The sequence below is a fragment of the Actinoplanes sp. NPDC048796 genome, assembly GCF_040650035.1.
GTDB lineage: Bacteria > Actinomycetota > Actinomycetes > Mycobacteriales > Micromonosporaceae > Actinoplanes.
Genome location: NZ_JBEZGO010000014.1, coordinates 79,301 through 136,041 on the forward strand (window position 1 = coordinate 79,301; position 56,741 = coordinate 136,041).

At 70.9% G+C, this 56,741-nt stretch carries 52 protein-coding genes and 1 pseudogene (1 of these 53 cut by a window edge); 30 read left to right on the forward strand and 23 right to left on the reverse strand.

The features are described 5' to 3' along the window. Both AB0C26_RS38115 and AB0C26_RS38120 read right to left on the reverse strand, forming a co-directional pair. Positions 1-207 (reverse strand): annotated as a pseudogene (locus AB0C26_RS38115) (hypothetical protein); the annotation flags it as partial. Then, positions 207-488, reverse strand: coding sequence for a hypothetical protein (locus tag AB0C26_RS38120; protein WP_360257828.1), 282 nt, complete (start codon positions 486-488; stop codon positions 207-209). The gene AB0C26_RS38120 and the pseudogene AB0C26_RS38115, both read right to left, overlap by 1 nt. An 84-nt stretch (positions 489-572) precedes the next feature. Here AB0C26_RS38120 and AB0C26_RS38125 point away from each other — a divergent pair, with 84 nt between their 5' ends. After that, on the forward strand, positions 573-1,034 hold the full coding sequence (locus AB0C26_RS38125; RefSeq protein ID WP_360257830.1) for a hypothetical protein: 462 nt from the start codon (positions 573-575) through the stop codon (positions 1,032-1,034). A gap of 1,138 nt (positions 1,035-2,172) precedes the next feature. Beyond that, complete coding sequence (locus AB0C26_RS38130; RefSeq protein ID WP_360257832.1) at positions 2,173-2,469, forward strand: hypothetical protein; 297 nt, start codon at positions 2,173-2,175, stop codon at positions 2,467-2,469. Here AB0C26_RS38130 and AB0C26_RS38135 read toward each other — a convergent pair. The 6 genes from AB0C26_RS38135 to AB0C26_RS38160 all read right to left on the reverse strand — a co-directional run bounded on the left by AB0C26_RS38135 (position 2,453) and on the right by AB0C26_RS38160 (position 10,466). After that, positions 2,453-4,771 (reverse strand): FdhF/YdeP family oxidoreductase, encoded by a 2,319-nt coding sequence (locus AB0C26_RS38135; protein ID WP_360257834.1) that lies wholly within the window; start codon positions 4,769-4,771, stop codon positions 2,453-2,455. The genes AB0C26_RS38130 and AB0C26_RS38135 overlap by 17 nt on opposite strands. A gap of 117 nt (positions 4,772-4,888) precedes the next feature. Next, positions 4,889-5,266, reverse strand: a complete 378-nt coding sequence (locus AB0C26_RS38140) for a YccF domain-containing protein (protein ID WP_360257836.1) — start codon at positions 5,264-5,266, stop codon at positions 4,889-4,891. Positions 5,267-5,294: 28 nt separating this feature from the next. Beyond that, positions 5,295-6,068 carry a SigB/SigF/SigG family RNA polymerase sigma factor gene (locus tag AB0C26_RS38145; RefSeq protein ID WP_360257838.1) on the reverse strand — a complete coding sequence of 258 codons (774 nt, stop codon included), beginning with the start codon at positions 6,066-6,068 and terminating at the stop codon, positions 5,295-5,297. Then, the gene (locus AB0C26_RS38150; protein WP_360257840.1) at positions 6,065-7,927 is read right to left on the reverse strand and encodes a glycoside hydrolase family 15 protein; all 1,863 of its coding nucleotides are present in this window, start codon (positions 7,925-7,927) and stop codon (positions 6,065-6,067) included. Before AB0C26_RS38150 ends, AB0C26_RS38145 begins: the two co-directional genes overlap by 4 nt. Positions 7,928-8,041: 114 nt before the next feature. Continuing rightward, positions 8,042-9,841, reverse strand: a complete 1,800-nt coding sequence (locus tag AB0C26_RS38155; RefSeq protein WP_360257842.1) for an alkyl sulfatase dimerization domain-containing protein — start codon at positions 9,839-9,841, stop codon at positions 8,042-8,044. 34 nt (positions 9,842-9,875) lie between these two features. Next, positions 9,876-10,466 (reverse strand): acyltransferase, encoded by a 591-nt coding sequence (locus AB0C26_RS38160; protein ID WP_360257845.1) that lies wholly within the window; start codon positions 10,464-10,466, stop codon positions 9,876-9,878. A 230-nt stretch (positions 10,467-10,696) separates the two neighbouring features. Between AB0C26_RS38160 and AB0C26_RS38165 the strand changes: the two genes are divergently transcribed. From AB0C26_RS38165 to AB0C26_RS38210, 10 genes are all read left to right on the forward strand, one after another. Further along, complete coding sequence (locus tag AB0C26_RS38165; protein ID WP_360257986.1) at positions 10,697-11,755, forward strand: Gfo/Idh/MocA family oxidoreductase; 1,059 nt, start codon at positions 10,697-10,699, stop codon at positions 11,753-11,755. Continuing rightward, positions 11,752-12,732, forward strand: a complete 981-nt coding sequence (locus AB0C26_RS38170; protein ID WP_360257847.1) for an NAD-dependent epimerase/dehydratase family protein — start codon at positions 11,752-11,754, stop codon at positions 12,730-12,732. The genes AB0C26_RS38165 and AB0C26_RS38170 overlap by 4 nt, the downstream gene beginning before the upstream one ends. Positions 12,733-12,740: 8 nt before the next feature. Continuing rightward, positions 12,741-13,856, forward strand: coding sequence for a DegT/DnrJ/EryC1/StrS family aminotransferase (locus AB0C26_RS38175; protein ID WP_360257988.1), 1,116 nt, complete (start codon positions 12,741-12,743; stop codon positions 13,854-13,856). Beyond that, positions 13,853-14,482, forward strand: a complete 630-nt coding sequence (locus tag AB0C26_RS38180; RefSeq protein WP_360257849.1) for an acetyltransferase — start codon at positions 13,853-13,855, stop codon at positions 14,480-14,482. Before AB0C26_RS38175 ends, AB0C26_RS38180 begins: the two co-directional genes overlap by 4 nt. Before the next feature lie 10 nt (positions 14,483-14,492). Next, a complete protein-coding gene (locus AB0C26_RS38185) occupies positions 14,493-15,584 on the forward strand; it encodes a DegT/DnrJ/EryC1/StrS family aminotransferase (RefSeq protein WP_360257851.1) in 1,092 nt (363 codons plus the stop codon). 100 nt (positions 15,585-15,684) lie between these two features. Then, positions 15,685-19,323 carry a DUF4082 domain-containing protein gene (locus AB0C26_RS38190; protein WP_360257853.1) on the forward strand — a complete coding sequence of 1,213 codons (3,639 nt, stop codon included), beginning with the start codon at positions 15,685-15,687 and terminating at the stop codon, positions 19,321-19,323. Positions 19,324-19,506: 183 nt separating this feature from the next. Then, positions 19,507-20,382 (forward strand): hypothetical protein, encoded by an 876-nt coding sequence (locus AB0C26_RS38195; protein ID WP_360257855.1) that lies wholly within the window; start codon positions 19,507-19,509, stop codon positions 20,380-20,382. Then, the gene (locus tag AB0C26_RS38200; protein WP_360257857.1) at positions 20,379-21,755 is read left to right on the forward strand and encodes an O-antigen ligase family protein; all 1,377 of its coding nucleotides are present in this window, start codon (positions 20,379-20,381) and stop codon (positions 21,753-21,755) included. The genes AB0C26_RS38195 and AB0C26_RS38200 overlap by 4 nt, the downstream gene beginning before the upstream one ends. A gap of 13 nt (positions 21,756-21,768) precedes the next feature. Continuing rightward, entirely contained in the window at positions 21,769-23,226 is a 1,458-nt protein-coding gene (locus AB0C26_RS38205; RefSeq protein ID WP_360257860.1) for a lipopolysaccharide biosynthesis protein, read from the forward strand. 505 nt (positions 23,227-23,731) lie between these two features. Next, complete coding sequence (locus AB0C26_RS38210) at positions 23,732-24,481, forward strand: class I SAM-dependent methyltransferase (protein ID WP_360257862.1); 750 nt, start codon at positions 23,732-23,734, stop codon at positions 24,479-24,481. Positions 24,482-24,785: 304 nt separating this feature from the next. Here the strand turns inward: AB0C26_RS38210 and AB0C26_RS38215 are convergent, their stop codons facing one another. The 5 genes from AB0C26_RS38215 to AB0C26_RS38235 all read right to left on the reverse strand — a co-directional run bounded on the left by AB0C26_RS38215 (position 24,786) and on the right by AB0C26_RS38235 (position 30,583). Then, the gene (locus AB0C26_RS38215) at positions 24,786-25,973 is read right to left on the reverse strand and encodes a glycosyltransferase family 4 protein (RefSeq protein ID WP_360257865.1); all 1,188 of its coding nucleotides are present in this window, start codon (positions 25,971-25,973) and stop codon (positions 24,786-24,788) included. Beyond that, positions 25,970-27,145, reverse strand: a complete 1,176-nt coding sequence (locus AB0C26_RS38220) for a glycosyltransferase (protein ID WP_360257867.1) — start codon at positions 27,143-27,145, stop codon at positions 25,970-25,972. Before AB0C26_RS38220 ends, AB0C26_RS38215 begins: the two co-directional genes overlap by 4 nt. A 10-nt stretch (positions 27,146-27,155) precedes the next feature. Continuing rightward, a complete protein-coding gene (locus tag AB0C26_RS38225; protein WP_360257869.1) occupies positions 27,156-28,259 on the reverse strand; it encodes a hypothetical protein in 1,104 nt (367 codons plus the stop codon). A gap of 81 nt (positions 28,260-28,340) precedes the next feature. Beyond that, complete coding sequence (locus tag AB0C26_RS38230) at positions 28,341-29,360, reverse strand: hypothetical protein (protein ID WP_360257871.1); 1,020 nt, start codon at positions 29,358-29,360, stop codon at positions 28,341-28,343. Continuing rightward, entirely contained in the window at positions 29,357-30,583 is a 1,227-nt protein-coding gene (locus AB0C26_RS38235; protein WP_360257873.1) for an MFS transporter, read from the reverse strand. Before AB0C26_RS38235 ends, AB0C26_RS38230 begins: the two co-directional genes overlap by 4 nt. Before the next feature lie 188 nt (positions 30,584-30,771). Between AB0C26_RS38235 and AB0C26_RS38240 the strand changes: the two genes are divergently transcribed. The 7 genes from AB0C26_RS38240 (at position 30,772) to wecB (ending at position 40,657) form a co-directional block, all read left to right on the forward strand. Beyond that, entirely contained in the window at positions 30,772-31,614 is an 843-nt protein-coding gene (locus tag AB0C26_RS38240) for a glycosyltransferase (RefSeq protein WP_360257875.1), read from the forward strand. Further along, the gene (locus tag AB0C26_RS38245; protein WP_360257878.1) at positions 31,611-32,504 is read left to right on the forward strand and encodes a glycosyltransferase family 2 protein; all 894 of its coding nucleotides are present in this window, start codon (positions 31,611-31,613) and stop codon (positions 32,502-32,504) included. Before AB0C26_RS38240 ends, AB0C26_RS38245 begins: the two co-directional genes overlap by 4 nt. Positions 32,505-32,581: 77 nt before the next feature. Then, positions 32,582-35,977: an Ig-like domain-containing protein gene (locus tag AB0C26_RS38250; protein WP_360257880.1), complete on the forward strand. Its 3,396-nt coding sequence runs from the start codon at positions 32,582-32,584 to the stop codon at positions 35,975-35,977. Positions 35,978-36,290: 313 nt separating this feature from the next. Continuing rightward, on the forward strand, positions 36,291-37,475 hold the full coding sequence (locus AB0C26_RS38255; protein WP_360257882.1) for a hypothetical protein: 1,185 nt from the start codon (positions 36,291-36,293) through the stop codon (positions 37,473-37,475). Further along, positions 37,472-38,257 carry a WecB/TagA/CpsF family glycosyltransferase gene (locus tag AB0C26_RS38260; RefSeq protein WP_360257885.1) on the forward strand — a complete coding sequence of 262 codons (786 nt, stop codon included), beginning with the start codon at positions 37,472-37,474 and terminating at the stop codon, positions 38,255-38,257. The genes AB0C26_RS38255 and AB0C26_RS38260 overlap by 4 nt, the downstream gene beginning before the upstream one ends. Before the next feature lie 13 nt (positions 38,258-38,270). Continuing rightward, positions 38,271-39,527: a nucleotide sugar dehydrogenase gene (locus tag AB0C26_RS38265; RefSeq protein WP_360257887.1), complete on the forward strand. Its 1,257-nt coding sequence runs from the start codon at positions 38,271-38,273 to the stop codon at positions 39,525-39,527. Then, positions 39,527-40,657, forward strand: a complete 1,131-nt coding sequence (wecB, locus tag AB0C26_RS38270) for a non-hydrolyzing UDP-N-acetylglucosamine 2-epimerase (RefSeq protein WP_360257889.1) — start codon at positions 39,527-39,529, stop codon at positions 40,655-40,657. The genes AB0C26_RS38265 and wecB overlap by 1 nt, the downstream gene beginning before the upstream one ends. Before the next feature lie 60 nt (positions 40,658-40,717). Here the strand turns inward: wecB and AB0C26_RS38275 are convergent, their stop codons facing one another. From AB0C26_RS38275 to rfbA, 3 genes are all read right to left on the reverse strand, one after another. Continuing rightward, positions 40,718-42,196: a sugar transferase gene (locus AB0C26_RS38275; RefSeq protein WP_360257891.1), complete on the reverse strand. Its 1,479-nt coding sequence runs from the start codon at positions 42,194-42,196 to the stop codon at positions 40,718-40,720. A gap of 306 nt (positions 42,197-42,502) precedes the next feature. Then, complete coding sequence (locus AB0C26_RS38280; protein WP_360257893.1) at positions 42,503-43,132, reverse strand: dTDP-4-dehydrorhamnose 3,5-epimerase family protein; 630 nt, start codon at positions 43,130-43,132, stop codon at positions 42,503-42,505. Further along, the gene (gene rfbA, locus AB0C26_RS38285; protein WP_360257896.1) at positions 43,129-44,004 is read right to left on the reverse strand and encodes a glucose-1-phosphate thymidylyltransferase RfbA; all 876 of its coding nucleotides are present in this window, start codon (positions 44,002-44,004) and stop codon (positions 43,129-43,131) included. Before rfbA ends, AB0C26_RS38280 begins: the two co-directional genes overlap by 4 nt. Before the next feature lie 46 nt (positions 44,005-44,050). Here rfbA and rfbB point away from each other — a divergent pair, with 46 nt between their 5' ends. The 3 genes from rfbB (at position 44,051) to AB0C26_RS38300 (ending at position 46,104) form a co-directional block, all read left to right on the forward strand. Then, a complete protein-coding gene (rfbB, locus tag AB0C26_RS38290) occupies positions 44,051-45,013 on the forward strand; it encodes a dTDP-glucose 4,6-dehydratase (RefSeq protein WP_360257898.1) in 963 nt (320 codons plus the stop codon). After that, entirely contained in the window at positions 45,013-45,846 is an 834-nt protein-coding gene (rfbD, locus tag AB0C26_RS38295; RefSeq protein WP_360257900.1) for a dTDP-4-dehydrorhamnose reductase, read from the forward strand. Before rfbB ends, rfbD begins: the two co-directional genes overlap by 1 nt. Positions 45,847-45,951: 105 nt before the next feature. Continuing rightward, complete coding sequence (locus AB0C26_RS38300) at positions 45,952-46,104, forward strand: hypothetical protein (protein WP_360257902.1); 153 nt, start codon at positions 45,952-45,954, stop codon at positions 46,102-46,104. Between the two features lie 74 nt (positions 46,105-46,178). Here the strand turns inward: AB0C26_RS38300 and AB0C26_RS38305 are convergent, their stop codons facing one another. The 4 genes from AB0C26_RS38305 to AB0C26_RS38320 all read right to left on the reverse strand — a co-directional run bounded on the left by AB0C26_RS38305 (position 46,179) and on the right by AB0C26_RS38320 (position 48,974). Then, positions 46,179-46,661 (reverse strand): cupin domain-containing protein, encoded by a 483-nt coding sequence (locus AB0C26_RS38305; protein ID WP_360257904.1) that lies wholly within the window; start codon positions 46,659-46,661, stop codon positions 46,179-46,181. A gap of 21 nt (positions 46,662-46,682) precedes the next feature. Then, on the reverse strand, positions 46,683-47,210 hold the full coding sequence (locus AB0C26_RS38310; protein WP_360257907.1) for a phosphoesterase PA-phosphatase: 528 nt from the start codon (positions 47,208-47,210) through the stop codon (positions 46,683-46,685). 433 nt (positions 47,211-47,643) lie between these two features. Beyond that, a complete protein-coding gene (locus AB0C26_RS38315) occupies positions 47,644-48,669 on the reverse strand; it encodes a radical SAM protein (protein WP_360257910.1) in 1,026 nt (341 codons plus the stop codon). After that, positions 48,639-48,974 carry a hypothetical protein gene (locus AB0C26_RS38320; RefSeq protein ID WP_360257912.1) on the reverse strand — a complete coding sequence of 112 codons (336 nt, stop codon included), beginning with the start codon at positions 48,972-48,974 and terminating at the stop codon, positions 48,639-48,641. The genes AB0C26_RS38315 and AB0C26_RS38320 overlap by 31 nt, the downstream gene beginning before the upstream one ends. 89 nt (positions 48,975-49,063) lie before the next feature. Between AB0C26_RS38320 and AB0C26_RS38325 the strand changes: the two genes are divergently transcribed. From AB0C26_RS38325 to AB0C26_RS38340, 4 genes are all read left to right on the forward strand, one after another. After that, on the forward strand, positions 49,064-50,449 hold the full coding sequence (locus AB0C26_RS38325) for an amino acid permease (RefSeq protein ID WP_360257914.1): 1,386 nt from the start codon (positions 49,064-49,066) through the stop codon (positions 50,447-50,449). Between the two features lie 4 nt (positions 50,450-50,453). Beyond that, positions 50,454-51,332, forward strand: a complete 879-nt coding sequence (locus AB0C26_RS38330; RefSeq protein ID WP_360257916.1) for a hypothetical protein — start codon at positions 50,454-50,456, stop codon at positions 51,330-51,332. Positions 51,333-51,383: 51 nt separating this feature from the next. Then, a complete protein-coding gene (locus tag AB0C26_RS38335) occupies positions 51,384-51,755 on the forward strand; it encodes an Asp23/Gls24 family envelope stress response protein (RefSeq protein WP_360257919.1) in 372 nt (123 codons plus the stop codon). A gap of 74 nt (positions 51,756-51,829) precedes the next feature. After that, positions 51,830-52,501: a type 1 glutamine amidotransferase domain-containing protein gene (locus AB0C26_RS38340; protein ID WP_360257921.1), complete on the forward strand. Its 672-nt coding sequence runs from the start codon at positions 51,830-51,832 to the stop codon at positions 52,499-52,501. Here AB0C26_RS38340 and AB0C26_RS38345 read toward each other — a convergent pair. Further along, positions 52,498-53,346, reverse strand: coding sequence for a universal stress protein (locus AB0C26_RS38345; protein ID WP_360257924.1), 849 nt, complete (start codon positions 53,344-53,346; stop codon positions 52,498-52,500). The genes AB0C26_RS38340 and AB0C26_RS38345 overlap by 4 nt on opposite strands. 141 nt (positions 53,347-53,487) lie before the next feature. Here AB0C26_RS38345 and AB0C26_RS38350 point away from each other — a divergent pair, with 141 nt between their 5' ends. Then, positions 53,488-53,778: a hypothetical protein gene (locus AB0C26_RS38350; RefSeq protein WP_360257926.1), complete on the forward strand. Its 291-nt coding sequence runs from the start codon at positions 53,488-53,490 to the stop codon at positions 53,776-53,778. Positions 53,779-53,928: 150 nt separating this feature from the next. Here the strand turns inward: AB0C26_RS38350 and AB0C26_RS38355 are convergent, their stop codons facing one another. Next, complete coding sequence (locus AB0C26_RS38355) at positions 53,929-54,117, reverse strand: hypothetical protein (protein ID WP_360257929.1); 189 nt, start codon at positions 54,115-54,117, stop codon at positions 53,929-53,931. A gap of 43 nt (positions 54,118-54,160) precedes the next feature. Here AB0C26_RS38355 and AB0C26_RS38360 point away from each other — a divergent pair, with 43 nt between their 5' ends. The 3 genes from AB0C26_RS38360 to AB0C26_RS38370 all read left to right on the forward strand — a co-directional run bounded on the left by AB0C26_RS38360 (position 54,161) and on the right by AB0C26_RS38370 (position 56,259). Next, on the forward strand, positions 54,161-54,310 hold the full coding sequence (locus AB0C26_RS38360) for a hypothetical protein (RefSeq protein WP_360257932.1): 150 nt from the start codon (positions 54,161-54,163) through the stop codon (positions 54,308-54,310). Positions 54,311-54,451: 141 nt separating this feature from the next. After that, the gene (locus AB0C26_RS38365; protein ID WP_360257934.1) at positions 54,452-54,913 is read left to right on the forward strand and encodes an Lrp/AsnC family transcriptional regulator; all 462 of its coding nucleotides are present in this window, start codon (positions 54,452-54,454) and stop codon (positions 54,911-54,913) included. A 41-nt stretch (positions 54,914-54,954) separates the two neighbouring features. Then, positions 54,955-56,259: an MFS transporter gene (locus AB0C26_RS38370; RefSeq protein WP_360257936.1), complete on the forward strand. Its 1,305-nt coding sequence runs from the start codon at positions 54,955-54,957 to the stop codon at positions 56,257-56,259. On the opposite strand, the gene AB0C26_RS38375 is transcribed toward AB0C26_RS38370, so the two are convergent. After that, positions 56,250-56,741, reverse strand: partial view of a hypothetical protein gene (locus AB0C26_RS38375; protein ID WP_360257939.1) — the 3' portion only. It continues 516 nt past the right edge of the window; the window shows 492 of its 1,008 coding nt (coding positions 517-1,008); its start codon lies off the right edge, out of view; the stop codon is at positions 56,250-56,252. The genes AB0C26_RS38370 and AB0C26_RS38375 overlap by 10 nt on opposite strands.

Here is a 56,741-nt window from a genome sequence, read left to right on the forward strand (position 1 = left end):
TTTGTGTCGCCCGGCGGGGGTTATTCCTCCCCCGCCCCGCTGGGCGGGAGGCCCGGCGCCGGGGCGGACCGCGCGCGCCCGCCCGCCCCCCACTTCTCCGCCCGGCTCCGGCTCGTAGCTGACCGCGGCGGCCTGGCCGCGCAGCAGCAGCGAGTCGAGTGATTCGTGCCTCGGGGAGCGCATCCGCAGGGCCTGGTGCCCGGTCATCAGCAGCGCCGCGCAGACCAGCACCGCCAGGGCCGCCGTCGCGGTCGGCGGTAGCGGTGCAGCAGAAACAGTTGCAGGGCGAGCACCAGAGCGCCGACACCGAGCGTGGTCAGAGGGGCGTGCCCGCGGGACGGCACCAGCATCTCCGCGCCGGCCATACCGGGGACGTCGTGGGACTCCCACGACAGGATCGCCAAACCGGCGAGGACCGCTCCCGTCGACGTCGCCCACACCATCGGTTCACCGGGACCCACCTCACCGTTCACATTCCGAGTCAACATCGTTGATCTCGTACGGCATCACGGCTTTGACGCTCTTCTAACGCGGCCCGGGATGCTTTTGACGGCGCGTTCACACTGGTACGGGTGACGACCGATCCCACCCTCGACCGCATCGGCGAGGCGGTCGCGACACACCACGCGCGCGGCGACAGGGACGCCGCCCGCGAGATGTTCGCACGCCTCTGGACCGAGATCGGCGGCGAACAGGGCGACCCGCTGCACGTGTGCGTGCTGGCGCATTCGGCGGCCGACGTGCAGGACGACGTCCACCAGGAACTGCTCTGGGACGAGCGGGCCTTGGCGGCGGCGGCCCGGCTCACCGACGACCGGGTGGCCGAGGCCGGGGTGCCGCTGTCGGTGGCCGCCCTCCACCCGTCCCTGCACCTGAGCCTGGCCGACTGCCACCGCCGCCTCGGCGACTTCACCCGAGCCCGCGAACACCTCGCGCGGGCCCGAGAGGAAATCGGCGCCCTCGGCGACACCGACTACGGCCGCCTAATCAGAAACGGTCTGGACCGGCTGACAGAGCAGCTGAGTTCCCCGTAGCGGCCCCCATCCCGACGGTCATCGCGACACTCTCGGCCATCGCGAGGCCGTCGGCCATCGCGACGCCCGTCGGTTATCGCGACGCCCGTCGGCCATCGCGACGCCCGTCGGTTATCGCGACGCCCGTCGGTTATCGCGACGCCCGTCGGTTATCGCGACGCCCGTCGGTTATCGCGACGCCCGTCGGTTATCGCGACGCTCTCGGTTATCGCGAGGCCGACGGTTAACGCGAGGCCGCCGGCTATCGCGACGCTCCCGGCCGGTGCGCCGTTGGTCATCGCGATGCTCTTGGCCGGCGCGCTCTTGGCCGGCGTGCTCTCGATCGGTGCGCTCTTGGCCGGCGCGCCGTCGGCCGGTGTGGCGATCAGGGCCGGCGCGGCCCGCGCTGGGTGCGCCCACCCGGGCACCCTCTGGGCCGCTCCACCCGCCGAGGACGACGTAGCCGCCTGCCCGGGATGCCGCACCTGCTGTCCTCGCGCCGAGGATGGCTGGAGTACTCGGGAGGGCAGCGGCGTCGCCGACCGAAAGGACGAGCGCCCAACGGCTGATGGGAGAGCGGAGCTCGTGCCGCGCGTAGGCCGCTTCAATCGGCGCCTCGCACACCCTCGAGTGCCGGCCGACGGATCTGGCGCGTCGCCCTGGCCGAGTTCCAGACCGACGGATCCGGCGCGTCGCCCTGGCCGAGTTCCGGGCCGACAGATCCGGCGCGTCGCCCCGGCCGAGTTCCGGGCCGGACGGACCGGCGTGCGTCCTTGAGCGGCCGGCCTCGATGAGAGTGGCATCTCCGTCCGGCACCTCGAAACGGCCGGTCAGGGCGTCGGAAGGCGGGGCTCGGCCGATCTCGTGCAGGGAAACACCCTCCGCCGCCACGGCCGGATTGTGGCGCCCGCCGGAAGTGGTTCCGCTGCGTGCGATGGTCGCTCAGGCCTGCCCTCCGCTGACCACCATCTCGTTGTCGGCCGAATCGTTTGCGCGGGGGGAGAACGCGGCGACCGTGGGCAGGGGCGGCGGCCGGCCATGACGCGGGCCGGGCTGTGCGTGGTGCCGTTCGATCTAGGTGGGGTTCCTGCTGGCTGGTAGGCGGGGGTGGGCGCTGGCCTCGATGACATCCGCGCGCGGAAGGACGAGGGTAACTGACATGTCGACCATGACCCGCAGCAAGAGCGAGGCGACACCCCAGCGCATCCGTTTCGCCGTACGGAGGCCCGCCGTGCGGACCACGTTCGACACCGCCCGGGCCGAGGCGCTGTTCGCGTCGCGGCTTCAGCCCTCCGACCAGCCCTCGGCGGAGCAGGCGCGGGCCGCCATCACGGTCACGCTCCGGGCGCTCGGGATCCGCGGCTGCGCGGCCCGGCTGGCCGAGGAGTCGGGGGAGCACCCGGAGGCCGCGGCCCGCCGGATGAGCTGGGCCGTCGCCCTCATTCGCTCGATGTGACCTCCGCCTTGCGCACCTTCACGCGCAGGTGCTTCATCAGCGGCTGGCCGCTCTGCGGGCTGTAGTCGCCGGCCGCGCACAGCACGTTCATCTCCGGCATGTAGCCGGCGGCGTTGCCGGGCGGGATGTCGTAGGCGACCGCGCGGTAGCCGTAGACGCTGCGGGTCGTGCCGTCCTTGGCGTACGACGTGACGTCCACCCGATCGAACTCGGACAGGCCGAGCCGCCGCATGTCGTCGCGGTTGAGGAAGACGGCGGTCCGCAGGTTGCTCAGGCCGCGGTAGCGGTCGTTGTCCGAGTAGACGGTGGTGTTCCACTGGTCGTGCGAGCGCATCGTTCCCAGCATCAGGCAGCCGTCGCCGGGGTCGAGGGCCGGCACGTCGCTGTCGGAGAACGCGGCCCGGCCGGTCGGGGTGAGCCACACGCGCTCGCGGGCCGGCTGCCGGAGGCGGAAGCCGTGCGGCTGCCGCGCCCGGTGGTTCACGCCCTCGAAGCCGTCGAGCACCCGGGCCATGGTGTCCCGGATGCGGTCGTAGTCCGCCACGTACTGCTTCCACGGCGTACGGCTGCCGGGCAGTGAGGCCTGGGCCAGGCCGGCGATGATGGCCGGCTCGGAGAGCAGGTCCGGCGACGCCGGCCGGCGATGGCCCCGGGACGCGTGGACCATGCTCATCGAGTCCTCGACGGTGATCACCTGCTCGCCCGACGCCTGCACGTCACGCTCCGTGCGGCCCAGGCAGGGCAGGATGAGCGCGTCCGCGCCGTGGACCAGATGGCTGCGGTTGAGCTTGGTGCTGACGTGCACGGTCAGGGCGCACTTGCGGAGACCGGCGATGGTGTACGCCGTGTCCGGCGCCGCCATCGCGAAGTTGCCGCCCATGCCGACGAAGACCTTCACCCGGCCCTCGTTCATGGCCCGCAGCGTGGCGACGGTGTCGAGCCCATGCGCACGCGGCGGATCGATCTCGCAGACCTCGGCCAGCCTGTCGAGGAAGGCGGGGGAGGGCCGGTGGTCGATGCCGCAGGTCCGGTTGCCCTGCACGTTGCTGTGGCCGCGGATCGGGCACGGGCCGGCGCCCTCGCGCCCGATGTTGCCGCGCAGCAGCAACAGGTTGACGATCTCACGAACCGTGTCGACACCGTGGTCCTGCTGGGTGACGCCGAGGCACCACGAGATGATGGTGCGGTTGGCCGCGATGTAGGAGTCGGCGAGCCTGCGGATGGTCGCCTCGTCGACCCCGGACGCCTCGACGATCTCCGCCCACGAGGTGCCCGCGCAGCGCGCCTTGTAGGTCGCCAGCCCGGTCGTGTGGCGGGCCAGGAACTCGTGGTCGAGGGCGTCGCGCTCGAACACCACCTTGGCCACGCCGCGCACCAGCGCCAGGTCGCCGCCGATCCGCGGCTGCACGTCCATGCTGCCGGTCGGTGTCGCGTGGAAGGTGCCCATGGCCAGGAACTCGTGCGGCACGATGGTGCGCCGCGAGGCGGCCTCGACCAGCGGGTTGACGTGGACGATCGTGGCGCCTCGCTTGTACGCGTCGGACAGCGCCGTCAGCATGCGGGGCGCGTTCGACGCCGCGTTGACGCCCATGACCCAGATCAGGTCGGCTTTTTCCCAGTCGGTGATGTCGACGGTGCCCTTGCCGGTGCCGATCGACGCGGTCAGCGCCCGGCCGCTCGCCTCGTGGCACATGTTCGAGCAGTCGGGCAGGTTGTTCGTGCCGAACTCGCGCACCCACAGCTGGTAGAGGAAGGTGGCCTCGTTGGCCAGCCGCCCCGAGGTGTAGAAGGCGGCCTCGTCCGGGCTGCCGAGCGCCCGCAGATGGCGCCCGGCCAGGGCGAACGCCTCGTCCCAGCCGATCGGCACGTACTTGTCGGTGGCCGCGTCGTAGCGCATCGGCTCGGTGAGCCGGCCCTGGTTCTCCAGAGCGTAGTCGCTCCAGCCCGACAGCTCGGTCACGGTGTGACGGGCGAAGAAGGCCCGGTCGGTACGCTTGCCGGTCATCTCCCACGTGACGTGCTTGATGCCGTTCTCACACAGGTCGAGATGCAGGCCTTTCGGGTCGTCGGGCCACGCGCAGCCGGGGCAGTCGAAGCCGCCGTTCTCCTGGTTCATCTTCAGCATCGCCCGCACACCGGTGACCGGCTCGCGGCTGCGCGCCAGCACCTGGCCCACCGACCGCGCCGCACCCCAGCCCGCCGACGGGTGCGTGTAGTCGCGCTGGGCGACCGCCCCGGCGCCGCCCGGGCCGCAGCCGGGCGCCTGCGAACCGGGCGCGCCCTGGCCCCTCAACTCGTCCATACCTACTAGACAACTGGCGGCCCCGAAACGCTGCATAGGGCCGCCGTCACATCGGTGCCGACGCAGTTGATCAAGCCCCTGGTCAGGCTGGACGCCACTTTTCAAACCTGCCGAGCGTCACAGGTCGACGATCTCGCGGCCCAGCGGCCAGAACGCGGCCGGCACCAGTTTGAAGTTGGCGACGCCGAACGGGATGCCGATGATGGTGACGCACTGGGCGACGCCGGCGACGATGTGGCTCAGGGCCAGCCACCAGCCGGCCAGCACGACCCACAGGATGTTGGCCAGGCCGGAGGCGACGCCGGCGTCCGGGCGGCTGACGATCGTCCGCCCGAACGGCCACAGCGAGTACACGGCGAGCCGCAGCGCGGCCACCCCGAACGGGATAGTGACGATCAGCGCGAAGCAGATCAGTGCCGCGACCCCGTACGCGATGGCCAGCACGAAACCGCTGCCGAAGATGAACCAGAGGACGTTCAGGATCAGTCGCACCACTCCATCATGACCGCCGGACGCCAGCGGGTCAGAGCTCGAGGTACCGGCGGAGCTTGCCGAGAGCCCGGGTGCGCAGGCGGGAGACGTGCATCTGGGAGATGCCCTCGAGCTCGGCGATCTGGCGCTGGGTCAGGTTGCCGTAGAAGTCGCGGGCCAGGATGCGCTGTTCCCGCTCGTCGAGGGTGTCCAGGGCCGGGCCGAGGGCCAGGCGCAGGTCGACCATCGCGTACCCGCGCTCCTCGACGCCGAGGGTGGAACCCAGGTCGGACTCGCCGTCCGCGCCGGCCGGTGCGGAGAGGCTGGCCGCCGTGTACGCGCCGGCGCCCTCCATGCCCTCGATCACCTCCTCGACGCCGATCCGCAGGTCCTCGGCCAGGTCGGCCACGCTCGGGCGGCGGCCGAGGCGGTGGGTGAGGTCGTTGTCGGCCTCGGCGAGGGCCGAGCGCAGCTCCTGCAGGCGGCGCGGCACCCGCACCGACCACGTACGGTCCCGGAAATGCCTCTTCAGCTCGCCCACGATGGTCGGTACGGCGAACGTGGTGAATTCGACGCCACGCGACCCGTCGTACCGGTCGACCGCCTTGACCAGGCCCAGCGCGGCCACCTGGATCAGGTCCTCGGCCGGTTCGCCGCGGCCGATGTAGCGGTAGGCCAGGTGCCGGGCCAGCGACAGCCACGCCTCGATCGCCCGCGCCCGCAGGGCCGGGTAGGCCGGATGCCGGGAGGACAGCCGGGCGACCGCGGCCACCAGGTCGCGGGCGTCCCGGCCGAACGCCGGTGGCGCGGTGGTGACGGCGGTCATCGGGCCGGCATCGCCGTGTGCCGGCGGGCCGCGGCCCGGGGGTGCCGGTCGAGCTCCCGGTCGAGGGTGACCGCGGCGTCGATCAGGGCCAGGTGGGTGAACGCCTGCGGGAAGTTGCCGAGCTGTTCGCCGGTGAGCCCGATCTCCTCGGAGAACAGGCCGAGGTGATTGGCGTACGTCAGCATCTTCTCGAAGGTGAGCCGGGCCCGGTCGAGCTCGCCGGCGGCGGCCAGGGCGGAGACGTACGCGAAGGTGCACAGCGAGAACGTGCCCTCGGAGCCCTGGAGGCCGTCCGGTGAGGCCGCCGGGTCGTACCGGTAGACCAGGCTGTCGGTGACCAGCTCCTTCTCCATGGCCTTGAGCGTGGAGACCCAGCGCGGATCGGCCGGCGTGATGAAGCCGACGGTCGGCATGCGCAGCAGCGACGAGTCGAGCACCTCGGTGCCGTAGTGCTGCCGGAACGCCTGCCGTTCCGGGCTCCAGCCGCGCGTCATCACCTCGGTGTAGATGGCGTCACGCTCGCGCCGCCACGTCTCCAGCGGCGCCGGGCGGCCGTGCTCGGCGGCCATCCGCAGGCCCCGGTCGAGCGCGACCCAGCACATCAGCCGGCCGTAGGTGAAGTCCTGCCGGCCGCCGCGGGTCTCCCAGATGCCCTCCTCGGGCTGCGACCAGTTCGCCGCGACCCAGTCGAGCAGGTCGCGGATGGCCAGCCAGCCCTGGTGCCCGGGGGCCAGCCCGTTGCGCCCGGCGACGTAGATGCTGTCCATCGCCTCGCCGTAGATGTCGAGCTGAAGCTGACCGGCCGCGCCGTTGCCGATCCGCACCGGGGCCGAGCCCCGATAGCCGCTCCAGTGCGGCAGGATCTCCTCGCTCAGGTCGCTCGACCCGTCGACCCGGTACATGATCTGCAGCGGGCCGCCGCCGTTCTTCTCGGTCTGCTCGTCGACCCGGTCGCGCAGCCAGGCGGCGAGCGCCCACGCCTCGTCGCTGAAGCCGAGCGAGAGCAGCGAATACACCGAGAACGACGCGTCGCGGACCCACGTGTAGCGGTAGTCCCAGTTCCGTTCGCCGCCGATCTGCTCGGGCAGGGCCGCGGTGGGCGCGGCGATCAGCGCGCCCGTGGGGGCGTACGTCATGAGTTTGAGGGTTATCGCCGACCGGTTGACCATCTCGCGCCAGCGGCCGGTGTAGGTGCAGCGGCCCAGCCAGGACTCCCAGAAGTCGACGGTCTGGTCGAACAGCCGCAGCGCCTCGGACACCCGGACGGCCTCCAGGGGACCGGTGACGCCGGTCTCGAGCAGCGCGCCGCGCACCTCGCCGGCGCTCAGCCGCAGCTCCGCGTGGATGTCGCCCTCGGCGTCGACCCGCGCCTCGGTGCGCCGGTCGGTGGGCTCGCGGATCAGCCGGACCGTCAGCGCGCTGCGGGGTCCCTCGAAGAGGACGCCGTCGTCGGCCATCCGGGTCTCGAACGACTCGCGGGCGTAGTCGAAGCGCGGCGACACCTCGATCGAGAAGGCCATCTCGCCGCGGACACAGCGGACCAGCCGGACCAGGCGGTGTCTCTTCTCGTCGCCGTCGATCGGCATGAAGTCGACGACCTCGCCCACGCCGCCGGCTGTCATGAAGCGGGTGACGAGCACGGCGGTGTCGGGCAGGTAGAGCTGTTTGGCGGTGTAGTCGTCGGTGGCGGGCCGGATCGCGAACCGGCCGCCGCGATCGGGGTCGAGCAGCGCCCCGAAGACGCTGGGCGAGTCGAAGCGCGGCGCACAGAACCAGTCGAGGGTGCCGTCGACGGCGATCAGCGCCGCCGTCTGGAGGTCGCCGATCAGTCCGTGATCGGCAATCGGGTGGTCGGACATGGCGGCCTCCGCGTGGCCGAGCGGTACAAGGTCACGAGCAGCATGAGTCGTTCTCCGCCCCGTCGCCTCATGCGCCAGGGGTGAAGCGGGGTTCATCCACCTCGAGCGCGACTGCTACGGCGTCACGATCGCGAAGGCCGGGTCGGGGTCGTCGAGCAGCTCCACGAGCACCTGCAGGACCTTCGGGTCGCCCTCGGTCGCCACCCCCTCGATGCCCTGGCCGGCCAGGATGCCGATCAGCTGCGCCTTGGTCAGGGTCAGCCGCAGGTCGGCCCCGGCCGCGGGCTCCGCCGGCCAGTGGATCAGCGCGCCGTTCGACAGCGTCGTCCGGTACGCGGCGCCGAGATCGGTGAACCGCCAGTCGATGGTCAGCGACGACGACCACGCCCGCGGGCCGTTCAGGCGGATGGCGATCGAGTCGAAGAGCTGCTCCACGGTGAGGGCGGTGATCATTCCGGCCGCGCTCACCGACGAGCCCTCCATGACGATGCCCCGGCGGAGCTCGGTCGCCCCGACCAGGTAGAAGTTGCGCCAGGTGCCGCTCTCCGATCCGAAACCGAGCCGCTCGTACACGTCGGCCAGCAGGGCCTTGGCCTCCGCGTTCGTGGGCTCGGCGAAGACGGCGTGGTTGAGCAGCTCGGCCGCGAAGCGCAGGTCGCCGTCGCCGGCGTAGGCGCGCGCCTTGGCGACGACCTCGGCCACGCCGCCCATGCAGTCGACGTACCGGCGAGCCGACTCGGCCGGCGGGTGCTCCCAGAGATGGGCCGGGTTGCCGTCGAACCACCCCAGGTACCGCTGATACACGGCCTTGACGTTGTGGCTGACCGAACCGTAGTAGCCGCGCGCGTGCCAGGCGCTCTCCAGCGCCGGGGGCAGTTCGATCGTCTCGGCCACCTCCGGCCCGGTGAGGCCCTGGTTCATCAGGCGCAGGGTCTGGTCGTGCAGGTACGCGTACAGATCGCGCTGCTGGGACAGGAACGCGACAATCCGGTCGCGCCCCCAGGCCGGCCAGTGATGCGAGGCGAAGGCCACGTCGGCGCGGTCGCCGAACAACGTGATCGCCTCGTTGAGATACCGGGACCAGACCCGGGCGTCGCGCACCACGGCGCCGCGCAGGGTCAGGACGTTGTGCAGGTTGTGTGTCGCGTTCTCGGCCATGCAGAGCGCCGCGCGGTCGGGGAAGAAGAAGTTCATCTCGGCCGGCGCCTCGGTGCCCGGCGTCACCTGGAACACGATCCGGACGCCGTCGACCACCTCCTGCTGGCCGGTGTGGGTGATGTCCACGGTCGGCGCCAGCAGCGAGATGGAGCCGATCGAACTGGTCTGGCCGAGCCCGGTGCCGATCAGCCCGCGCGGGTCCCGGGGCAGCGGGCTCCCGGCGTGGTACATCCCGCGGCGCAGCATCGCGGTGCCGGCGTACACGTTCTCGGCCACCGCCGCCTCGAGGAACCCCTGCGGGGCCAGGATCGGGACGTCGCCGTCGACCACGCCGCGCACGCCGCCGAAGTGGTCGACGTGCGAGTGGGTGTAGACGACGCCGGTGACCGGCCGGTCGCCCCGGTGCTCCCGGTACAGCCGCAGCCCGGCGGCGGCGGTCTCGGCCGAGATCAGCGGGTCGATGACGATCACACCGGTGTCGCCCTCGACCAGCGTCATGTTGGACAGGTCGAGACCGCGTACCTGGTAGATCCCGTCGGTGACCTCGTACAGCCCGTGCTTGGCGCAGAGCTGCGACTGTCTCCACAGGCTGGGGTTCGCGGTGTCCGGGCACTCCGCGCCGAGAAACGCGAAGGAGTCGTTGTCCCAGACCACCCGGCCCTCGGCGTCGGTCACCACGCACGGGTCCAGCGCGCCGATCAGGCCGCGGTCGGCGTCGTCGAAGTCGGTCCGGTCCTCGTATCGCAGCTCCGTCATGGGGCCAGCCTGTCCGGCCGTCCCCGGCCGGGCATCACTCGGCGGGAGTGAGACGCCCGCCGGCCTCCACGTAGACGGCCTCGGTCGCCGGGCACACCCAGGAGCCGTCGCCCTTGTCGACGAGCGGGCGCCCGGCGTGGCCGACCCAGCCGACGCGGCGGGCGGGCACGCCGACCACGAGGGCGAAATCGGGCACGTCCTTGGTGACGACCGCGCCCGCGGCCACCAGCGCCCAGCGGCCCACCGTCACCGGAGCCACGCACACCGCCCGGGCGCCGATCGCCGCGCCCTCACCGATCGTCACGCCCACCGCGTGCCAGTCGTCGCCGGTCTTCAGGCGGCCCTCGGGCGTGACGGCGCGCGGGTACTCGTCGTTGGTGAGGACCGCGGCCGGGCCGATGAAGACGCCGTCGCCCAGCCGGGCCGGCTCGTAGACCAGCGCGTGGTTCTGGAGCTTGACGTTGTCGCCGAGGACGACTCCCGGGCCCACGTACGCGCCGCGGCCGACGATGCAATTGCGGCCCAGCACGGCATCTTCCCGGATCTGCGCGAGATGCCAGATTCGGGTGCCTTCGCCGAGAGATGCACGGGTATCGACGTCGGCCGTCGGGGCTACGTGAGTCATAGCCGGGCAGACTATCGGCCCGGAAACCAGAAAAGGTGTCGCGAAATCGACCCGGCGGCCCAATCCAACCGATGGTCGTCGTCCACTTTGACCGTCAGTCGTACGACCTCAACCGAACGTACCGGCGGCCCCTGGGGGCCTCGGCCGGAATTCGGCCCGGCCCCTTCCTTCAGGCCCACTGGGATCGATAGCTTCCGGCACGGAACCCGTCCACCGTGCACCGGATGAGGATGTTCGTGACTACTCCCATCGGAATCGCCGTCGTCGGGGCCGGCTACTGGGGCCCCAACCTGGTCCGCAACTTCCAGGCCACGCCGGCCTTCCGGCTGCGCTGGCTCTGCGACCTCGACGTCGAGAGGGCCCGCCGTGTTCTCGGCGGCTACTCGACCGTCCAGGTCACCGCGGACCTGGACGAGGTCCTGGCCGACCCCGAGGTTCAGGCCGTCGCCATCGCCACGCCCGCCGGCACTCACCTGCCGGTCGCCCTGGCGGCACTGCGCGCCGGCAAGCATGTCCTCGTGGAGAAGCCGCTGGCCGCCACGTACGAACAGGGCCGTGAGCTGGTCGAGGAGGCCGACCGCCGCGGCCTGACCCTGATGTGCGACCACACCTACTGCTACACGCCGGCCGTGCTGCGGATCCGTGAACTGCTGCGCTCGGGCGAGCTGGGGGAGCTGCACTTCCTCGACTCGGTGCGGATCAACCTCGGCCTGGTCCAGCGCGACATCGACGTGGTGTGGGACCTGGCGCCGCACGACCTGTCCATTCTCGACTTCGTTCTGCCCGATTCGGTACGGCCGGTCGCGGTCGCCGCGCACGGAGCCGACGGAATCGGCGCGGGCCGGGCATGTGTGGCCTATCTGACGCTGGAGCTCAGCAACGGCGCGATCGCCCACATCCACGTCAACTGGCTGTCCCCGGTCAAAATCCGCACGACCATAGTCGGCGGGTCGAAGCGGACGCTGGTCTGGGACGACCTCAACCCGAGCCAGCGGGTGGCCATCTACGACCGCGGCGTCGACGTGGCCTCGCCCGACGAACTGGGCGACGAGCAACGGCGTGACATCCTCGTCTCGTACCGCTCGGGCGACATGGTCGCCCCGGCGCTCACCGAGCGGGAGGCGCTGCGCACGATGGTCGACGAATACGCGCGGGCCATCACCACCGGCGAGCCGGCGCTGACCGACGGCCGGTCCGGGCTCCGCGTCCTCGAAATCCTCCAGGCGGCCTCGCGTAGCCTGGCCGAGGGCGGCACGATGATCAAACTCGATGAAGGGCACATGGCGTGACGGGCGTACAGATCGAGGGCGCGCGCGCCCTCGTCACGGGCGGGGCGGGCACCATCGGCTCGCACGTCGTCGACGAACTGGTTCGCGGCGGGGCCGCCGAGATCGTGGTGCTGGACAACTTCGTCCGCGGCCGGCGCGACAACCTGGCCTGGGCGCTGGAGAACGGCCCGGTCGAGCTCATCGAGGGCGACATCCGCGACGTCGAGCTCGTCAAGCGGGTGACCGCCAGCAAGGACCTGGTCTTCCACCTCGCCGCCATCCGCATCACGCAGTGCGCCGAGGAGCCGCGGCTGGCCAACGAGGTGCTCGTCGACGGCACGTTCAACGTGGTCGAGGCGGCGGCCGAAGCCGGGGTCAAGAAGCTGATCGCCTCGTCGTCGGCGTCGGTCTACGGCCTGGCCGAGCAGTTCCCGACCACGGAACGCCACCACCCGTACAACAACGACACCTTCTACGGCGCCGCGAAGGCCTTCAACGAGGCCACCCTGCGCAGCTTCCACGCCATGAAGGGCCTCGACTACGTCGCCCTGCGTTACTTCAACGTGTACGGCCCGCGGATGGACATCCATGGCCTCTACACCGAGGTGCTCATCCGCTGGATGGAGCGCATCGACGCCGGCAACCCGCCGCTGATCCTCGGCGACGGCCTCGCCACGATGGACTTCGTGCACGTGGCCGACATCGCGCGGGCCAACATCCTGGCCGCCGAGGCCGACGTCACGGACGAGGTCTTCAACATCGCCAGCCAGACCGAGACGAGCCTGCGCGATCTGGCCGCCGCGCTCAGCGAGGTCATGAAGAGCGACCTGCAGCCGGAGTTCGGGCCGGCCCGCGCGGTCAACGGCGTCACCCGCCGCCTGGCCGACACCAGCGCCGCCACCGAGAAGCTCGGCTTCACCGCCCAGTTGTCGCTGCACGAGGGTCTCGAGGGCCTCGTCGACTGGTGGCTGGCCTCGCGGGAAAGCACAGTGAAGTGATCCCCGTGATGATTCCCCAGCTGGGTGAGGAGGAGGCGCAGGCCGCGGCCGACGCCGTCCGCTCCGGCTGGGTGGCTCAGGGCCCGCGTGTGGCCCGTTTCGAGCAGGAGTTCGCGGCGGTCGTGGGTGCGTCGCAGGGCGTCGCCGTCAGCTCCTGCACGACCGCGCTGCATCTGGCTCTCGTCGCGCTGGACGTCAAGCCGGGCGATGAGGTCGTCGTCCCGTCGCTGTCGTTCATCGCGACGGCCAACGCGGTCCGCTACGTCGGCGCGACCCCGGTCTTCGCCGACGTCGACCTGGCCACGGGCAACCTGACGGCGGAGACGATCGACGCCGTACGGACGCCGCGCACCCGGGCGGTCATCGCCGTCCACCAGGGTGGCGTCCCGTTCGACACCGAGGGGCTGCGCAAGGCGGCCGCCGGCTGGGGCGTCGAACTGGTCGAGGACGCGGCCTGCGCGGCCGGCTCCACGGCGTACGGCCGGCCGGCCGGCACCGGCGCGACGCTGGCCGCCTGGTCGTTCCACCCGCGCAAGCTCATCACCACCGGTGAGGGCGGCATGGTGACGCTCGACGACGCCGACCGGGCCGTGCGCCTGAAGCGGCTGCGCGAGCACGGCATGAACGTCTCCGCGGCCGACCGGCACAAGAGCAGCCAGCCGGTGCTCGAGGCCTACCTGGAGACCGCCTACAACTACCGGATGACCGACATCCAGGCCGCCGTCGGTCTCGTCCAGCTCGGCCGTCTTGCGGCCCTGGTGGCCGACCGTCGCGAGAAGGCGGCGCGGTACCACTCGCTGCTGGCCGGTATCGACGGTCTGGTGCCGGTTCGCGACCCCGCTTACGGCGAGACGAACTACCAGTCGTTTTGGGTGCTCATCAACGGCGAATACGGGACGAACCGCGACGATGTGCTGGCCGAGCTGGCCCGCCGGGGCGTCTCGGCCCGGCGTGGCATCATGGCGGCCCACCTGGAGCCCGCCTACGCCGACGTCACGCCCGGGCCGCTGCCGGTGACCGAGCGCATCACCCGCGACTCGCTCATCCTGCCGCTGCACCACCAGCTCACCGAGGACGACCAGAACCACATCGTGGATGTCCTGCGGGAGCTGGCCAGGCCGTGACAGACCTGGTCATCGTCGGGGCGGGCGGCTTCGCGCGGGAGACCGCGTCGGCCGCCCGCGCCGACTTCAACGTCCTGGGCTTCCTCGACGACAACCCCGACCTGCACGGCACGACCCGCTCGGGCCTGCCGATCCTGGGCGCCGTCTCCCGGGCGGCCGACATGGACGCCGCGGTCGTGGTCTGCGTGGGCAATCCCCGCAACTTCACGGCCCGGCGCGGCATCGTCGAGCGGCTCGGCCTGCCCGTCGAGCGATACGCCACCGTCGTGCACCCGTTCGCGTCGGTCGGCGCGGGCAGCACGATCGGCCCCGGCACGGTGCTGCTGGCCGGCACGGTCCTGACCGCCGACGTCGCCGTCGGATCGCACGTGGCCGTCATGCCCCAGGCCGTGCTCACCCACGACGACCGGGTCGGCGACTACTGCACCATCGCCTCCGGCGTCCGGCTGGGCGGCGGCGCGGTGCTCGACGAACAGGCGTACGTCGGCAGCGGCGCCCTGATCCGCGAGGGCGTCACCATCGGCGCCCGATCCCTGGTCGGCATGGGTTCGGTCGTGCTGCGCGACGTTCCCGCCGGCGAGGTCTGGGCCGGCAACCCGGCCCGCCTGATCCGCTCAACTTCTTAGGAGCCAGCACATGTCCCGGATCCCGCTCGTCGACCTCGCCGCCGCCCACGCGGAGGTGGCCGAGGAGGTCGAGGCCGGCTTCAAGCGCGTCATCGCCGAGACCGCCTTCGTCGGCGGGCCCGAGGTGGCCGCGTTCGAGCAGGAGTACGCCGCCTTCTCCGGCCTGGCCCACTGCGTCGGCGTGGCCAACGGCACCGACGCCCTCGAGCTCGCGCTGCGGGCCGTCGGGGTCGGGCCCGGCGCCGAGGTCATCCTGCCGGCCAACACGTTCATCGCCACGGCCGAGGCGGTCGCCCGCTGCGGCGCGAAGGTCGTGCTCGTGGACTGCGACCCCCGGACGTACCTGATCGACACCGACGCCGCCCTCGCGGCCGTCACCCCGGCCACCAAGGCCATCGCGCCCGTGCACCTCTACGGCCAGATGGCCGAGGTCGAGAAGCTGGCCGCGGCCGGTGTCGCGATCGTCGAGGACGCCGCCCAGTCGCAGGGCGCGACCCGGCACGGCCGCGCGGCCGGCGTCGACGGCATCGCCGCCACCAGCTTCTACCCGGGCAAGAACCTCGGCGCGTACGGCGACGCGGGCGCCGTCGTCACCTCGTCCGGGGAACTGGCCACCACCGTCCGTACGCTCGGCAGTCACGGCGGCCTGAAGAAGTACCACCACGACCTGGTCGGCGTGAACAGCCGCCTCGACGGGCTCCAGGCGGTCGTGCTGCGGGCCAAGCTGGCCCGGCTGGCCGACTGGAACGACCGCCGCCGCGCCGCCGCCGCCCGCTACCACGAGCTGCTGGCCGGCCTCGACATCGTGCTCCCGGAGACGCTCGAGGGCAACGAGCACGTCTGGCACATCTACTGCGTGCGTATCCCCGGCGGCCGGCGCGACGCCGTCCTCGCCCGCCTCAACGAGGCCGGCATCGGCGCCGGCATCCACTACCCGATCCCCGTGCACCGTACGGGCGCTTTCGGCGGCCTGGGCGGATCCTTCCCGAATGCCGAGGCCGTGGCCCCGGAAATCCTCTCCCTCCCGATCTATCCGCAGATCACCGGTGAGCAGCAGAACCGGGTGGCCGAGGCGCTGGTCACCGCCTTGCGGCAGGAATGACCCGACAGGCGTTGGAGATCATCCGACCGGTGGAGTACGTCCTGTCAGGACGTGCCCCTAAGGTCTGCGGCAAGTAGCGGAAAAGGAATTCGAGGACACGATGGATAGAGCAAGGGCGCTTATCGCCGCCGCAACCGCCACGGTGCTGGGGGCCGCGGTACTCATCGGGTTGGGCCCGTCGGCGGTCTCGGCCGCCTGCTCGACGAACAACGTCGTGTGCGAGAACGCGCTGACCGGCACGCCGGACGGCGAATGGAACATCACCGGCGCCGGCGACGACTCCATCCAGGGTTTCGCCACCGACATGAGCGTCAACGCCGGTGAGACCGTCACCTTCAAGGTGCGGGCCGAGCACGCGTTCACCATCGAGATCTTCCGGATCGGCTACTACGGCGGCGCCGGCGCCCGCCGCATCACCACGCTGCCCGCCACCTACCCGGCGCAGAACCAGGACACCGCCTGCGTCGACGACGACACCACGCAGATCTACGACTGCGGCACGTGGGCTCCCTCGGCGACCTGGCAGGTGCCGGCCGGGCAGGTCTCCGGCGTCTACTTCGCGCTGCTGACCCGCACCGACGGCGGCTCCAGCCACATCTCCTTCGTGGTGCGCAACGACGCCAGCCACTCCGACGTCCTCTTCAAGACCTCGGACGCCACCTGGCAGGCCTACAACACGTACGGCGGGGCCAGCTTCTACGGCGGCCCGCAGGGACGCGCGACCAAGCTCAGCTACAACCGCCCCTTCGCTACCCGGGGCGCGTTCGACGGCCGCGACTTCCTGTTCAGCAACGAGTACCCGATGATCCGCTTCCTCGAGCGCAACGGGTACGACGTCACGTACACCACCGACGTCGACGCGGACCGTCGCGGCGCGCTCATCGCCAACCACAAGGTGTTCCTCTCCGTCGGCCACGACGAGTACTGGTCGGGCGCGCAGCGCACGTTCGTCGAGGCGGCCCGCGACTCCGGCACCAACCTGGCCTTCTTCAGCGGCAACGAGGTCTACTGGAAGACCCGCTGGGAGACGAGCAAGGACGGCTCGAACACGGCGTACCGGACCCTGGTCTGTTACAAGGAGACCTGGGACAACCGCAAGAGCGACCCGTCGACGGAGTGGACCGGCACGTGGCGTGACCCGCGCTGGAGCCCGCCGTCCAACGGCGGCGTCCCGGAGAACTCGCTGACCGGCACCATGTTCATGGCCAACAGCGACGACATCACCATGCAGGTGCCGGCGGCCAAGGGCAAGAACCGCTTCTGGCGCGGCACCGAGGTGGCGGCGCAGACCTCCGGCGCCAAGCAGCTGGCCAAGCACAGCATCGGTTACGAGTCGGACGAGGACATCGACAACGGCTTCCGCCCGGCCGGCCTGATCCGCCTGTCCGAGACCACCGGCCCGACCCCCGAGTACCTGCGCGACTTCGGCCAGGTCGTCTCGGCCGGCACCACCACGCACCACATGACGCTTTACAAGGCGGCCAGCGGCGCCCTGGTCTTCGGCGCCGGCACCATCCAGTACGCCTGGGGCCTCGACGACCACCACGACAGCGAGTGGGACATCGAGCCGGTCGACAAGAACATGCAGCAGGCGGTCATCAACCTGTTCGCCGACATGAAGGTGCAGCCGGCCACCCGGATGAGCACCCTGCTCGCGGCCAGCGCCTCGACCGACACGGTGGCGCCGACCGCCGTCATCACCTCGCCCGCCGGCGGCGCCACAGTGGCCAACGGCTCCCAGGTGACGGTCTCCGGCACGGCCTCCGACACCGGCGGCGGCGTGGTCGCCGCGGTCGAGGTCTCCCTCGACAACGGCGTCACCTGGCACCCGGCCAACGGCACCACGGCCTGGTCGTACACGGGCAACGTGACCGGCGACGGCGTGGCCACCCTCAAGGTGCGCGCGGCCGACGACAGCGCCAACCTGAACAGCAACCCGACCACCCGGGCGCTCACCCTGACCGGCTCGACCTCGCTGTTCGGCAACAAGGTCCCCGGCACCCCGGCCTCGACCGACACCGGCGCCACCGAGCTCGGCATCAAGGTGACCCCGCAGACCGACGGCTTCATCAAGGCGGTCCGGTTCTACAAGGGCACCGGCAACACCGGCACCCACACCGGCAGCCTCTGGACCGAGGGCGGTGACCTGCTCTCCAGCGGCACCTTCGAGAACGAGACGGCCACCGGCTGGCAGACCCTCACCCTCTCGCCGGCGGTGCCGGTGGTCGCGGGCACGACGTACGTGGCCTCCTACAGCGCGCCGAACGGGCACTACGCGGCCGACTCGTGGGCCTTCGCCTACCGTGGCCTGAACGCGGCGCCGCTGAGCAGCCCGCGCAGCCAGGACTCGGGCGGCAACGGGGTGTACGGCGAGCCGGGCGAGTTCCCGGTCCGGTCCTACGCGGCCACCAACTACTACGTCGACGTGCTGTTCGACTCGTCGAGCCTGACCGCGCCGACCGTCCTGACCGTGACGCCGACGCCGGACGCGCTCTACACGCCCGTCTCGGTGCAGCCCGCGGCCACGTTCAGCAAGCCGGTGAACGCCGCGGCCATCACCTTCACGCTCGTCAACGACGCCGGCGCCAACGTGGCCGGCACCATCGACTACGACGGGCCGACCCGTACCGCCCGGTTCGTCCCGGCGGCCGCGCTGACCGCGGGGGAGACGTTCACGGCCCGGGTGGCCGCGTCCGACGCCAACGGCAACGCGATGGCCCAGCCCAAGGTGTGGAAGTTCACCACCGACCCGGCCCAGACGACCGTGAACAGCCTGTTCCCGGCCGACCAGACGCCGGACACGGCCGCCGTCAAGGACTCCCGCGGCACCACGCTCGGCGTGAAGTTCACCCCGTCCGTGGACGGCACGGTCATCGGCATCCGGTTCTACAAGGGCACCGGCAACGGCGGCACGCACGTCGGCAGCCTCTGGTCGGCCGCCGGCAGCCGGCTGCGGCAGGCCACCTTCGTCAACGACTCGGCCACCGGCTGGCAGAGCGTGTACTTCGACGAGCCGTACAAGGTCGACGCCGGCACCACCTACGTCGCCTCGTACTACGCCCCGCGCGGCAACTACGCCGCCACCAGCGGCTACTTCAACGGCCAGCGCGTCAACGGCCCGCTGACCGGGGTCGGCGGCAACAACGGCCTCTACACGTACGGCGCCGACGTCTTCCCGACGAGCTCGTACGGCAACACGAACTACTGGGTCGACCCGATGTTCGTGGCCGCCCCTGAGGAGCCGCAGCCGCCGCAGCCGACCGTTCCCGCGGGCGCGGTCACGGTCTGGCCCAGCACGGCCACGCCGGCCAACGCGAGCTGGAACGACTCGGCCGCCATCTCGGTCGGCGTCCAGTTCACGACCGACGTCGCGGGCGTCGTCAACGGCATCCGCTACTACCGGGGCGCGGGCAACAACGGCACCCACACCGGTACGCTGTGGAACGCCGCGGGCGACCCGCTGATCACCGGCACCTTCGTGAGCGAGACGGCGACCGGGTGGCAGACGATGCTGTTCTCCCAGCCGTACGCGATCTCGCCCGGCGCCGTGTACACGGTGTCGTACTCGACGACGACCGGCCACTACGCGGTGACCTCGGGCGGCCTGGCCGCGGCGACCCACAACCCGCCGCTGCACGTGCCGGCCACCGGCGGTGTCTTCAAGTACGGCTCCGGATTCCCCGGCACCCGGTCCAGCCACAACTTCTGGGTCGACCCGGTCTTCACTCCCAACAGCTGAGCACGCGATGAACGGACGATGAGCATGCGATAGAAAGACGCGCCGGGTGTCAGTTGTCCGATCCAAACTGGACCCGAAGTACGGATGGCCTGGCGCCGTCGGAGGACGTTAGTGTCATCCCGGCGTCAGCGGAATGTGCGACATGCCGGTGCACCGGGGGTGTGACCGGCCGAGGGGAACGGCATGGATTTCTGGGACCTTACCAAGCTCATGATTCGCCGCTGGTATGTCTCGGTTACGCTCTTGCTGGTCACGATAGCCGCGACGGGCTACGCCGCGACCGAGATCAAGCCGGACTACGCGATCACGTCGTACGTCCAGCTGATCCCGCCGACGGTGGCCTCCGACCCCAACAAGGTCATTTCGGTGCAGAACCCGTGGCTGGCGCTCGGCCTGTCGTCGCTGAGCAACGCGGCCACGGTGGCCACGCAGGACCAGACGTTCCTGGACGCGCTCAAGAAGAAGGACGAGAGCGCCAGCTTCGAGATCACCATCTCGGACAAGAACCCGGTGGCGATCATCGCGGTCGTCGCGCCCACCCTCGAGGAGGCGCAGTCGGCCACCACCGAGGTGACGAACCACTACGAGAAGTCGGTCGTGGCGCTGCAGACGCAGTACAACGTCAAGAAAGCCGACATGATCACCGCGTACCGGCTCGACAAGGGTGAGAACCTCAAGCGCCCCGGCGGCAAGGTCAAGCGGGCCGTGGTCGTCATCTTCGCCATCGGCATCCTGCTCACCGGCGGCCTGACCATCCTGGTCGACACGCTCCTGCGGCGCCGCAAGCGCCGCAGGGGCGGCGACGCCGGTGTCTCGCCCGAGATGCCGCCGGGCGCGGCCGCCATCCCGCTGAACGGCACCTTCCCGTCCGTTCCGCAGATGAACCGGCCGAACGTCAACGGCGACGCCGACAAGACGAAACCCCTCGGCCAGTACGCCCGTGGCGGCGCCCCGCAGCAGAACGGCCGCGACCCCGGTGCGGAAACCATCGTGATCCCGTCCATGCCGCGGGCCCGTCAAGGCGGTGAGCGGGGCAACGATCGCGGCAGGCGCACTTGAGCGCCCCGCCGATCTCGGCGAGAGACCTAGAACCGGCGCTGTTCGCCGACCAGATGTACGCGACCCGCCGCCGGCTGGTCAAGCTGGACGCGGCGTTCGCCCTGGCCTTCGTCATCGCCTGGCTGACCCTCATCCCGTCCCGGCTGATCATCCCGGGCACCACGGCCGACGTCGGCCGGCCCGGCACGGTCCTGTGCGTCCTGCTGTTCTGCTGGTGGCTCGCCACGCGTCTCAGCCCCGAGCTGGTGATGCCGGGGCCACAGCCGATCCGCTGGGCGGCACTGTTCTTCTTCCTGTCGCTGCTGGTCTCCTACGTCATCGCCTTCGCCCGGGGTCTGACCCCGCTGGAGGCGAACGCGGCCGACCGGTCCCTGCTGGCCGGCGGGGCGGCGTTCCTCGGCGTCATCCTGGTGGCGGCCGACGGCATCTCCAACTGGAGCCGGCTGCGCTTCCTGCTGCAGGCGTTCGTCTGGTGCTGCGTGTACATGTCGGTCATCGGCCTCCTGCAGCGGGTGCTGCCGGTCAACATCGTCGAGTACATGCAGGTGCCCGGCCTGACCAACCTCGGCGTGCCCGGCTTCCAGGTGCGCGGCAGCGGGTTACGCGTGCCGGCGACGACCACCCACTACCTGGAGCTGGCGGCGGCGCTGTCGCTGGCCGTCCCGATCGCCATCCACTTCGCCAAGTTCTCGGCCAAACAGATCGTCCGGGGCCTGTACGGGGCGGCGGCGTTCCTGATCGTGGCCGGCATCCTGGTCACGATCTCGCGTACCGGAATCATCTCGATCTTCATCGCCCTGCTGATCCTCATGCCGCTCTGGACGTGGCGGACCCGCTACAACATCATCGCGATGGGCATCGCCGCCGTCGTCGCCATCTCGGCCATCCAGCCGTCCACGGTCCGCACCATCTACGACATCTTCGCCGGGGCGAGCGAGGACTCGAGCATCCAGGTGCGCACCGAGCGGTACGCGATGGTCGGGAACTACTTCAGCCAGCGCCCCTGGTTCGGCCGCGGGTCCGGCACGTGGGAATGGCCCATGTACCAGTTCCTGGACAACCAGTGGATGCGGACGGCCCTCGAGAATGGCATCGTCGGCATCGTCGTGCTGGCCGGACTGCACCTGACCGCGATCACGGTCGCCGCCATCGCCATGCGCCGGGCCGAGACCAGCGAGCAGAAACACCTGTGCCTGGTGCTCATCTCCACCCAGGTGATGGCCCTGTTCATCACGTACACGTTCGACTGCCTCACCTACACGACCTACTCGCTCTCGCTCGGCATGACGGTCGGCCTCTGCGGCGCGGTGTGGCGCCTCACCCACCCGTCCCGGGAGATCCGGACCTCGGCTCCGCGCTGGTCCCGGGTGTGAAAGGAACATTTCGGTGGAAGAGCCGCTCGGCAAACTAGTCAAGCGGGGCCTCGGCTGGAGCTTCGTCAGCAGCCTGGCCACACGCGCCGGCACCGTCCTCAGTGGCATCATCCTGGCCCGGCTGCTGTCGCCCGCCGACTACGGGCAGTTCACCGTCGCCCTGGTCGTCCTGATGATCCTGGTCAACATCAACGACCTCGGCATCGAGCCGACACTGGTCCGCTGGGCCGGCAAAATCGAGAAGATCGCCCCGACCGCGACCACCCTCATCTTCGCGGCCAGCTGCCTGGTCGCGGCGGCGGCGTTCTTCGGGGCGCCGGGCATCGCGTCGGCCCTGAACGCGCCGGAGGCGGCGGGCATCGTCCGGTTGCTGGCCGTCTCGGTCGTCATCAACGGCCTGTTCGCGGTCCCGTCGGCCATGCTGACCCGCAACTTCATGCAGGGGCGCCGGGCCACGGCCGACCTCACCGGCATGATCGTGACCCTGGGCCTGTCCATCGTGCTGGCATCATTGGGCTTCGGCGCGTGGAGCCTGGCCTGGGGCCGCTTCTTCGGCAACCTGGTGAACGGGGTACTGCTGCTGGTCTTCACCCCGCAGCGCTTCCGGCCGGGCTGGGACCGCGAGGCGGCGGGCCACGTCCTGCGGGGCGGCCTGCCCATCGCGGGCACCCTGCTGCTGGCGGTGGGGCTGATGAACCTCGACTACATCGTGGTCGGGCGCCTGATGAGCCCGGAGGCCCTGGGCCTCTACCTGATGGCCTTCAACCTGTCGAGCTGGCCGGTCAGCATCCTGTCGGTGGCGGTGGCCCGCGTGTCGGTGCCGGCGTTCGCCCGCCTCCAGGACAACCTGCCGGCGCTGAGATCGGCGTTCAGCCGCTCCCTGACCCTGATGCTGATCCCGACGTCGCTGGTGGTGGCGGGGCTTGCGGTGTACGCCCTGCCGGCCACCCGGGTCGTGTACGGCTCGGAGTGGTCGGGGGCGGCGGCGGCCCTGACGTTCCTGGCCATCCTGGGCGGTCTGCGGGTGGCGATGCAGCTGGCGGCCGATTTGCTGACGGCCGTGGGCAAGGCCCGCCTGAACATGTACATCCAGGCGGCGTGGATCGTGGCCCTGCTCCCAGCCCTGATCATCGGGGTGTCCCACGCCGGGATTCGGGGGGCGGGCATCGCCCACCTGATCGTGGCGCTGGCGGTGGCGTTTCCCCTCCACCTGGCGGCGGTGGCTACCGTGTCGATCCCGTGGTCGGACGCTGTTCGGGCCTGTGTCCGGCCGGTGCTGGCGGGGGTGGCGGCGGCCCTGGTCGGTGTCGGGGTTCAGCGGGTGGTCGACGGGGATCTGTTGACGCTCCTGCTGGGGGCGGTTCTCAGCACGGCGGCGTTTGCGGTGGTTGCCTGGCCGGCGTTGAAGTTGATTCGCACTCCTGCTCCGGAGGAGCCGGTTGCGGTGTCGGGGATCGTGGCTGCTCGGTGAAGTAGGGGTTTCTTGCGCTGGGACGGTTGAGGGCTGGGTGTGGCCGACCCTGACTGGCTGGGGAGCGCTTTACGTCTGGGTCGGCCACACCCGGCCCTCAACCTTGCGTGGGGTTTCGCTGCCGGGCAGTCGGGGGGGGCACTGGCTGCTTGGTGGTACGAGGAGTGGGCTTTCACCTTGCGCCTGGGTGTGGGGCGGGGTTCGCTGCCGCGTGGGGGTTCGGGTGGGCGGGTCTGTCGGGCCGGCCGGGCTGGGTGGGGGGGCCGGGCGGCAATTCCAGGCCGGTTGCGCGGGTTGGTGGGTGTGGGGCGCCGGTGGTGTCTCTGCGAAGTCGGTCGGGATCGGGGCGGCGAGCTCAATGGCGTGATGTCGGGGGTCCACTGCGGTTTCGGCGAACCGGGCTTGCTGTCGGACCGGCGGCGGGGGTGTGACGTCGGTGGTGTCCGGCTGGGCACGCCGACGAATGCGGTTGACCCGGTGGGTGCGGGGCCGGGAGGGTGGGGGCATGGATGCTCGGTCGGTCGGTAACCGTGCCGCCTGGAACCAGGCTTATCGGGAGCAGCTTCAGTACTTCGGTGGGCTGCCGGCCGACGACACGCTGGTGGCCGAGGAATATGAGCTGCTGCGCGGGATTCTGGCGGCGCGGCCGCTGGTGGTGCACCCGCAGAGCGGCAACGGGGAGGACGACATCGCGCTCGTACGGGCCGGTGCCCGGGCGGTGATCGGGGTCGACTACAGCGAAGTGGCCGTGGGTGAGGCGCAGGGCCGCGCTGCTCGGCTCGGTGTCGCCTGCCGTTACGTCATGGGTGCGGTTCCCGGGGTGCCGTTGCGCGATGGCTGCGCCGACCTGGTCTACACCGGCAAGGGCGCGCTGATCTGGATGCCGGACATCGACGCCTGGGCCGCCGAGATGGCACGCCTGGTGCGGCCCGGGGGCCACCTGTTCCTGTACGAGGGTCACCCCGCCACCGAATTGTGGACCTGGGACCTCGACAAGCCGCGCATCCGGTCCGACCGTGACTACTTCGGCCGCTCGTTCGTCTGCGACGACTTCAGCTTTCCCGCCCACGGGGCCGTCATGTGGCAGTGGAATCTGGGCCGCACAGTCACCGCCGTCGTCGACGCGAGCCTCGAAGTTCGCCACCTGGCCGAATACCCGGAACCGTTCTGGCGCATGGGTGAGGTGGACGCCGCCGCCTTCCGCGGTCGTCTCCCGAACGCCTTCTCTCTCCTGGCCCGGGCACCCCAGCGCTAGCCGGGAGTCGGTGTCAAACGCCAACAGTGGGCTTGTTGCGGAGGAACGGATTGGAGAGGCGCGCTCCTAGCGACCCGATCCCCGCCGAGACGGCGCCCGGCGGCGGCCTGGCGCGGGTGGAGAGGAGAGAGCGGAGGCCCGGCGGGTGAAAAGAGCGGAGGCCCGGCGGGTAAAGGGCGGGACCGGCGGAAGGGGCGGAGGTCTGGCCGGGGAGGGCGAAGCCCTGCACAGATGAGAGGGCCGCGCCGGATGAGGGCAGCGCCGCATGAGGGCCGCGCCGGGTGGAAGGTCTGTGCCTGGCGGGTTAGCGGGAGGGGAGTAGGTCGCGGGCGGCGCCGGCGGTGCGGACGGCGGCGGTGCGGAGGCCGTCGGTGGCTCGGCGGCGTATGGGGGAGTGGTCGGTGAGCGTTTCGCGGCAGAGGGTGTCCAGGTTTGCGGTGACGGACTCCAGGGAGTAGTTGCGGAGGATGAAGTCGCGGGAGAAGTCGCCCAGTTCGGTGGCGGCGGTCGAGGGGGCGGTGGCCAGCTCGCGGATCTCGGCTATGAGGGTGCGGTTGCCCTCGTCGCCGTCGCCCAGGCCGTACATGCCGGTGTAGAGGAAACGGTCGGCCGTGGAAGGGGTGAAGGCCGCGGCGAAGCCTTGTTCGCCTACGACGACTGTGGGCTTGGCGAAGGCCAAGGATCGCAGCGACGAGCCGCCCATGCCTACCACCACGTCGGCGGCGGCGTAGGCGGGGCGGGGGTCGGACATGGCGCCGGTCAGGACGATGGCCGGGCGGCCCAGGGCTTCGTTGACGGTGGCGGATTGCGCCTCGATGGCGGGGCGGGCGGTGCCGTCGCCGACGATGACCAGGCGCAGGGTGGGGATCTCGGCGCCCAGGGTCGTCATGGCTTCCACCGTGCGGCGCAGGCTTTCCAGCTTCAGGTGTTCGACCAGGCGGGAGACCGTCACCACCAGGATGTCGTCGGGGGCCAGGCCGTGGGTGGCGCGGAACTGTTTGCCGAGGGTGGGGTCGGGGGCGTTCTGGTGGACGTCGACCGGGGGGAGGAGCAGGCCCAGGCGGTCGCGGCCGGCGGCTCGGGCCTGGTCGAGGAGTTCGTACGTGCCGAAGGTGGTGCGGACGGCCCGGGGGATCAGGCGGGGCACGCCCATCGACATCACGGTGGACAGCAGCGGGAGGCCGGTGGGCAGGTGGACGCCGTAGAAGGCGTCCAGGGTCTGCGTCCAGTCCCAGGCGTGGATGAGATCCGGTTTCTCGTCGCGGACCGCGGCGCGCAGGGCGCGCATGCGGGCCGGTGACGGGTGGGAGCCCGGTTCCGGCGCGGGAATGTAGCGCAGCCGCAACGACGAGGCCAGGGACTCCATCGGGCCGGGGGTGGCGAACAGGACCGGGTCGTAGCCGTGGTTGTCGCGCAGGGACGCGGCCAGCTCGATGGCGTTGACCTGGGTGCCGCCGACCTCCAGGCGGTGGGCGTAGACGAGGATTTTCATGAAGCCTCCAGGTGGAGGAGGTCGGCCAGTTGGGCGGCGCGGCGGTCCCAACTGTGCTTCTGGGCGAACGCTCGGCGGGCTTCGGCCAGTGCGGGGGTACGGGGCACCGCGAGCTCCGCCCGCACGGCCGCGGCGAAGGCCGAAGGGGTCGACGCCAGGGTGACCAGGTCGGTGCCGAGCCACGTCACCGCGGGCAGGGGAGTGGCCACACCGCCGCGGCCGGCGGCCAGATATTCCAGGGTCTTCAAGGGGAAGCTGGCCCGGTTGAACTCGTTGTCGGCGTACGGGGTGAGGCCCACGTCGATCAGGCGCAGGTACGACGGCATGTCGGTGTGCGGTTTCGGGCCGGTCCAGCAGACGTTCGCGCGCTGGGTGAGCGCGGTGAAACGGTCGGCCTGGTAGCCGGGCGCGACCGGGCCGACGATGAGCAGCGAGACGCCGGTGTCGGCGACCGCTTCGAGCAGGGACAGGTCGATGCGGTCGTTGACGTGGCCCAGCAGGCCCGCGATCGGGCCTTCCAGAGTGACGTCGGTGGGCAGTGGCGCCTCGTCGACCGAGGCGTACAGGTCGGGGCGGCAGCCGTTGGGCACGAACTCGGAGGGGAAGCCGTCACCGGCGTACCTCTTCTGCAGGGACTCCGAGACCACCGCGACCGCGTCGGCCCGGCGCAGCGAGCGTGCCTCCTCGCGGAGCAGCCGCTCGCGGGGCAGGCCCAGCATGCCGGCGCCGGCCACGAGGTCGTCGGTGGCGTAGAAGACGCGGCGCCGCGCGGGCATGTCGAAGCCGGGGTCCTCGACGCGGGAGGAGACCACAGCGGCGAGCGGCCCAGCCGAAGGGTAGAGCTCTTCGATAGCGCGAGAGACCGCTCGCCGAACCATCGGCGGCACGAGGCGGTGCAGGCCGGGGCGGCTGTGGCCGGGCACGACCGGGGTCACCAGGTGGGCCAGGCGCGGTGAGAGGACGCGCAGGCGCGGGCCGTCCATCAGGCTGCCCAGCTCCGGCCGTTTCAAGGAGGTCAGCGCCGAGACCGGGGGTTCCACGAAGAGGACCGGGTTGAACCGGCTCAGGGCCGAGGCCATGTTGCGGTCGTGGCCGGGTGGGCCGTCCCAGCGGCTGCCGGAGAAGTAGACGATGAGGTCGCCGCGGCTGCCCTCGAGCGTGGATGTGGTCACGGAAACCGCCTCATGACAGGGAGACCGGGGTCTTGGTGTCGGCGAAGACGTTGCCGGTGAAGGTGTTGCCGGGGCCGCCCGCGTCGAAGTGCGCGATCGGGCCGTACTGGCCGACCTTCGGGAAGACGTCCTTGCCGAACGTGTTGTTCTCGATCCGGATGTTGCTGGACTGGCCGTGGTCGCCCTCGCCGCCGTACACCGTGTAGGCGCCGCCGGCCAGGTAGTTGTCGACGATCAGGGCGTTGCGGGCCACGCCGAAGTCCTGGAACAGCGCGATGGCCGACGTCTGCAGCTCGTCGTTGATGATCGTGTTGTGCCGGATCGTCAGGGAGGCGCCGGACGGCGGCCCCTCGGTCGACTGGATCATGTCGACGTGGTCGCCGTCGAACACCTGGGGCGAGTGCAGGTAGCAGTCCTCGATGAGGCCGCGGTTGGTGGCGACGCCGTCGGCGATGCGTGAGATCTCGGTACGTTTCACCGTGATGTGCCCGCCGATGTTGTAGATGCCCTGGTGCATGCTGTCGGTGCCGTTGCCGCGGATCTCGCTGTCCATCACCACCAGGTTGCTGGCGCCGGCGGTCTGCACGATGCCCCAGTCGGCCTTGGCGCTGTTCGTCACCCGGGTGTTCGAGATGACGACGTTGCTGGCCTGGACCGTGATGACGCCGGTGACGTCGAGCGCGTTGAGGACCGTGCCGTTCTTGGTCACCGTGATGTCGCCCCGGGCCTTGAGTTTCACTCCCGGCCGGACGCCGGTGTTTCCGGCGTTGGGGAAGGCCGACGGGCGCGCGGCGGGCGGCGCCGCCGGCTTCGCCGACGTCGGGGCGGGTGCCGCCTTGCTGCTGGCCGCGGCGCTCGAGGGCGGTACGGACTTGCTCGGCGACGGTGGCAGGGAACTGGGCGCGGTCGACGGCGGGGTCGACGGCACCGTGGACGGCGCGGTCACCGGGCCGGTGGCGGGGGACTGCCCGCCGGCGACGCCGGTGGTCTGCGGCGGCTCAGGCCGGGTGCCGATCACGACGAGCGCGGTCACCACCGCGACGGCGAGGGCGCCGGCCAGAATGATCAGGCCCCGCTTCGGCTCGCGGAGGTGACTGCCAGGGTCGGTGGTCATCGTGCTCCCTCATCGATGCGGTACGCGTCTCGCGGAACCCTAGCCTCGGACGGTGATCAAATGGGGTGGTCAATGTGTCACTCATTGGCGAATCACCGCCGGTGACCAGGCATCCTGCACCAGTACGCGAGGCTTGCCCGATCCGTCCGCCGGCACGGCCCACACGTCGCTGGTCGCCGCGCCGCTGTCGTTGGTCCGCGGCAGGCCGTACAGGACGGTGCCGTCGTCGAGCCACTCGGCCTGGTCGTCGACGCTGCGCGTCTCGGCCAGCACGGTCTCCTGGCCGGTCCGCAGGTCGTAGACGGCCAGCCGCCACTCGCCGTTCGGCAGGTCGCCGTGCTTCTTGAAGGCGATCCGGGTGCGGTCGGGGGAGAGCGAGGGGCATTCCACGTCCGTACGGAGGGAATCGAGCCGTTGCCCGGACAGGCTCCCCTTGACCAGCCACGTCTTGCCGCCGGAGGCGGCGGTCGCGTAGAAGGCGTCGTCGTCGGCGAACGTCACGCCCCACAGGTTGCGGTCGGCCGCCGTGATCCGCTTGCCGTCCACGTACAACGTGAAGTTCTCGAGGTCGGCCGACTTCCTGTCGCCGATGCGGGTGACCAGCGTGCGCGTCGAGAACTGGCCGACGGTGGCGTAGGAGTCGCCGTAGACGAAGGTGGTGGTGACGGCCAGCGTGCCGTCGCGGGAGAGCCGGACGCGGCTGGGCAGACCGGTCAGCGGCAGGTCGCCGGCGTCCTTCCAGTCGTCGCCGAGAATCTGCGCCTTGTACGTGTTCGTGATGCCGCGCCGGGCCGACAGGCACACCGAGCGCCCCGCCGCCGAGTAGGCCCGCTCGCAGGACACGCCGGTGAGCGCGCGCGGACCGCCGGGATCGCTGAGCGGCACCACCGCCAGCTTGCCGTACCCGTTGCCCAGGGCCGTGTTGCGGAACAGCAGATGCGGCCCGGCCATGGCCGTGGTGAGGTCGGAGACCGGCACGGCCGGGGCCGCCTTGGCCTCCGACGCCTGCTCACGCTGGACCCGGAACACGTAGACACCGGCCGCGGCGAGGGCGAGCACGACGATGCCGGCCAGCACGGCCACCCTGACGCGAGTGTTCACGCCGTGGCCTCACTGGGCCGTAGCAGCATCCAGGCGGCCGGGAGGGCGGCGGCCAGCAGCACGCCGACGATCAGCAGCGCGTTGCCGCGGCCGACCAGTACCCACAGGCTGCCGAAGGCGAGGGCCGAGACGAAGCGGGAGAGGGCGACGACGGTCTGCGCGGCCGCGATGCCGCTGCCCCGGGTCTGTTCGCTGACCAGGCGGCTGACCAGAGCCGGCAGCACGCCGTCGGTGGCCGCGTAGTACGTGCCGAGCAGCAGCAGGACCAGAACGGTGGTGGCGATGCCGCCGAACTGGCCGCCGGCCGCGAGGTAGGCCGCGAGCAGCGCGACGTGACCGCCGACGAAGACCCGGGCCCGGCCGATCCGGTCGGCCAGGCGGCCCAGCGGCAGCGCGAACGCCAGGTAGGCGACGTTCGTGCCGACGTACAGCAGCGGGAACAGGCTCGCGGTGAGGTCGTCGCGCTGCTGGATGGCGAGGTAGAGGAAGCCGTCGCCGACCGTCAGCACACCCAGGATCGCGGTGGCGATCAGCGGCTTGCGCAGGCCCCTGCCGGCCAGCTCGCGGAAGACCACGCGCAGGCCGGTGCGGGCCGCGGCGGCGTGAGTGCGCATGTTCGGCACGAACAGCAGCAGGATGGCCAGGCCGACGATGGCGAAGGCGAAGGAGACGACGAAGACCGAGTCGTAACTGCCCGGAACCATGGCGAGCAGGGCGAAAGCCACCAGGGGGCCGAGCACGGCGCCGATGGTGTCGAGCGTGCGGTGCACGCCGAACGCCCGGCCGAGCTGCGCCGGGTCGCTCGAGGCGGCGATGAGCGCGTCGCGGGGCGCCGTGCGCAGGCCCTTGCCGAGCCGGTCGGCCGAGATGACCGAGACGATGGTGGCGAATCCGTGCGCCGGGAGCAGGGCGACGCGGCTCAGGGCGGAGACGCCGTAGCCGAGGACAGCGATCCATTTGGGGTGCCCGTTGCGGTCGGCCGCGTAGCCGCCGCCGATCCGGACGACGGCGCTCACGCCCTGGTAGAGGCCGTCCACGAAGCCGTACGCCAGGTAGCCGAGGCCGACCTGGGTGGTCAGGTAGAGCGGCAGAACCGCGGCGACCATCTCCGAGGAGACGTCGGTGAACATGCTGACCACGCCGAGGAGCACCACGGTCGTCGCCACCCGTCCGGCGGTGCGGCCCGGCTGGGCCCCCGGCCGGTCGCGTACCGAGACGTACACGAATTGCCCTGCCTTTCCATTGCCAGATTGCTCCACCACCCTTTCGCATAACCGGGGGTCGGCGGCAGTCGGCCGTCCGGTCGAGGCTGAACAGCCGACGGTCCGTCCACGGTGACCGTCCGGCGTGTCCTTGGGCGGGGATCCGACACAGGGTGGTGCCGATCGACCGGCCCCGGAATACTGCCAGCGTGATCAGCGTGGTTGTCCCGGCGCACAACGAGGCGCCCGTCATCGGCCGGCTGTTGCGGTCGCTCGTGTCCGGCGCGCGGCCCGGCGAGATGCAGGTGGTGGTGGTGCCCAACGGGTGCACCGACGACACCGCGGCGGTGGCCGGGGCCTTCGGCCCGCCCGTCGAGGTGGTCGACCTTCCGCAGCCGGGCAAGTACGCCGCGATGCGGGCCGGTGACGACCGCGCCACCGGCAGTGAGGTGGTCTACCTCGACGCCGACGTGGAGATGACCGCCGACGACATCCGCCGGCTGGCCGAGGCGCTGCGCGAGCCGGGCGTGCTGGCGGCCGCGCCCGAGCGGGTCGTGCCCACCGGCCGGTCGTCCTGGCCGGTGCGGTGGTACTACGACGTCTGGCAGCGGCTTCCGGTGGTGCGCGAGGGCCTGTTCGGCCGGGGCGTCATCGCGGTGACCGGCGAGGCCCGCGAGCGGCTGCGGACGGTGCCCGACGTGATGGGCGACGACCTGGCCGCCTCGGTCGCGTTCACCGCCGCCGAGCGCCGGATCGTGCCCGGCTCGAGGGTCGTCGTGCATCCGCCGCGCACCCTGGGCGACCTGATCCGCCGGCGGGTCCGGTCGGTCACCGCCACCACGCAACTCCAGCAGGCCCTGCCGGACGCGGTGGACGAGGCCCGTACCACCAAAGCCGATCTGATCGGGATCGTCCGGGCGAATCCCTTGGCCGCGCCCAAACTGGCCGTTTTCCTGGCCGTCACGCTCGTCACCCGGCGCCGCGCCAAGCGGGCGGTGCGCGCCGGCGACTTCACCACCTGGCTCCGAGACGAAAGCAGCAGGACAGCATGAGAGTCGCGGTAGTAGTAGTCACCTACAACAGCGCCGCGGTGCTGCCGGGCCTGCTGCGCTCCCTCGACGAGGGTCTGAGCGGCCTCGACTGGGGCCTCTACGTGGCCGACAACAACTCGGCCGACGACTGTGTCGCGATCGCCCGTGAGCTCGTGCCGAATTGCCACATCGAGCAGACGGGACGCAACGCCGGATACGCGGCCGCCTTCAACGCGGCGCTGCGCGTCGCCGATCCGTACGACGCCGTCCTCATCCTCAACCCCGACGTCCGTCTCACGCCCGGGTCGGTCGCCAGGCTCGCGGCCCGGCTGGCCAAGCCCGACGTCGGCATCGCGGTGCCGCGCATTCTCGGCGAGGACGGCCACGTGGCGTACTCGCTGCGCCGCGAGCCGACCGTGCGCCGCGCCCTGGGCGAGGCCGTGCTGGGCCAGCGGGCGGGCCGTTTCCCGGCGCTGGGCGAGACGGTGCTCGACCGCGAGGCGTACTTCACCGACGGCACGGCCGACTGGGCGACCGGCGCCGTGATGCTGATGTCGCGCGCCTGCCTCGAGGCCTGCGGTCCGTGGGAGGAGCGGTTCTTCCTCTATTCCGAGGAAACCGAATTCGCCCTGCGCGCCCGGGATCGTGGTTTCGTGACCGAGTTGGTGGCCGATGCCGAGGTTGTCCATATCGGAGGCGAGTCGCGGGTGTCGCCGGCCTTGTGGAGCCTGCTGACGGTCAACCGGGTCAGGCTCTACCGAATGCGGCATTCCGCGCCGGCGGCCGCGCTGTACTGGTCGGCCGTTTTCCTCCGGGAGGCGTCCCGAGCTGCGCTGGGCCATCAGCGGAGCCGTCGCGCGGTCACCGCGCTGGTCCGCCCGGCCACCTTGCCATTCCCACCTTCGAATTGAGTAAGAAACAGCTGAGAAACGTCTTACTCTTAGCGTTCCGCTCGTAATTTCTTTCACTCCTTTCTGGGGAGAAATGCGTGCACGGAACACTTAGGCGCGTTTTCGGGATCGCTCTGCCGGTCGTGGTCTCGCTGGCCGGGCTGGCCGCCCCGGCCGGCGCGGCGACGACCCCCAAACCCGCTTCCCTACCCGATCCGACAGCCCGCGGACCGTACGGTCACCAGGTCATCCAGGAGGCCAAGTTCGGCCTCGCGACCATCCAGGAGCCCAACTCCGACGGCGCGGCGCCCACGGCGGGCACGTCGCAGGCGCCGATGGACGTCGAGATTCGCGGCCAGCTCTCCATGCCCGACTGGAAGAAGCGCACCCAGCCGTCCCCGCTGATCGTGCTGGTGCACGGCAACCACGGCTCCTGCGACTCCGGTCAGGACTCCGCCACAGCGACGTGCGCGCAGTACAAGCACAACGAGAGCGGCTACGCCTACCTGGCCGAGAACCTGGCCACGTGGGGCTACACCACGTTCTCCATCTCGCAGGACCAGCTGATGATGCGGCAGGACAACAACAAGGGCAAAGGCATGCACAACCGCCGCATGCTCCTGTCGGCCGCCCTCGACGCCATCACCGCCGCCAACAAGGCCAAGGGCCTGCCGGTCGACGAGCACACCACTGTCGGCAAGGCGCTGGCCGGTCACCTCGACCTGACCCGCATCGGCCTGATGGGCCACTCGCGCGGCGGCGACGCGGTCACCAACTTCCTCGACTACAACCGCATCCGTACGGACGGCCCGCGCTACCCGATCAACGGCGTCATCTCGCTGGCGCCGACCGACTACGAGCGCAAGGCGCCGTACGGCCTGCCGTTCATGACGATCCTGCCGATGTGCGACGGCGACGTCTCCAACCTGATGGGCGCGCGGGAGTTCGAGCGTTCCCAGTACGTCAACCCCGGCGACCCGTTCCCGCGGATCCAGGTGCAGCAGCTCGGCGCCATCCACAACTGGTACAACTCGGTCTGGTACGCCGACGGCGGCGCCGACGGGCAGGCGAACAACGACGCCGCGTGCGGCAACTCGGCCCCGTTCGCGACCAACAACATCCACCCGAAGAATCTGCGGCTCAGCGGCGCCGGCAGCTACACCGACCCGGCCCGGAACTACGCGATCGACAACTCCGACCCGCTCAACCCCGCGAAGAACACCAAAATCTCGGGTGACCCGGCGCGGATGGGCGACCAGGAGAAGCTCGGCCTGGCCACGATGGCCGCGTTCTTCCGGCGCTACATCGGCGGCGAGGGCGCCTTCGAGCCGTACATGACCGGCGAGCTGTCGAACACCTCGTCGAAGCTCCAGGTGCCGGCCGGCGCCTGCCCCACCAGCCCGTCGGGGACCGCGATCCCGTGCGAGGAGCGGGTCAACACCACCTATTTCGCCGGCGCCGGCTCCCGGGTCGACCTGATCCGTCCCGAGACGGAGAATCCGCTGACGCTCAACGCGCTCGGCGGTTCCCTGGCCGGGCAGGGCTTCGCCGACCCGTACGCCCAAGCGGCCGGTGTGACCACCAAGCCGGCGGCGACCTCGCAGGGCTTCGACTGGTGCAACCCGGAGCCGCAGGACTTCGCGCCGGCCCAGCTCGGCAAGACCGGCCTGCCGCCGGCCGCCAAGCAGTGCCCGCTGCCGGCCGCGACCGCGCTCGGCGGCCAGAACGGCACCCGGGAGAACGCGCCGATCAACCACTCGTACGGCCGTCAGCTCACCCTCGCCTGGGAGCAGGGCTCGGCCGCCAAGCTGACCGCGCGGATCCCGGCCGCCTCGAAGAACATGAAGGGCCTGGAGGCGCTGGCGCTCGACGCCGCGGTGAACTTCTTCGACACCCGCAACCCGGGCGCGGACAACCGCGGTGACAACACTCGTGACACGACGGTGAACGGCACCGCCGCCGGCCCGGTGTGGCCCAACGAGAAGCCCACCTCGTACGACCCGGCCTCGACCACCCAGAACTTCGTCATCGCGCTGAAGGACACGGCCGGCCGTGAGGCCGTCGTCGCGGCCGGCGACCCGCGCTGGGGCAACGCCCTGCACATGTCGACCGGTACGAACACCCCGAACACGCACATCGTGCTCGACCAGATCCGGGTGCCGCTGAGCGAGTTCGCCCGGCAGGGCCTCGACGTGGGCTCGCTGGCCTCGCTGGAGCTGCGCTTCGGCACCGGCGCGATGCCCACATCGGGCTCGATCCAGCTGGCCGACGTGCGCTTCCAGGAGAGCGCCTCCGGCGCGCAGATCCTCTCGGACGGTGTCAGCAAGGCGAACGGCGCCGGCTACGGGCGCTACAACCTCGGTGGTACGACGCCGGCGGCCACCCTGGCCGCGTACGACAACTCGCCCGGCAACGTCGCGCTGAAGGACAGCGGCACCGTCTGGACCGTCGACGACGACCGCCAGCAGTGCCCGAACGCGCAGTTCACGTCGGTCCAGACGGCCGTCGACCACGCGTCGCCGTGGGACACCGTCGTTGTCTGCCAAGGCACCTACCAGGAGTCGTCGACCCCGGTGAACCACGCCTCCAACCCGGTGCAGGCCGGGGCGAAGAACGGTCTCACCATCACCAAGCCGCTCAAAATCAAGGGAGCCGGCGCCGACAAGGTGGTCATCGAGCCCGACCAGTCGCTGACGACCCTGGCCGGCGACCAGCCGTACCTGCGCGACGGCGGCGGCAACGTCATCACGGTGTCGCGGCAGTCGCTCGGCTCGACCGACACCAATGAGATGTTCGTCGACATCTCCGGCGTCACGGTCACACCGGGCAAAGTGGAGGCCGAGGCCGGTGTCGCCTATTTCGGCGCGGCCGGTCGCCTGAGCAACAGCGTCGTCAAGGGCGGCGGCTGGGGAGTCGTCAAAACCGGAGTGATTCAGGGATCCGGCCCGTCGACGGTCGAGAGCGAACTCACCGTCACCGGCAGCGTCGTCACCGGCGGCGTCCTCTTCGACGGAGCGCGCGGAAAGGACGGCGCCCCGGAGAACACGGTCCGTAGCGGTATCCGCAACCACGGCTACGTGAGCCGGACGGTCGTCACCGGACCCGTGAAGTTCACCTACGGAGCCGACGGTTTCGTGAAGGACAGCCGGGTCACCGGTGGTGTGGTCCTGACCGACGCCGGCACGGTGAGTACTCCCAAGCCGCGCCGTCTGCCGACGGGTGTGGGCAAGGTGGCCGACGCCCGCCCGGCGGCCGCGATCGTCGACGCCGCGCACCCGCTGGTGCGGGCCACCGACGACTTCGGGGTACGGTCGGTGACGCTCCTGGCCGACGGGGTCAAGGTGGGGACCACATCCGTTTCCCCGTACGCGTTCTCGTGGACACCCCCGGCTCGGTACGCCGGCCGTAAGGTGACCCTGCGGGCCGTGGTCACCGACTCCTCCGGCCACGTCGGGGTGTCCGCGCCGTCGACGATGACGGTCCCCCGGCGGTAGGTTCGCTGAACTTCGTTCGACGAGGAGGGCCCGCCGTACGGCGGGCCCTCTTTCGCTGTCTCGGCCATCGTCCGAAGGTGTGAGAGCGCGGTCCGAAACGTCGAATCCGTAGTGACCATTCTGAAAGAGGCGTCTGCCGTACGGTCGGAGTAAACGGAAGCCTCCGCGCGAATCGCCCGTAACGGCGAGTCAGCAACCCGTCATACCTTCCCGTGGGTGGATCGTCCTCAGTAGCCTCAGCGTCGGCCACGCAAAAAACGTTGGCGGGCACCCTGTTCCAGCCCGCCGGTCGCCCTGCCTCCGGAAGGACGCCATGACGTCAGCACCAGCGAGATACGTCCACCTCGACGGCGAGACGATCGACCTGACCAATCGGCTTCTCGCGCTCGCGTCGCGCGGATTGCCCACGATGTACCGCACCGAAACGGACGAGTTCGCGTTCACTCGAGTATTCACCGCCGAAAATGGCGCGGTGAGTGCGCATTTGTCCGGAACGAGCCTGCGCTACGCCGCGATCGTGGCGCTCGGCGTCGCCTGGCTCCCGGCCGACCAGGTACCCGCCCTGCTCGGCGGCCACGACCTGGAGAAGTACGTGGCGCTGCTCGTCGACCGGCAGGCGACGAGCACCAACCTCGGCGACATCGCGCTCGTCGCCTGGGCCGCCGCCCAGATCGGGCACCCGCGGCTGCCCGAGGCGCTGGAGCGGCTGCGGGCCTTCGACCGGCGCACCGCCGCCGAGTACGTGGTGGAGGCGTCCTGGGTCGTCGCCGCGCTCGCCACCGCCCGCAAGCAGGCCGATGTGGAGGACCACCTCGCGCAGGCCCGCCGGCGGCTTCTCGACAGCGTCCGGCCCGGCAGCCCGCTGTTCCCGCACGCGACCGGCCCCGGCCTCGTCAAGCCCTACCGCGACCACGTCGCCTGCTTCGCCGACCAGGTCTACCCGATCCAGGCGCTGGCCCGGCTGCACCACTCGGCCGACGGCGGCGACGCCGAGGCCCTGCGGGCGGCCCGCACCACGGCCGACCAGATCTGCCGCCTCCAGGGCCCGGACGGCCAGTGGTGGTGGCACTACGACGCCCGCACCGGCGAGGTCGTCGAGGGCTACCCGGTCTACACCGTCCACCAGCACGCGATGGGCCCGATGGCGCTGCTCGACCTGGCCGAGGCGGCCGGCGGCATCAGCGACTTCGACGAGCCGATCCGCAAGGGCCTGCTGTGGCTGCTCGGCCCGGCCGAGCTCGGCGACACGGAGAACCCGATGCTGCTCGACGACGAGGGCCTTACGGTCCGGAAGGTCTTCCGTGGCGATCCGCGCAAAATCGTGCGCGCGGCCCACACGGTCACGACCCGGGCCAAGTCGGGTCTGAAGCTCTCGGTCATCGACCGGGTCTACAAGCCGCTCTCGCTCGACCGCGAGTGCCGGCCGTACGAGTTCGGCTGGCTCTACTTCGCCTGGCTCGCCTCCGTGGAGGTTCCGGCGGAAGGGATCGCGCGATGAGCACCACGGCCACCAGCTCCGAGGCGCGCCGCGACCTGTTCGGCATGCCGCTGGACGCGCTCACCCTGGAGGAGACCGTCCAGCGCTGCCTCGACTCGGTCGGCAAGGGCGAACTGCTGGAGGTCGGCGTCGTCAACGCCGCCAAAATCGTCAAGATGCGCGGCGACGAGGCCCTGCGCGACGCGGTGACCGGCTGCGGTCTCATCGTCGCCGACGGCCAGTCGGTGGTCTGGGCCAGCAAGGTGCTGCGCCGGCCGCTGCCCGAGCGGGTCGCCGGCATCGACCTGTTCCAGCGGCTCATGTACATGGCGGAGCTGCGCGGCCACTCGGTCTACTTCCTCGGCGCCAAGCCCGACGTCCTCGAGACCATGGTCGAGCGGATCCGCAAGCAGCACCCGAAACTGAAGATCGCCGGCTACCGCGACGGCTATTACGCCGCCGAGGAGTCGGAGGCGGTGGCCGACGGCATCAAGGCCAGCGGGGCCGACCTGCTCTTCCTCGGCATGACCTCACCCAAGAAGGAGGTCTTCGTCGCCACCCACGGCGCCCGCACCGGCGCCAAGGTCGTGCACGGCGTCGGCGGCTCCTTCGACGTGCTGGCCGGTGTGGTCAAGCGCGCGCCGGCCGCCTGGCAACGGGTGGGCTGCGAATGGCTTTACCGGGCACTGCAGGAGCCGCGCCGTCTCGGCCGCCGCTACCTGACCACCAACGTGGCCTTCGTCGGGCTCGTCGCCCGCGAGTGGGTACGGACCGCGCGTACGCCGGCCGCCGAGCGCAACTGAAGGGGAAAGCACCATGCGAGTTGTCATCGCCGGTCAGGGCTACGTGGGACTGCCGCTGGCCGTCCGCGCGGCCGAGGTCGGTCACGAGGTCGTCGGCTTCGACGTCGACACCGTCCGCGTCGGCCGTCTCGTCGAGGGGGAGTCGTACGTCGAGGACATCCCGGCCGAGCGGCTGCGAGCCGTGCTGGCCGGCGGGAAGTACCGGCCCAGCACCGATCCGGCCGACTGCGCCGGCTTCGACATCGCGGTCATCACGGTGCCGACGCCGCTGCGCGACGGTGCGCCCGACCTGTCGTACGTCGAAGCCTGCTCCGAGATGCTCGGCGGGCACCTGCGCCCCGGAGCGCTGGTCGTGCTGGAGTCGACCACCTACCCGGGCACGACCGAGGAGGTCGTCCTGCCGATCCTGGAGAAGGAGTCCGGCCTGACCGCCGGCACCGACTTCCAGCTCGGCTTCAGCCCCGAGCGGATCGACCCGGGCAACCAGAACTGGAACCTGGTCAACACGCCGAAGGTCGTCTCCGGCCTCGACGAGGCGTCGCTCAAGCGGGTCAAGGAGTTCTACGACAGCGTCGTGGAGACCACCGTGACCGTCTCCTCGATGCGCGAGGCCGAGCTGGCCAAGCTCATCGAGAACACGTTCCGGCACGTGAACATCGCGCTGGTGAACGAGATCGCGATGATCTCGCACGACCTCGGCATCGACGTGTGGCAGGCGATCGACGCGGCCTCGACCAAGCCGTTCGGCTTCATGCGGTTCACGCCGGGCCCCGGCGTCGGCGGTCACTGCCTGCCGATCGACCCGTCCTACCTGTCGTGGCGGGTGCAGCGGGCCCTGGGCCAGAGCTTCCGCTTCGTCGACCTGGCCAACGACATCAACAACCACATGCCCGACTACGTGGTGCGCCGGCTCATGGAGGCGCTCAACCGCCGCCAGCGCTCGGTCTCCGGCAGCCGGATCCTGCTGCTGGGCCTGGCGTACAAGAAGAACACCGGCGACGCCCGGGAATCGCCCGCGGTCCGCGTCGTGCAGCTGCTGCGCCAGATGGGGGCGGAGGTCCGGGTGGCCGACCCGCACGTGGTCGAGGCCGTGCACGGCGCCGACGACCTCACCATGGTCACGGCCGACGCCGAGGAGGTGCGGGCGGCCGACGCGGTGGTGCTGCTGGCCGACCACGACGAGTTCGACTACGACATGATCGGCCGCGAGGCCTCGTGCCTGCTCGACACCCGCCGCCGGCTGTCCGGTGACACGGTCGAGGTGATCTGATGCCGCGGATCATCTGTGTGGCCGGGGCCCGGCCCAACTTCATGAAGGTCAAGCCGGTGATGGACGCGCTCGAGGCGCGCGGCGCCGAGGTGGTGCTGGTGCACACCGGCCAGCACTACGACGCCGCGATGAACGACGTGTTCTTCACCGATCTGGGGCTGCGCAAGCCGGACCGCCACCTCGGCACCGGTTCGGGCAGCCACGCCGAGCAGACGGCCCGGGTGATGCTCGCCTTCGAGCCGCTGGTCGACGAGCTCGAGCCGGACGCGGTGGTGGTGGTCGGCGACGTCACCTCGACGCTGGCCTGCGCGCTGGTGGCGGCCAAGGCCGGCATCACCGTGGCCCACGTCGAGGCGGGCCTGCGCAGCCGCGACTGGAGCATGCCGGAGGAGGTCAACCGGCTGGCCACCGACCGGCTCAGCGACCTGCTGTTCGCCCCGTCGCCGGACGGCGTCGACAACCTGCGGGCCGAGGGCTACCACTCCGACCAGATCCACCTCGCCGGCAACGTCATGATCGACACGTTGCACGCGAACCTGGACCGGGCGCTCGGCTCGGACGCGCTGCACCGGCACGGGCTCACCCCGGGCGGGTACGCGCTGGCGACCCTGCACCGGCCGGCCAACGTGGACTCGCCCGAGATCCTGGGCGCGCTGCTGGGCGCCTTCGGCGAGGTGGCCAGGGAACTGCCGGTGATCCTGCCGGTGCACCCGCGCACGGCCGCCCGCCTCGAGACGGCCGGCCTGCCCGAGGGCATCCGGCTGATCCCGCCGGCCGGCTACCTCGACTTCATCGCCCTGCAGGCGTCGGCCCGCCTGGTGCTGACCGACTCCGGCGGCATCCAGGAGGAGACCACGGCGCTCGGCGTGCCCTGCCTGACCACGCGCGACTCGACCGAGCGCCCGATCACCCTGACCGAGGGCACGAACATCCTCGTGGGCCGCGATCCGGAGCTCATCGTGGCCACGGCCCGCCGGGTCCTGGCCGACCCGCCGGCCAAGAGGGCCCCGGCCCTCTGGGACGGCCACGCCGGCGACCGCATCGCCGACGTGCTGCTCGCACACCTGGCCGCGCCGGTCCGGCTGCGCCCGACCGACGCCCGGGACACGGCGGTCGGCACGCCCGCCTGACTGGCAAGGGAAACGGCCCGGCCCCCGCGAGGGGGACCGGGCCGCTTTTCTCTGTCGTCCTCAGTACGCGCCTGAGCTGCGGGCCACGGCGCTGACCGTGCGGGCCAGGATGGCCAGGTCCATGGAGAGGGACCAGTTCTCGACGTACGTGAGGTCGAGCCGGATCGACTCCTCCCAGGACAGGTCGGAGCGGCCGGAGACCTGCCACAGGCCGGTCAGGCCGGGCTTGACCACGAGCCGGCGCAGCATGTCGGACGGGTAGCCGGCCACCTCACGGGCCAGCGGCGGGCGGGGGCCGACCAGCGACATGTCGCCCTTGAGGACGTTGAACAGCTGGGGCAGCTCGTCGATGGAGAAGCGGCGCAGCCACCGGCCGATCGGGGTGATCCGCGGGTCCTTGCGCATCTTGAAGAGCTCGCCGTCGGTGTCGTTGAGGTTGCGCAGCTCGATGAGGCGGGCCTCGGCGTTCACCACCATGGTGCGGAACTTGTACAGGGTGAACAGCTGACCGTCCTTGCCGACGCGCTCCTGGCGGAAGATGGCCGGCCCGCGCCCGCGGGGGTCGAACGCCACCATGGCCGCCACCACGGCCAGCACCGGGGAGGCGAGCAGCAGCAGCACGAAGGCGCCGACGCGGTCGAAGGCGGCCTTGACGAGCCGGGCGCTGCCCTTGAGCCGCGGGTGTTCGACGTGCAGCATCGGCAGGCCGTCGACCGGGCGGATCGTCGTGCGGTCGCCCGCCACGTCGACCAGGGTGCTGGCCACGATGAGGTCGACGTCGTCGCGTTCGAGCTGCCAGGCCAGGCGCCGCAGGGCCGGGCCGTCGATCTCGGGGCAGGAGAGGACGACCACGGTGTCCGCGTCGGAGCGGGCGACCGCGGCGGCCACGCCGTCGAAGGTGCCGTAGACGGGTGGGAGACCGAGCACGAAGCCGCCGCGGCTCGGGCCGGGGGGCAGGCAGGCCCCGATGACGTCGAGGCCGTGGTGGCGCTCTCGGCCCAGCCGGCGGGCCATGTCGGCGACCGCCCGCTCGTGGCCGACCAGGATGACCCGGTGCAGGTGCCGGCCGCGGGCCCAGGTGCGGTGCAGGAGCTGCCGCAGCGCGAATCGGCAGGCGAGGCTGACGGCCACCGCCAGGGGCATCGCGATAATGACGTAACCGCGGGCCAAACGCAGGTCGAAGGAGAACGAAACAATGGCCAGGACCGCGGTCAGCGCCAATCCGGAACGAAATACCCGGGCGTACTCGTCGGTGCCGACGAACAGGTGACGTGGCTCATACGCCCGGTTGAGCGTGAGGCAGGCCAGCCACGCCACAGGAATGAGAAATGTCAATAGAAAATAGCCGGTGGCGAAGGGGTCGCGGTTCGGCGTGCCGAAGCGCAGCAGCAACGCCGAGTTCGCGGCGGCCAGTCCCACGGCGAAGTCGATGAGGTAGAGGGCCAGCACGTACTTGTTCTGCCACCCGCTGCGGGCCCGGCCCGCTCGGGGACGGCCGTTGAGCTGCGGAACTCTGTCACTGAGGTCAAGGGTCGACACTGAATCGACTGTCTGCACTCCGTGCCTCCGTCATCGACTTTCATCTATCCATGGTCCGGACCTCGACGTATCGGACATGCCGGACACGCGGCGCTGCGGGTTACCCGCCGGACACACACGAGAAAGAATTTCGAACGGACGGCCGTTCGCGCTACGCCTTTCCGTGTGAGTCCGATGACGGTTCGGATGAGGGTGCCGAAGAAACGCGGTCCAAAGTGGTCACATCGGACTATCTTCGGTTCTCGTCGTGCATCGCCGCACACCGCCGCGGAAATGCGCGCCACATACCAACCGCATGGCCCCCGGTCAATCGTCCGGCGGGGATGGTTGAATGTCTTGAACCCGACGCAGGGTTGCGGTGAATTCCCGGCACTCGTCGTATCGCGGCAGCAGCCCCGCCGCCCGTGCCTCGGCCAGCGTCGGCGCCGCCGCGTCCTTCGGCGAGAGCAGCGGCGTGCCGGCCGGCCAGTCGATGCCGAGCTCGTCGTCGAGCGGGTGCACGCCGTGCTCGTGGCCGGGACGGTAGGTGGCCGAGCACAGGTAGGCGACTGTCGCGTCGTCGGTCAGCGCGCAGAACGCGTGGCCCAGACCCTCGGCCAGATAGACCGCGCGGCGCTCGACGTCGTCGAGCGGCACGGCCTCCCAGGCGCCGAAGGTGGGCGAGCCGACCCGCAGGTCGACCACCACGTCCAGGACCGAGCCCGACACGCACGTCAGGTATTTCGCCTGCCCCGGTGGCACGTCGGCGAAGTGGACGCCGCGCACGACGTCGCGCGCCGAGGTGGAGAGGTTGGCCTGCCTCAGATCCAGCGCGTGACCCACGGCCTCGGCCAGGCGGTCGAAGCGGTACCACTCGAGGAACGTGCCACGGTCGTCGCCGTGCTGCACGGGGGTGACCTCCCACGCGCCCTCGATGCTCAAGGGGCGGATCTTCACCGGGGACCTCCCATGTCCAGCAGGCGTTCAAGATACTGGCCGTAGCCGCTCTTGAGAAGCGGCTGGGCCAGCTCACGCAACCGGGTGTCGCCGATGAAACCCAGCCGCCACGCGGCCTCCTCGACGCAGCCGATTTTCAGGCCCTGCCGCTCCTCGATGACCCGTACGTACTCCGAGGCCTGGACCATCGACTGGAAGGTGCCGGTGTCGAGCCAGACGGTGCCCCGGTCGAGCACTGTGACGTCCAGCCGGCCCTGGCGCAGGTACTCCTCGTTGACGGCGGTGATCTCGAGTTCGCCGCGCGCGCTGGGCTCGAGCTTCTCGGCGATGCGCACCACGTCGGCGTCGTAGAAGTAGAGCCCGGGTACGACGTACGTGGACTTGGGTTTCTCGGGTTTCTCCTCGATCGAGAGGACCTTGCCCGCCTCGTCGAACTCGACGACGCCGTAGCGCTCCGGGTCGGCCACCGGATAGGCGAAGACGCGGCCACCCGCGGGCTCGGCGAAGCGGGTGAGCTGACGGCCGAGGCCGACGCCGTGGAAGATGTTGTCGCCCAGGATCAGCGCCACCGGTTCGTCGCCGACGAAGTCGGCCCCGATGCGGAAGGCCTGTGCGATGCCCTCGGGGCGCGGCTGCACCGCGTACGTCAGCGACAGGCCGAACTGGGAGCCGTCGCCGAGCAACCGCTCGAAGTGCGGCTGGTCCTCGGGCGTCGTGATGATCATGATCTCCCGGATCCCGGCCGACACCAGGGTGGTCAGCGGGTAGTAGATCATGGGTTTGTCGAAGATCGGCATGAGCTGCTTGGACATGGCCATGGTGATGGGCCAGAGACGTGAGCCGGTTCCCCCGGCGAGCAGAATTCCTCGCACCCGCGCAGGTTACGCAGAGTGCGGCGCACGTCTACACTCGCCAGCCGTGCACATTTTCGTGACCGGTGGTGCCGGTTTCATCGGATCGGAGTACGTCCGCGCCGTCCTTCAGGACGAATACGCCGACGTCACCGTGCTCGACCTCCTGTCCTATTCGGGCAATCGGGCCAATCTGCCGGTGTCGCATGAGCGACTCCGCTTCGTCCAGGGCGATATCGGCGACGCCGCGCTGCTTCGCGAACTTCTGCCCGGACACGACGCGATCGTCCATTTCGCGGCCGAGTCCCATGTGGACCGCTCGATTCAGAGCGCCACGCCGTTCGTCACCACCAACGTGCTGGGCACGCAGGTGCTGCTCGACGAGGCCCGGCATGCCGGAGTCGGGCGGTTCCTGCACGTTTCGACCGACGAGGTGTACGGGTCGATCGACGAGGGCTCGTGGACCGAGACCTGGCCGCTGGCGCCGAACTCGCCGTACGCCGCCTCCAAGGCCGGCTCCGACCTGATGGCCCTGGCCGCCCACCGCACGCACGGCATGGACGTGGTGGTGACCCGCTGCTCCAACAACTACGGCCACTACCAGTTCCCGGAAAAGGTCATCCCGCTGTTCGTCACGAATCTGCTCGACGGCAAGCAGGTTCCCCTGTACGGCGACGGCGGCAACGTCCGGGACTGGCTGCACGTCTCCGACCATGTCCGCGGCATCCAGCTCGCCCTGACCAAGGGCCGCGCGGGCGAGGTCTACAACATCGGCGGCGGCACCGAGCTGTCCAACCGTTCGCTGACGCAGATGCTGCTGGACGCCTGCGGCGCCGGGTGGGACATGGTCCGCCCGGTCGAGGACCGCAAGGGCCACGACCGCCGCTACTCGCTCGACATCACCAAAATCTCCGAGGAGCTGGGGTACGCGCCGGCGGTCACCCTCGAGGCCGGCCTGGCCGCGACGGTCGAGTGGTACCGGTCGAACCGCGAGTGGTGGGAGCCGCTCAAGGCCCGGGCCGGCCTCTGATGCGCTGGCTCGTCACCGGCGCCGGCGGCATGCTCGGCCGCGACCTGGTCCTCGCTCTGCGCGAAGCCGGTCAGACGGAGGTCGTCGCCGCGACCCGGGCTTCGCTCGACATCGCCGACGAGGCGGCCGTGCGCCAGGCGGTCGAGGGCGCTGACGTGGTCCTCAACGCCGCCGCCTGGACCGACGTCGACGGCGCGGAGGCGAACGAGGAGGCGGCCACCGCGGTCAACGGGCACGCGGTAGCGGTGCTGGCCGCGGCCGCCGGCAAGCGCCTCATCCACGTCTCGACCGACTACGTCTTCGACGGTACGGCCACCTCGCCGTACCCCGAGGACGCCGGTGCGGCCCCGGTGAACGCCTACGGCCGGAGCAAGGCCGTGGGGGAGCGGGCGGTCCTGGCCGCCGGCGGCTCCGTCGTGCGCACGGCCTGGCTCTACGGCGAACACGGCAACAACTTCGTGCGGACGATGCTGCGCCTGGCCCGCGAACGCGACACCGTCGACGTGGTGGACGACCAGACCGGGCCGCCCACCTGGTCGTACGCCCTGGCCCGGCAGTTGGTCGCCCTGGGCCGGTCGCCGGCGGCGCCCGGCGTCTACCACGGCACGGCGGCCGGCTCGACCACCTGGTTCGGGCTGGCTCAGGCGGTCTTCGCCGAGGCCGGTCACGACCCTTCCCGCGTACGGCCGACGACGAGCGACCGCTTCGTCCGCCCGGCCAAGCGCCCGTCCTACAGCGTCCTCGGCCACGCCCGCTGGGCCGAGACCGGCGTGGCCCCGCTGCCCGAATGGCGCCCGATGCTCCAGGAGGCGATGCCGTCCCTGCTGCGCTGACCCCGCCCGGCATGACCGAGATCGACCATGGCACGCCGGGAGCGTACCGGCGCTTCTCGCTGCCGGTGGGTTCCGGCCGGCCGCCCGGCTTGCCAGAATGCCGGTATGGACGATGAGGAACGGATCGGCCGGCGCGCCTTCTTCGGGCGGGTGCTGCTCGCGGCGGGCGGCGTCGCCACGGTGCTCACCCTCTCCGGCTGCCCCGGCGGCGACGGGGACGACGACGATGACGACGGCGACGACGGGGACGACGACTGACCGGCTGTCAGGCCGTCGCCGCGGATTTCGGTCACGGGCCGGGACGGCGATCGCGCCCCGGCCCGCGTGACGGATCACAGCCAGATGTTGTCGTGCTCCAGATAGAAGGCTGCCTTCTCCTCGTCGCTCATCTCGTCCAGATGGGCCAGCCCCTCGAAGTAGCCCTCCCGGGGCGCGCCCGGTGAGAAGTGCAGCAGCATCGAGACCGGGGCGCCGGAACGGTTCTTGAAGGCGTGCACGCCGCCCGGTGGCACGTGCACGTAGTCGCCCGGCGACGCCTCGATCCAGCGTTCGCCGTTGTAGATGCTCATGACGCCGTTGAGAATGTAGAAACTCTCGGCCAGCGTGTGATGGAAATGCGGGTCGGGGCCGGTGACGCCGGGACCGCACTCCCAGCGGTAGAGGCCGAACAGGCCGTTGGTCGAGGCACCGGTGGACAGATAGTGCACGCGGGTGCCGTTCGTCGGATAGACGAGCTCCGGGGCGGTGCCGTCCGGGCGGTAGGTCGCGCTGACCTCGCCCTTGTCCCCGTGATACAGCGGCGGAGGATACGTCATGACCTGATTGTCCCCCGTCGATCAGCGCAGCGCGGGGAAGACGATGCCGGCGATCAGCGCGCCGGTGAGCGTCCCGGCGACGACCTGGGCCGGGGTGTGCGCGGTGAGCCGCACGCGGGACCAGCCGATCAGGGGCAGCAGCAGGGCGCTGAGCAGCGCCCACGGCCCGTACACGACGACCAGGACGGCGACCGTGCCGGCGGCGACACCGGCGTGGATGGACATCTTCCAGAACGCGGTGACGGCACCGAAGACCAGCAGGCCGGCCACGCCGGCGATCATCAGCGCGAGCAGCGACCGGGGCGCCCCGAGCAGAATCAGCGCGGTCAGCCCGACGGCCACCGAGCCCACCCCGAACAGCAGGGGCGCGCGGCGGTGGGCGCGCTCGGGGATGTGATGGTCGGCCCAGTCGCCGCGTCGCACGCCCCGGAAGACGTACGCCATGGGAATGCCCGCCGTGAAGACGGCCGCCGGCACACCCCACCACCCGCCCACCACCAGCAGAAGGGCGGTGACAAGCACCGCCGGGGCGAAGACTTCGGTAATCACACGGGCCAGCGTCTCGGTCCCCGAACGGGCGCCTTGTTGCAGTGTCACCCGCAGAACGATAGGTCCCGCCCGTGCCCGGTACGCCGAAACCATGACCAACCACACCGCGCGCAGCCCGTCCGGGCCTCTACCCCCTCCGGTGGCCGGCGACCAGCGGCCCCCGGCACCCGAGTCCTTTTGCCAGCGTGTCGATGCCGGTGCCGGGCAGATCGATTCGGGTGGTCTGGGTGTGATGTCGACGGTGATCGTGCCGAAGGAATCGGGATGCTGTAGCGCGTCATCGATTACCGCCAGAGACGTCTTGAGTTCCGCTTCCTTCTGGGCCTCTACCTGATCGTGAGAAAGGCCCAGCTTGTGAAGCTGTTCCGCGAAGAACGTCTCTGCCGCTTCGCTGAGGAGCGCGGAGCGGGCCTCGTTTGAGCGGCGCTGGTCGTCAACGGGCCCGGGGGAGGATTCGCTGGCGGAGCTGTTCGGCTCTGGCATGCTGGGCATGCGTACGGGACTCCTGAGTTCGGATCTTCGGGATGGGCGGGGACTGGCCGCGCCAGGAAAGGGCGTGTTCGAGTAGGGGGAGGGCTCGCAGCACCTGACCGGATCTGATCAGGGCGTCCCAGAGGGGTTCGAACTTCTTCCAGCCGCCGGCGTAGGCCAGGTGGCGCAGGCGGGAGCGGGGTGGCTTTCCGGCGGCGCCGCGCCAGATCGAGCGCCAGCGGTAGAAGTCGCGGTAGGCGCGCCAGTAACCCTCCTCGAGCTGGGTGGCGGTCATGCCCCGGGGCTCGTAGACCACGTGCCGGGTGTCGTAGCGGTCCCAGTCGCGGTGCAGCAGGCGGGGCTCCATGCGCTTGTACAGGGCCGTGCCCGGATACGGCGTCATGATGTGGAACGTCGCGGTCTCCAGGCCGTGGTCGACGCCCCACGCCACCGTGCGGTCGAAGACGTCGGGGGTGTCGTCGTCCATGCCGAAGACGAAGCTGGCGTTGATCATGACGCCGCTGTCGTGGAGGCGGCGGACGACGGCGCTGTAGTCGCGGCCCACGTTCTGGCGTTTGCGCTGGGCGGGCAGGTTCGCCGCGTTGATGGTCTCCAGGCCGACGAACATGCTGCGCAGGCCGGCGTCGGCCGCCTTTTCGAGCAGGCCGGGGGCGAGTACGGCGTCGACCGTGCTCGCCGCCTGCCACACGCGGCCCATGCCGCGCATGCCGTCGAACAGGGCCGTGGCGAACCGCTTGTTGCCGAACAGGTGGTCGTCGAGGAAGTACAGGTGCTTGCCGGGCAGGCGGTCGATCTCGGCCAGCGCGTCGTCGACCAGCTGCGTGTAGAACGACTTGCCGCCGGTGAAGAACGCGTCCTTGTAGCAGAAGTCGCAGTGGTGCGGGCAGCCCCGGGTCACCACGATCGAGTTCGGTACGAGGTAGCGGTGCCGCTGGATCAGGTCCCGGCGGATCGGCGGGAGGCCCACGAGCGTACGGCGGGAAGAGGTGTATCTGCTCGCGAAAGCCCCCCGGCGGAAGTCGGCCAGGAACTCCGGCCACGTGTCCTCGCCCGGGCCGAGGTGAGGTAGACCTGGATGACCACGAGGTCGGGGGTGTCGTCGTCCACGTCGAGCGTGGACACGTGTTCGTCGAGGATGCGCACTTCGTCGTCGGGGGAGAGGTAGGCCGCGAGCGTGGCCAGCCCGAGCGGCGGGAAGAGCGAATACTTGATCGGGCGGAACAGCGGGCTGGTGGCCTCGGTCAACGCGGGCAGGATCATCGTGACGCGCATGCCGGGAACGCTAGGGATCGGGCGCGGAGGTCGGGTGGCCGATCTGTGAAGGTCTAGCGCATTCACATGTGTTGATGCAAGGTGAGGGAATGGAGGGCATCTTCCGGCGCAAGCCCGTCGAGGACATGGACGACGAGCGCGGCACCGACCTGCAGCGCTCGCTCGGGTTGTGGCAGCTCACCGCCATCGGGGTGGGTGGCATCATCGGCGCCGGCATCTTCGCGCTGGCCGGGGCCGTGGCGCACGAGACGGCCGGCCCGGCGGTCCTGATCTCGTTCCTCATCGCGGGCATCGCCTCGGCGGCGGCCGCCCTGTCGTACGCCGAATTCGCCGGGATGATCCCGAAAGCCGGCTCCGCGTACACGTACGGCTATGTCGTCCTGGGTGAGATCGTCGGCTGGTTCATCGGATGGGATCTGCTGCTCGAGTACACGGCGATCGTGGCCGTGGTGGCCATCGGCATCTCCGGCTACTTCTCGTTCCTGGTCGGCGAGCTCGGCCTCGACCTGCCGGCCTGGATGCTCGGCGCCCCGGGCAGCGGCGACGGGCACGTGGTGGACCTCTTCGCGATGATTCTGTGCCTCCTGATCGCGTACCTCCTCAATCAGGGCATCCGGGCGGCGGCCCGGGCCGAGACGGTGGTCGTGGGCATCAAGATCTTCGTGGTCCTGCTGGTGGTGGTCGTCGGGTTCTTCCACATCAACACCGGCAACTACTCGCCGTTCTTCCCGTTCGGCTGGAGCGGCGCGGTCACCGGCGCCGCCACCGTCTTCTTCGCGGTGTTCGGGTACGACGCGATGAGCACCGCGGCCGAGGAGAGCAAGGACGCGCGGCGCCACCTGCCCCGCGCGATCATCTACTCGCTGGCCATCTCCATGGTGCTGTACGTGCTGGCCACCCTCGTGCTCACCGGCATGCAGAACTATCGGGACATCGACCCCGAGAGCGGCTTCTCGTCGGCGTTCGCCGCGGTCGGCCTCTCCGGGCTGGCCGACGTGATCGCGGTCGGCGCCATCATCGGCATCCTCACCGTCATGTTCACCTTCATGCTCGGCGTGACCCGCGTGTGGTACTCGATGAGCCGCGACGGCCTGCTGCCGGCCTGGTTCGCCGGCCTGCATCCGCGCCGGCGCGTGCCGACCCGGGTGACCTGGATCGCCGGCGCCGCCTCGGCGATCATCGCGGGCTTCCTGCCGATCCGGGAGGCGGCCGAGCTCACCAACATCGGCATCCTGCTGGCCTTCGTGGTGGTCTGCGTGGCGATCATCGTGCTCCGCTACCGGCGTCCCGATCTGCCGCGATCGTTCAAGGTGCCGGGCATGCCGGTCGTCCCGGCGGTCGGCGTGCTCTTCTCGATCTGGCTCATCACGTTCCTCGACCCGGTCACCTGGCTCCGGTTCGTGATCTGGTTCCTGCTCGGCGCGGCCGTGTACTTCTTCTACAGCCGCCACCATTCGAAGTTGAACGATACTTAGCCGCGTGACCGACATCGTCAGCTTCGGGCCGGACAAGCCGCCCCGGCGTTTTCCCGTGGCGGTCGCGGTCGTCGGCGTACTCGCGCTGGCCGTCGCCTTCCTGTTCCTCAACCGCGACGGAGGCGAGCAGCCGGCTCCGGTCACCCTCACCCCTTCTTCCTGTACGGGGGTACCGGCCCGCGGCGCGCCCGCCGCGCTCACCGGCGCCTCGCCGGTCGCCATCGTGATCGACGGCGCCTGCGCCGCGGGCACCGGTCTCGAACGCCGCGACACCACGGCCGCCGGCGGCCCGTGGACGGTCCTGGTCCGGCGCGCGGGCGGCTCGCTCGGCCACGACGGCGCGGTGGTCACCTATCCCGTTTCCGGGGCGGCCTCCACCCGCCAGATGGTCGTCAAGGCGCTCGGCGCTGCGCACGTCCGGGTCCGCGGGGACCTGCCCGCGGCCGATCTGCGGGCGATCGCGGACCGGGTCCGGCTCTCCGGCGGGCGGCCGGTCGTCAGCCCGCCGCCGGGACTGTCCGTCGTCGCCTCCGGCACCTACCGCCCGGCGTCGATCCACGAGGTCCGGTACGGCTCGGCCGACCTGGGCGAGCGGGAGGCCCTGGGCGGCGGCCTGACCTTCACCGGGGTGGCCGCGGCCGGCGGGTACGAGGACCATCTCTACGCCACCGGTGACCTCACCTCGGTCTTCGGCGGCAACGCGGCGATCGCCTGGGAGCCGAAACCCGGCCTGATCGCCTTCATCGGCTACAGCGGCTCGGAGCGCACCGAGGCCGCCGACCAGGCGCTGCGACGGCTGGCCGCCCGGGCTCGGGCGATCAACGGCGACGGATGGCGGGCGATGACCCCGGTCGTCGCCCCGCAGAGCAACGACATTCCATGATCGTTGATACGCTGCCCGCGTTTCCGGCTGGGCGTTTCGGTGGGGAGTGTCATGAGCGACGGCGTGACGGGTGTCAACAGCGTCTCCCGTGAGGTGGTCGAGAAGATCGCGGCGGCCGCGGCCCGCGAGGTGCCCGGCGTGGCCGACCTCGGCGGCGACGTGGCCCGCTTCTTCGACCGGGTGCTCGACCGGATCGGCCTGGACGAGGTCGGCGACGCCACCCGCGGCGTGCACGCGTCGGTCAAGGGTGCGACCGTCGAGGTCACCGTCGTGCTGGTGATCGCGGCCGGCGCCGTCGTGGCCGACGTCATCAAGGCCGTGCAGGCGGCGGTGTCGACGGCGGTCTCCGGCTTCGGCCTGACCGTGACCGGTGTGAACGTCAAGGTCGACGACATCGCGATGCCGGCCCAGCCGGGTTTGTGAGCCATCGGGAAACCGATCGCACGCATTCCTTGGACTATTGGCCGCTCGATGGGTGCCCGGCCTAGCGTTGAGGCATGTCGAAGATCTTGTTCATCATGACCGGCGCCGACGCGTGGACGCTCAAGGACGGCTCGAAGCACCCGACCGGCTTCTGGGCCGAGGAGGCCGCGGTTCCCTACCAGGAGTTCAAGAAGGCGGGTCACGAGATCGTCGTCGCGACGCCGGGCGGTGTGGTGTCGCCGGTCGACCAGGGCAGCCTGGCCGGGGACGCCGCGAAGTTCCGCGAGGTGCTCGACGCCGCCGACGAGTTCAAGCACCCGATCGCGCTGGCCGACGTGAACCTGGCCGACTACGCGGCGGTCTACGTGCCCGGCGGCCACGGACCCATGGAGGACCTGGCCGTCGACGCCCGCTCCGGTGAGCTGCTGGCCGAGGCGCTGCGCGCCGGCACCCCGCTCGGCGTGGTCTGCCACGGCCCGGCCGCGCTGCTGGCCGCCGTCGACAGCGACGGCCGCAACGCGTTCGCCGGTTACCGGGTGACCGCCTTCACCAACGCCGAGGAGACCCAGGCCGGCAACGCCGACAAGGCGATCTGGCTGCTCGAGGACCGTCTCAACTCCGCCGGCGTCAAGGTCGAGGCCGGCGCGCCCTGGTCCTCGCACGTCGAGGTCGACCGCAACCTGGTCACCGGCCAGAACCCGCAGTCGTCCGAAGCCGTGGCCGAGGCCCTGCTCCAGCAGCTCTAGATCGGGGCGGCCGAGCGGTCGATCAGCACCGGGCAGTGCGCGTGGTGCAGCAACTGCAGGCCGGTGGACCCGAGCAGGGCCCCGCTGACGTTGCTGTGCCCGTGGCTGCCGACCACGACGAGCTGCGCCCTGGCCGAAGCGGCGACGAGGGCGGCGGCCGGGCTGTCGTGCGACAGCACGGTCGTGACCGGCACCCCCGGGTACTTCTCGATCCAGGGGGCGAGCTGCGCGGCGAGCTGTTCGCGCTCGGCGTCGTCGTCCTCGGGCAGGGGTACGGCGGTGGCCGGCACCCCCAGCCACAACGGCACCGCCGGGCGGACGGCGCGGACCACGGTCAGCCCCGTCCCCCGGGCCGCGGCCGCCTCGAAGGCGGTGGGCAGCATCGCGTCGGAGTCGTCGAGGCCGGTCACCACCGGGCCGGCGGGGGCGTCACGGCCCCGGACCACGACCACCGGGCACGGCGCCTGAAGGGCCATCTTGCGCCCGACCGAGCCGAGCAGCATCCCGGCGAAGCCGCCGTGGCCGCGGCTGCCGACCACCAGGAGCGCGGCTCCCGCGGAAGCTTCCCGGAGCCGGGGTACGGCGTACCCCGCAAGAACCTCGGTTTCGATCGTGATGCCCGGCTCGACGGCGCGGGCCCGGGCGTGTGCGGCGGCCACTGTCGTCTCGGCGAGGTTGCGCGCCACGTTCAGGTACTCGTCGCCGATCTCGTGCAGATCCCAGTCGTAGGCGAGCACGATCCGCAACGTCGTGCCCCGCCGCCGGGCCTCGCCCGCCGCCCACTCGACCGCCGCGGTGCCGCAGGCGGTGCCGTCCGTGCCGACGACCACTGCCGGATTCCTCATGGCCGTTCTCCCTTCCGTCCCCTTGATCGTCGGCCGTGCGGCCGGCGGGCGGCAGGGGCGATCTGCCCCGAGAGGGCGGGACCAAGGACCCTGTCGGCGTACGCCGTCCGCGACCAGGCTGGAGGGCGGAGGTGTTCGACGATGGTGGTCGCGGTGCTGGTCATCCTGCTGGCCCTGATGATCGGCGTGATGGTGTCCTGGTTCCGGGTCCTGCCCTCGGCGCCGCCGCTGCCTTCCGCGCCGTTCGCGTCCCCGGCCTCGGGCCCGGCCCCGGCCCTGGCCTCGCCCTCGCGCTCGCCCGAGAGCCTTGAGGGCGCCCTGGCCGCCCAGTTGGCGTCCGGCGCGATCACCCGGCCGCAATATCTGCGGGCCATGGGGTGGCTGGCGCTCCGCGAGCAGGAGCGCCACCCCATGGAACCAGGGCCGATCTGATGGATCACGCGGGGCTGCGGCATGGTCCAGGCGGCGCCTGACGGCGGCTGCGGAACACCCCCGTACGACCCCGGTATTCGGCCGCCTCGAGGCCGACGCCAGCCATCCCCCTGACCTCGCCTCCGACCCAGGCGATCCGCCAGATGGGCCTTAGCGGACGGCCGCGGCCAGCCGCTCGACGCCGTTCGGGTCGGCCGTGGACGGCTGGAAGACCAGCTCGTCGGCGCCCAGATCGGCGAAGGCCCGGACGGCGGCGCGGGCGGCCTGGGCGCCGGCGGCGATGCTGCCGACGACGATGTCGCGGTATGTGGCGGGCGCCGTGCCGTAGTAGTCGGCCACGCCGGCCCGGCCCTGCTCGAGGTCGTCGAAGGCGAAGTAGTTGATGGCGATCAGCCGCGGCGATCCGTCACGGCCCGCCTTCGGCCAGGCCTTGCGCGCGGCGTCGAAGTTACCGGCCAGCGTGGCGAACCCGGCGCGGTCGGCCCGGGCCGCGTACGCCGGGATGACGGCGGCGCCGATGTCGCGGACGTGATGGGGAAGTCCGATTCGATCTTCATATCGTCGAAGACGCGGCGGGCCCGGCCGGGTTCAGGTGTCGTGATCCGCCCCACCCGCGCCGCACATTTGCCGAACATTTACCGACGCGCCGCCGGTTCTGCGGCATCATCGCCGGGTGACGAACGGCGGCGCTCTGAAAGAGCTGGACGAAACAGATCATGCGCTGCTCGAGGCCGTGCAGCGCGACGGCCGCGCAACCCTCAGTGACCTGGCCGGCGAGATCCGGCTCAGCGTCTCGGCGACCCGCGCGCGCCTGCGCGCCCTGGAGGACCAGCGGATCATCACGGCGTACGCGGCCCACGTCGACCCCGAGGCGGTCGGCTACCCGCTGCGCGCGGTGGTGCGGATGAGGATGGACGGCCCCTTGTTCGACACCCGGATCGCGACGGTTCTCGAGCGCCACCCCCAGATCGTGCGCTGCCTGCGGGTGACCGGCGAGTCCTGCTACATGATGGAGATCGTCGCCACCGGCCTGCGCGACCTGGAGGAGATCACCGACGACCTGGCCCAGATCGGTCCCATCACCACCGACCTGGTCTACGAGGTGATCGCCGACAAGCCCACTCCCGTGCCCTGAAGGGCTTGATTCAAGGGGCGATGTGACCTTGAGTGGTCACTGTGGAACTGACGTTGGTCGATCGAAGTGTGCGGCGGGGGCGGGTGGCGGCGTCGCTGGCCTTCCTCGGCTTCGGGACGGCGCTCGGAGTGTGGACGGCGCGCATTCCGGCGGTCAAGAGCAACCTCGGCCTCGGGGACGGGCGGCTCGGCGTGGCGCTGCTGGCGTTCGCCGCCGGCTGCATCGCGGGGATGGTGGTGATCGGGCGGCTCAGTGACCGGTTCGGCAGCGGCCGGGTGCTCGTACCGGCGATGGTCCTCGAGGGTGTTCTGCTCGTGCCGCCCGGGTTCGCCGGTGGGCTGACCGCCTTGTGTGCGGCGCTGTTCCTGTTCGGCGCGACGCACGGCACGCTCAACATCGCCATGAACGCCCACGCGATCGAGGTCCAGCGCGCGGCCGGCCGCCCCATCATGTCGTCGTTCCACGCCGTGTACAGCGTCGGCGGTTTCCTCGGCGCGATGATCGGCAGCCTGTTCGCCCGGTCCGGGGCCGGTGTGGGTCTCACCCTTCTGGCCGTCGGGGCTGGCGTTGTCGCGCTGGCCGTCTGGTCGGCGTCCTGGTTGCTCCCTTCGCGGCCCGCTTTCTCCGCCGCGCCGGCGTCCGTCTCCGCGCCGAACTCTTCCTCCTCACCGGCAGCTTCCTCCTCATCGGCAGCTTCCGCCGAGCCGGCGGCCGTCTCTCCACCGGCGTCTTTCTCTCCGCCGGCGTCTTCTTCTCCGCCAGGGCCTTCCTCCTCGGCGCGGGCTGGTGGGCGGCGGTCGCTGCGGCTGATGTTTCTCGGTGTTCTCGTGCTGTGCACGCTCGTCGGTGAGGGCGCGGCCGCCGACTGGAGCGCCGTCTACCTGCGGGACAATCTCGGAACCAGTGCGGGCGTCGCGGCGTACGGCTATGCCGCCTTCGCCGTCATGATGACCGCCGGCCGGGTCTTCGGTGACCGGCTGACCCGTACGCTCGGACCGGTTCTTCTCGTCCGCGTCAGCGGACTGCTCGCCGCCGTGGGCCTCGGCGTCGCCCTGCTGGTGAATCAGCCGCTCGCCGGCGTGGTGGGTTTCGGGCTGCTCGGCGCGGGCCTGTCCTGCATCGCGCCGCAGGTGTTCACCGCCGCCGGCGACCAGGATCCCGAGCGCGCCGGCCGGGCGCTGTCGACAGTGGTCAGCATCGGCTACCTGGGTTTCCTGCTCGGCCCGGTCCTGATCGGCGCCGCCGCCACCGTGGTCACCCTGCCCGTCGCGCTCGGAATCCCCGTGCTGCTGGCCGTTTTCGTGGCCGCGAGCGCCCCGGCCCTGCGCCCGCGCGATCAGCCGTAGAAATCGGCCACCGCGTGGAAGGCGGCCTTCGGCTCCCACGGCAGGTCCGGGTACGTCTCGCCCGCGCGGTCCTCGTAGACCTTCACGACGCCGTAGCTGGCCAGGTCGAGGTCGTCGCGCGGGTCGCCGTCCGGCCGGTGCACGTGGTCGCCGAGCGCGAAGATGAAGACGAAAGCGCTGTCCACGCCCTCGGCGTCGAAGACTTCGAGGGTTTCCCGCAGGTAGCCGGCCTGGCCCTCCTCGTCCCGCTCGTGGTCGCCGGTCAGCCGGGCCGGGCCGCCGTCCGGGTCGTACTCGACGATGTCGAGCGCTTCGGCTCCGACGTCGCCCGCACCCCGGAAGGTCGCCGAGCCGAACTCGGTGATCGCCACCGGCTTGCCCTGGGCGACCAGGGTCCGTACCCCCTCGGCGAACTGGTCCGCCACCCGCGCCGAGCGGTACAGATCCACGGCCACGAAGTCGAACGGCGTCCAGTCCACGCG

What these genes read in the sequence shown, in the direction of transcription:
- AB0C26_RS38175 (WP_360257988.1), top strand. Translation starts at nt 12,741, where the DNA reads ATGATTCCCCAGCTGGGTGAGGAGGAGGCGCAGGCCGCGGCCGACGCC.
- AB0C26_RS38120 (WP_360257828.1), bottom strand. Translation starts at nt 488, where the DNA reads ATGTTGACTCGGAATGTGAACGGTGAGGTGGGTCCCGGTGAACCGATG.
- AB0C26_RS38305 (WP_360257904.1), bottom strand. Translation starts at nt 46,661, where the DNA reads ATGACGTATCCTCCGCCGCTGTATCACGGGGACAAGGGCGAGGTCAGC.
- AB0C26_RS38145 (WP_360257838.1), bottom strand. Translation starts at nt 6,068, where the DNA reads ATGACCGCCGTCACCACCGCGCCACCGGCGTTCGGCCGGGACGCCCGC.
- AB0C26_RS38340 (WP_360257921.1), top strand. Translation starts at nt 51,830, where the DNA reads ATGTCGAAGATCTTGTTCATCATGACCGGCGCCGACGCGTGGACGCTC.
- AB0C26_RS38215 (WP_360257865.1), bottom strand. Translation starts at nt 25,973, where the DNA reads ATGAAAATCCTCGTCTACGCCCACCGCCTGGAGGTCGGCGGCACCCAG.
- AB0C26_RS38255 (WP_360257882.1), top strand. Translation starts at nt 36,291, where the DNA reads ATGACGTCAGCACCAGCGAGATACGTCCACCTCGACGGCGAGACGATC.
- AB0C26_RS38360 (WP_360257932.1), top strand. Translation starts at nt 54,161, where the DNA reads ATGGCGATCAGCCGCGGCGATCCGTCACGGCCCGCCTTCGGCCAGGCC.
- AB0C26_RS38320 (WP_360257912.1), bottom strand. Translation starts at nt 48,974, where the DNA reads ATGCGCGTCACGATGATCCTGCCCGCGTTGACCGAGGCCACCAGCCCG.
- AB0C26_RS38325 (WP_360257914.1), top strand. Translation starts at nt 49,064, where the DNA reads ATGGAGGGCATCTTCCGGCGCAAGCCCGTCGAGGACATGGACGACGAG.
- AB0C26_RS38335 (WP_360257919.1), top strand. Translation starts at nt 51,384, where the DNA reads ATGAGCGACGGCGTGACGGGTGTCAACAGCGTCTCCCGTGAGGTGGTC.
- AB0C26_RS38260 (WP_360257885.1), top strand. Translation starts at nt 37,472, where the DNA reads ATGAGCACCACGGCCACCAGCTCCGAGGCGCGCCGCGACCTGTTCGGC.
- AB0C26_RS38190 (WP_360257853.1), top strand. Translation starts at nt 15,685, where the DNA reads ATGGATAGAGCAAGGGCGCTTATCGCCGCCGCAACCGCCACGGTGCTG.
- AB0C26_RS38135 (WP_360257834.1), bottom strand. Translation starts at nt 4,771, where the DNA reads ATGGACGAGTTGAGGGGCCAGGGCGCGCCCGGTTCGCAGGCGCCCGGC.
- AB0C26_RS38210 (WP_360257862.1), top strand. Translation starts at nt 23,732, where the DNA reads ATGGATGCTCGGTCGGTCGGTAACCGTGCCGCCTGGAACCAGGCTTAT.
- AB0C26_RS38350 (WP_360257926.1), top strand. Translation starts at nt 53,488, where the DNA reads ATGGTGGTCGCGGTGCTGGTCATCCTGCTGGCCCTGATGATCGGCGTG.
- AB0C26_RS38160 (WP_360257845.1), bottom strand. Translation starts at nt 10,466, where the DNA reads ATGACTCACGTAGCCCCGACGGCCGACGTCGATACCCGTGCATCTCTC.
- wecB (WP_360257889.1), top strand. Translation starts at nt 39,527, where the DNA reads ATGCCGCGGATCATCTGTGTGGCCGGGGCCCGGCCCAACTTCATGAAG.
- AB0C26_RS38165 (WP_360257986.1), top strand. Translation starts at nt 10,697, where the DNA reads ATGTTCGTGACTACTCCCATCGGAATCGCCGTCGTCGGGGCCGGCTAC.
- AB0C26_RS38345 (WP_360257924.1), bottom strand. Translation starts at nt 53,346, where the DNA reads ATGAGGAATCCGGCAGTGGTCGTCGGCACGGACGGCACCGCCTGCGGC.
- AB0C26_RS38225 (WP_360257869.1), bottom strand. Translation starts at nt 28,259, where the DNA reads ATGACCACCGACCCTGGCAGTCACCTCCGCGAGCCGAAGCGGGGCCTG.
- AB0C26_RS38155 (WP_360257842.1), bottom strand. Translation starts at nt 9,841, where the DNA reads ATGACGGAGCTGCGATACGAGGACCGGACCGACTTCGACGACGCCGAC.
- AB0C26_RS38265 (WP_360257887.1), top strand. Translation starts at nt 38,271, where the DNA reads ATGCGAGTTGTCATCGCCGGTCAGGGCTACGTGGGACTGCCGCTGGCC.
- AB0C26_RS38150 (WP_360257840.1), bottom strand. Translation starts at nt 7,927, where the DNA reads ATGTCCGACCACCCGATTGCCGATCACGGACTGATCGGCGACCTCCAG.
- AB0C26_RS38130 (WP_360257832.1), top strand. Translation starts at nt 2,173, where the DNA reads ATGTCGACCATGACCCGCAGCAAGAGCGAGGCGACACCCCAGCGCATC.
- rfbD (WP_360257900.1), top strand. Translation starts at nt 45,013, where the DNA reads ATGCGCTGGCTCGTCACCGGCGCCGGCGGCATGCTCGGCCGCGACCTG.
- AB0C26_RS38300 (WP_360257902.1), top strand. Translation starts at nt 45,952, where the DNA reads ATGGACGATGAGGAACGGATCGGCCGGCGCGCCTTCTTCGGGCGGGTG.
- AB0C26_RS38245 (WP_360257878.1), top strand. Translation starts at nt 31,611, where the DNA reads ATGAGAGTCGCGGTAGTAGTAGTCACCTACAACAGCGCCGCGGTGCTG.
- AB0C26_RS38185 (WP_360257851.1), top strand. Translation starts at nt 14,493, where the DNA reads ATGTCCCGGATCCCGCTCGTCGACCTCGCCGCCGCCCACGCGGAGGTG.
- AB0C26_RS38195 (WP_360257855.1), top strand. Translation starts at nt 19,507, where the DNA reads ATGGATTTCTGGGACCTTACCAAGCTCATGATTCGCCGCTGGTATGTC.